The sequence below is a fragment of the Pseudovibrio sp. SCP20 genome (genome assembly GCF_057774105.1).
The window spans coordinates 801182-856797 of record NZ_JBYMDH010000002.1 but is presented as its reverse complement, the minus strand read 5'-3'; the positions used below and the strand labels follow the sequence as shown (position 1 = coordinate 856797).

The 55616-nt window shown below is 52.4% G+C and carries 61 protein-coding genes and 1 tRNA gene (1 of these 62 cut by a window edge); 30 read left to right on the top strand and 32 right to left on the bottom strand.

The window, feature by feature from the left end:
• Positions 1-227 precede the first annotated feature (227 nt).
• Complete coding sequence (locus tag AC3CB2_RS12495) at positions 228-1061, top strand: DMT family transporter (protein WP_352931858.1); 834 nt, start codon at positions 228-230, stop codon at positions 1059-1061.
• On the opposite strand, the gene AC3CB2_RS12490 is transcribed toward AC3CB2_RS12495, so the two are convergent.
• Entirely contained in the window at positions 1058-1948 is an 891-nt protein-coding gene (locus AC3CB2_RS12490; protein ID WP_352931860.1) for a YihY/virulence factor BrkB family protein, read from the bottom strand. The two genes, AC3CB2_RS12495 and AC3CB2_RS12490, sit on opposite strands and share 4 nt — an antisense overlap.
• 163 nt (positions 1949-2111) lie before the next feature.
• Between AC3CB2_RS12490 and AC3CB2_RS12485 the strand changes: the two genes are divergently transcribed.
• On the top strand, positions 2112-3797 hold the full coding sequence (locus tag AC3CB2_RS12485; protein WP_352931862.1) for an acyl-CoA dehydrogenase family protein: 1686 nt from the start codon (positions 2112-2114) through the stop codon (positions 3795-3797).
• Positions 3798-3827: 30 nt separating this feature from the next.
• On the opposite strand, the gene AC3CB2_RS12480 is transcribed toward AC3CB2_RS12485, so the two are convergent.
• Positions 3828-4139: a DnaJ family domain-containing protein gene (locus AC3CB2_RS12480; protein ID WP_083416766.1), complete on the bottom strand. Its 312-nt coding sequence runs from the start codon at positions 4137-4139 to the stop codon at positions 3828-3830.
• Between the two features lie 237 nt (positions 4140-4376).
• Here AC3CB2_RS12480 and AC3CB2_RS12475 point away from each other — a divergent pair, with 237 nt between their 5' ends.
• Entirely contained in the window at positions 4377-4874 is a 498-nt protein-coding gene (locus AC3CB2_RS12475; protein ID WP_352931864.1) for a hypothetical protein, read from the top strand.
• Positions 4875-4934: 60 nt separating this feature from the next.
• Here the strand turns inward: AC3CB2_RS12475 and thpR are convergent, their stop codons facing one another.
• From thpR to AC3CB2_RS12460, 3 genes are all read right to left on the bottom strand, one after another.
• Positions 4935-5471, bottom strand: a complete 537-nt coding sequence (thpR, locus tag AC3CB2_RS12470) for an RNA 2',3'-cyclic phosphodiesterase (protein WP_054785431.1) — start codon at positions 5469-5471, stop codon at positions 4935-4937.
• Positions 5472-5658: 187 nt separating this feature from the next.
• Positions 5659-6711 carry an aldo/keto reductase gene (locus AC3CB2_RS12465; RefSeq protein WP_352931866.1) on the bottom strand — a complete coding sequence of 351 codons (1053 nt, stop codon included), beginning with the start codon at positions 6709-6711 and terminating at the stop codon, positions 5659-5661.
• Between the two features lie 278 nt (positions 6712-6989).
• Positions 6990-7634, bottom strand: coding sequence for an arylesterase (locus AC3CB2_RS12460; protein ID WP_425328946.1), 645 nt, complete (start codon positions 7632-7634; stop codon positions 6990-6992).
• Positions 7635-7821: 187 nt separating this feature from the next.
• Here AC3CB2_RS12460 and AC3CB2_RS12455 point away from each other — a divergent pair, with 187 nt between their 5' ends.
• From AC3CB2_RS12455 to AC3CB2_RS12430, 6 genes are all read left to right on the top strand, one after another.
• The gene (locus AC3CB2_RS12455; protein ID WP_014283025.1) at positions 7822-8529 is read left to right on the top strand and encodes an ABC transporter ATP-binding protein; all 708 of its coding nucleotides are present in this window, start codon (positions 7822-7824) and stop codon (positions 8527-8529) included.
• Positions 8526-11099 carry an ABC transporter permease gene (locus AC3CB2_RS12450; RefSeq protein ID WP_352931868.1) on the top strand — a complete coding sequence of 858 codons (2574 nt, stop codon included), beginning with the start codon at positions 8526-8528 and terminating at the stop codon, positions 11097-11099. The genes AC3CB2_RS12455 and AC3CB2_RS12450 overlap by 4 nt, the downstream gene beginning before the upstream one ends.
• Before the next feature lie 335 nt (positions 11100-11434).
• Positions 11435-12184 carry a Bax inhibitor-1/YccA family protein gene (locus AC3CB2_RS12445; RefSeq protein ID WP_008550595.1) on the top strand — a complete coding sequence of 250 codons (750 nt, stop codon included), beginning with the start codon at positions 11435-11437 and terminating at the stop codon, positions 12182-12184.
• Positions 12185-12318: 134 nt separating this feature from the next.
• Positions 12319-12681 (top strand): hypothetical protein, encoded by a 363-nt coding sequence (locus AC3CB2_RS12440; RefSeq protein WP_352931870.1) that lies wholly within the window; start codon positions 12319-12321, stop codon positions 12679-12681.
• Between the two features lie 177 nt (positions 12682-12858).
• The gene (locus AC3CB2_RS12435) at positions 12859-13386 is read left to right on the top strand and encodes a Panacea domain-containing protein (RefSeq protein ID WP_352931872.1); all 528 of its coding nucleotides are present in this window, start codon (positions 12859-12861) and stop codon (positions 13384-13386) included.
• Positions 13376-13819, top strand: coding sequence for a hypothetical protein (locus tag AC3CB2_RS12430; RefSeq protein ID WP_008550420.1), 444 nt, complete (start codon positions 13376-13378; stop codon positions 13817-13819). Before AC3CB2_RS12435 ends, AC3CB2_RS12430 begins: the two co-directional genes overlap by 11 nt.
• 14 nt (positions 13820-13833) lie before the next feature.
• Here AC3CB2_RS12430 and AC3CB2_RS12425 read toward each other — a convergent pair whose 3' ends face one another.
• From AC3CB2_RS12425 to AC3CB2_RS12405, 5 genes are all read right to left on the bottom strand, one after another.
• Positions 13834-15066: an HlyD family secretion protein gene (locus AC3CB2_RS12425; protein WP_352931874.1), complete on the bottom strand. Its 1233-nt coding sequence runs from the start codon at positions 15064-15066 to the stop codon at positions 13834-13836.
• Positions 15059-15421 carry a hypothetical protein gene (locus tag AC3CB2_RS12420; RefSeq protein WP_352931876.1) on the bottom strand — a complete coding sequence of 121 codons (363 nt, stop codon included), beginning with the start codon at positions 15419-15421 and terminating at the stop codon, positions 15059-15061. Before AC3CB2_RS12420 ends, AC3CB2_RS12425 begins: the two co-directional genes overlap by 8 nt.
• A gap of 224 nt (positions 15422-15645) precedes the next feature.
• Complete coding sequence (locus AC3CB2_RS12415) at positions 15646-15990, bottom strand: hypothetical protein (RefSeq protein WP_352931878.1); 345 nt, start codon at positions 15988-15990, stop codon at positions 15646-15648.
• Between the two features lie 220 nt (positions 15991-16210).
• A complete protein-coding gene (locus AC3CB2_RS12410; protein WP_352931879.1) occupies positions 16211-16708 on the bottom strand; it encodes a GAF domain-containing protein in 498 nt (165 codons plus the stop codon).
• A gap of 91 nt (positions 16709-16799) precedes the next feature.
• Entirely contained in the window at positions 16800-17132 is a 333-nt protein-coding gene (locus AC3CB2_RS12405; RefSeq protein WP_041768819.1) for an ArsR/SmtB family transcription factor, read from the bottom strand.
• Between the two features lie 112 nt (positions 17133-17244).
• On the opposite strand from AC3CB2_RS12405, the gene AC3CB2_RS12400 reads away from it, so the two are divergent.
• On the top strand, positions 17245-18159 hold the full coding sequence (locus AC3CB2_RS12400; RefSeq protein WP_352931881.1) for a permease: 915 nt from the start codon (positions 17245-17247) through the stop codon (positions 18157-18159).
• Positions 18160-18234: 75 nt separating this feature from the next.
• Here AC3CB2_RS12400 and recQ read toward each other — a convergent pair whose 3' ends face one another.
• The 7 genes from recQ to AC3CB2_RS12365 form a co-directional block, all read right to left on the bottom strand.
• On the bottom strand, positions 18235-20061 hold the full coding sequence (gene recQ, locus AC3CB2_RS12395; RefSeq protein ID WP_352931883.1) for a DNA helicase RecQ: 1827 nt from the start codon (positions 20059-20061) through the stop codon (positions 18235-18237).
• Positions 20062-20480: 419 nt separating this feature from the next.
• Positions 20481-20951, bottom strand: a complete 471-nt coding sequence (locus tag AC3CB2_RS12390) for a DM13 domain-containing protein (protein ID WP_352931885.1) — start codon at positions 20949-20951, stop codon at positions 20481-20483.
• Positions 20952-21067: 116 nt separating this feature from the next.
• On the bottom strand, positions 21068-21877 hold the full coding sequence (locus tag AC3CB2_RS12385) for a class I SAM-dependent methyltransferase (protein ID WP_352931887.1): 810 nt from the start codon (positions 21875-21877) through the stop codon (positions 21068-21070).
• Positions 21878-22141: 264 nt separating this feature from the next.
• Entirely contained in the window at positions 22142-22462 is a 321-nt protein-coding gene (locus AC3CB2_RS12380; RefSeq protein ID WP_352931889.1) for a hypothetical protein, read from the bottom strand.
• Positions 22435-22824: a hypothetical protein gene (locus AC3CB2_RS12375; protein ID WP_352931890.1), complete on the bottom strand. Its 390-nt coding sequence runs from the start codon at positions 22822-22824 to the stop codon at positions 22435-22437. The genes AC3CB2_RS12380 and AC3CB2_RS12375 overlap by 28 nt, the downstream gene beginning before the upstream one ends.
• Before the next feature lie 148 nt (positions 22825-22972).
• Positions 22973-23272: a hypothetical protein gene (locus tag AC3CB2_RS12370; RefSeq protein ID WP_352931892.1), complete on the bottom strand. Its 300-nt coding sequence runs from the start codon at positions 23270-23272 to the stop codon at positions 22973-22975.
• A gap of 33 nt (positions 23273-23305) precedes the next feature.
• Complete coding sequence (locus AC3CB2_RS12365; protein ID WP_352931894.1) at positions 23306-23638, bottom strand: hypothetical protein; 333 nt, start codon at positions 23636-23638, stop codon at positions 23306-23308.
• 442 nt (positions 23639-24080) lie between these two features.
• Between AC3CB2_RS12365 and AC3CB2_RS12360 the strand changes: the two genes are divergently transcribed.
• Both AC3CB2_RS12360 and AC3CB2_RS12355 read left to right on the top strand, forming a co-directional pair.
• Positions 24081-25361, top strand: coding sequence for an MFS transporter (locus tag AC3CB2_RS12360; RefSeq protein ID WP_352931896.1), 1281 nt, complete (start codon positions 24081-24083; stop codon positions 25359-25361).
• Between the two features lie 232 nt (positions 25362-25593).
• Positions 25594-26727: a cystathionine gamma-lyase gene (locus AC3CB2_RS12355; RefSeq protein ID WP_352931898.1), complete on the top strand. Its 1134-nt coding sequence runs from the start codon at positions 25594-25596 to the stop codon at positions 26725-26727.
• Positions 26728-26843: 116 nt separating this feature from the next.
• On the opposite strand, the gene AC3CB2_RS12350 is transcribed toward AC3CB2_RS12355, so the two are convergent.
• The 3 genes from AC3CB2_RS12350 to AC3CB2_RS12340 form a co-directional block, all read right to left on the bottom strand.
• Positions 26844-28109, bottom strand: a complete 1266-nt coding sequence (locus AC3CB2_RS12350; RefSeq protein ID WP_352931900.1) for an MFS transporter — start codon at positions 28107-28109, stop codon at positions 26844-26846.
• Positions 28110-28161: 52 nt separating this feature from the next.
• The gene (locus AC3CB2_RS12345) at positions 28162-28566 is read right to left on the bottom strand and encodes a DUF2794 domain-containing protein (RefSeq protein WP_037037327.1); all 405 of its coding nucleotides are present in this window, start codon (positions 28564-28566) and stop codon (positions 28162-28164) included.
• Between the two features lie 472 nt (positions 28567-29038).
• Complete coding sequence (locus AC3CB2_RS12340) at positions 29039-29638, bottom strand: hypothetical protein (protein ID WP_352931902.1); 600 nt, start codon at positions 29636-29638, stop codon at positions 29039-29041.
• Positions 29639-29773: 135 nt separating this feature from the next.
• Between AC3CB2_RS12340 and ppa the strand changes: the two genes are divergently transcribed.
• Entirely contained in the window at positions 29774-30310 is a 537-nt protein-coding gene (ppa, locus tag AC3CB2_RS12335) for an inorganic diphosphatase (protein ID WP_008550487.1), read from the top strand.
• Positions 30311-30392: 82 nt separating this feature from the next.
• Here the strand turns inward: ppa and AC3CB2_RS12330 are convergent, their stop codons facing one another.
• Together AC3CB2_RS12330 and AC3CB2_RS12325 are read right to left on the bottom strand one after the other, a co-directional pair.
• Entirely contained in the window at positions 30393-30920 is a 528-nt protein-coding gene (locus tag AC3CB2_RS12330; protein WP_352931905.1) for a disulfide bond formation protein B, read from the bottom strand.
• Between the two features lie 106 nt (positions 30921-31026).
• Positions 31027-31605: a YqaA family protein gene (locus AC3CB2_RS12325; RefSeq protein WP_352931907.1), complete on the bottom strand. Its 579-nt coding sequence runs from the start codon at positions 31603-31605 to the stop codon at positions 31027-31029.
• 263 nt (positions 31606-31868) lie between these two features.
• Here AC3CB2_RS12325 and AC3CB2_RS12320 point away from each other — a divergent pair.
• The 3 genes from AC3CB2_RS12320 (at position 31869) to AC3CB2_RS12310 (ending at position 32851) form a co-directional block, all read left to right on the top strand.
• Positions 31869-31953 (top strand) — tRNA-Leu (locus tag AC3CB2_RS12320).
• A 225-nt stretch (positions 31954-32178) separates the two neighbouring features.
• Positions 32179-32559 carry a type II toxin-antitoxin system RelE/ParE family toxin gene (locus tag AC3CB2_RS12315; RefSeq protein ID WP_352931909.1) on the top strand — a complete coding sequence of 127 codons (381 nt, stop codon included), beginning with the start codon at positions 32179-32181 and terminating at the stop codon, positions 32557-32559.
• Positions 32543-32851 carry a helix-turn-helix domain-containing protein gene (locus AC3CB2_RS12310; protein ID WP_075701613.1) on the top strand — a complete coding sequence of 103 codons (309 nt, stop codon included), beginning with the start codon at positions 32543-32545 and terminating at the stop codon, positions 32849-32851. Before AC3CB2_RS12315 ends, AC3CB2_RS12310 begins: the two co-directional genes overlap by 17 nt.
• Before the next feature lie 4 nt (positions 32852-32855).
• On the opposite strand, the gene AC3CB2_RS12305 is transcribed toward AC3CB2_RS12310, so the two are convergent.
• Together AC3CB2_RS12305 and AC3CB2_RS12300 are read right to left on the bottom strand one after the other, a co-directional pair.
• Positions 32856-33779: a site-specific tyrosine recombinase XerD gene (locus AC3CB2_RS12305; protein ID WP_352931911.1), complete on the bottom strand. Its 924-nt coding sequence runs from the start codon at positions 33777-33779 to the stop codon at positions 32856-32858.
• 7 nt (positions 33780-33786) lie between these two features.
• The gene (locus AC3CB2_RS12300) at positions 33787-33927 is read right to left on the bottom strand and encodes a hypothetical protein (protein WP_008550317.1); all 141 of its coding nucleotides are present in this window, start codon (positions 33925-33927) and stop codon (positions 33787-33789) included.
• A 377-nt stretch (positions 33928-34304) separates the two neighbouring features.
• On the opposite strand from AC3CB2_RS12300, the gene AC3CB2_RS12295 reads away from it, so the two are divergent.
• Genes AC3CB2_RS12295 through AC3CB2_RS12285 form a run of 3 tightly spaced genes read left to right on the top strand, consistent with a single transcriptional unit; the run spans position 34305 to position 37344 of the window.
• On the top strand, positions 34305-34928 hold the full coding sequence (locus tag AC3CB2_RS12295; protein ID WP_414135377.1) for a shikimate kinase: 624 nt from the start codon (positions 34305-34307) through the stop codon (positions 34926-34928).
• The gene (gene aroB, locus AC3CB2_RS12290; RefSeq protein WP_352931915.1) at positions 34925-36049 is read left to right on the top strand and encodes a 3-dehydroquinate synthase; all 1125 of its coding nucleotides are present in this window, start codon (positions 34925-34927) and stop codon (positions 36047-36049) included. The genes AC3CB2_RS12295 and aroB overlap by 4 nt, the downstream gene beginning before the upstream one ends.
• Complete coding sequence (locus AC3CB2_RS12285) at positions 36046-37344, top strand: HlyC/CorC family transporter (RefSeq protein ID WP_075701617.1); 1299 nt, start codon at positions 36046-36048, stop codon at positions 37342-37344. Before aroB ends, AC3CB2_RS12285 begins: the two co-directional genes overlap by 4 nt.
• Before the next feature lie 173 nt (positions 37345-37517).
• Here the strand turns inward: AC3CB2_RS12285 and AC3CB2_RS12280 are convergent, their stop codons facing one another.
• Entirely contained in the window at positions 37518-37760 is a 243-nt protein-coding gene (locus AC3CB2_RS12280) for a BolA family protein (RefSeq protein WP_483150658.1), read from the bottom strand.
• A gap of 149 nt (positions 37761-37909) precedes the next feature.
• On the opposite strand from AC3CB2_RS12280, the gene AC3CB2_RS12275 reads away from it, so the two are divergent.
• The 4 genes from AC3CB2_RS12275 to AC3CB2_RS12260 all read left to right on the top strand — a co-directional run bounded on the left by AC3CB2_RS12275 (position 37910) and on the right by AC3CB2_RS12260 (position 42620).
• A complete protein-coding gene (locus tag AC3CB2_RS12275) occupies positions 37910-38530 on the top strand; it encodes a J domain-containing protein (RefSeq protein ID WP_008550542.1) in 621 nt (206 codons plus the stop codon).
• Between the two features lie 85 nt (positions 38531-38615).
• On the top strand, positions 38616-39602 hold the full coding sequence (gene cobS, locus AC3CB2_RS12270; RefSeq protein ID WP_041767744.1) for a cobaltochelatase subunit CobS: 987 nt from the start codon (positions 38616-38618) through the stop codon (positions 39600-39602).
• Positions 39603-39612: 10 nt separating this feature from the next.
• Entirely contained in the window at positions 39613-41502 is a 1890-nt protein-coding gene (gene cobT, locus AC3CB2_RS12265; protein WP_352931918.1) for a cobaltochelatase subunit CobT, read from the top strand.
• Between the two features lie 110 nt (positions 41503-41612).
• Positions 41613-42620, top strand: coding sequence for an esterase-like activity of phytase family protein (locus tag AC3CB2_RS12260; protein WP_352931920.1), 1008 nt, complete (start codon positions 41613-41615; stop codon positions 42618-42620).
• 82 nt (positions 42621-42702) lie between these two features.
• On the opposite strand, the gene AC3CB2_RS12255 is transcribed toward AC3CB2_RS12260, so the two are convergent.
• Positions 42703-43305 (bottom strand): VUT family protein, encoded by a 603-nt coding sequence (locus AC3CB2_RS12255; RefSeq protein WP_008550233.1) that lies wholly within the window; start codon positions 43303-43305, stop codon positions 42703-42705.
• A 69-nt stretch (positions 43306-43374) separates the two neighbouring features.
• Positions 43375-43662 (bottom strand): 50S ribosomal protein L28, encoded by a 288-nt coding sequence (rpmB, locus tag AC3CB2_RS12250; protein ID WP_008550259.1) that lies wholly within the window; start codon positions 43660-43662, stop codon positions 43375-43377.
• A gap of 339 nt (positions 43663-44001) precedes the next feature.
• Here rpmB and AC3CB2_RS12245 point away from each other — a divergent pair, with 339 nt between their 5' ends.
• From AC3CB2_RS12245 to AC3CB2_RS12225, 5 genes are all read left to right on the top strand, one after another.
• Positions 44002-44865: a DUF3108 domain-containing protein gene (locus tag AC3CB2_RS12245; protein ID WP_352931923.1), complete on the top strand. Its 864-nt coding sequence runs from the start codon at positions 44002-44004 to the stop codon at positions 44863-44865.
• A 177-nt stretch (positions 44866-45042) separates the two neighbouring features.
• Positions 45043-45999 (top strand): acetyl-CoA carboxylase carboxyltransferase subunit alpha, encoded by a 957-nt coding sequence (locus AC3CB2_RS12240; RefSeq protein ID WP_008550517.1) that lies wholly within the window; start codon positions 45043-45045, stop codon positions 45997-45999.
• A gap of 242 nt (positions 46000-46241) precedes the next feature.
• Positions 46242-47411 carry a transcriptional regulator gene (locus AC3CB2_RS12235; protein ID WP_083416774.1) on the top strand — a complete coding sequence of 390 codons (1170 nt, stop codon included), beginning with the start codon at positions 46242-46244 and terminating at the stop codon, positions 47409-47411.
• Between the two features lie 178 nt (positions 47412-47589).
• A complete protein-coding gene (locus AC3CB2_RS12230; protein WP_352931926.1) occupies positions 47590-48072 on the top strand; it encodes a hypothetical protein in 483 nt (160 codons plus the stop codon).
• Positions 48073-48179: 107 nt separating this feature from the next.
• Positions 48180-49004: an FkbM family methyltransferase gene (locus tag AC3CB2_RS12225; RefSeq protein WP_352931928.1), complete on the top strand. Its 825-nt coding sequence runs from the start codon at positions 48180-48182 to the stop codon at positions 49002-49004.
• Here the strand turns inward: AC3CB2_RS12225 and AC3CB2_RS12220 are convergent.
• Genes AC3CB2_RS12220 through ispG form a run of 3 tightly spaced genes read right to left on the bottom strand, consistent with a single transcriptional unit; the run spans position 49001 to position 51935 of the window.
• Positions 49001-49747: a DUF429 domain-containing protein gene (locus tag AC3CB2_RS12220; RefSeq protein ID WP_352931930.1), complete on the bottom strand. Its 747-nt coding sequence runs from the start codon at positions 49745-49747 to the stop codon at positions 49001-49003. The genes AC3CB2_RS12225 and AC3CB2_RS12220 overlap by 4 nt on opposite strands.
• Entirely contained in the window at positions 49740-50657 is a 918-nt protein-coding gene (gene pdxY, locus AC3CB2_RS12215; protein ID WP_352931933.1) for a pyridoxal kinase, read from the bottom strand. Before pdxY ends, AC3CB2_RS12220 begins: the two co-directional genes overlap by 8 nt.
• Positions 50658-51935, bottom strand: coding sequence for a flavodoxin-dependent (E)-4-hydroxy-3-methylbut-2-enyl-diphosphate synthase (gene ispG / locus AC3CB2_RS12210; protein WP_425328937.1), 1278 nt, complete (start codon positions 51933-51935; stop codon positions 50658-50660). It abuts the gene before it with no gap.
• A gap of 371 nt (positions 51936-52306) precedes the next feature.
• On the opposite strand from ispG, the gene AC3CB2_RS12205 reads away from it, so the two are divergent.
• Together AC3CB2_RS12205 and AC3CB2_RS12200 are read left to right on the top strand one after the other, a co-directional pair.
• Positions 52307-53089, top strand: coding sequence for a 3-hydroxybutyrate dehydrogenase (locus AC3CB2_RS12205; protein ID WP_352931937.1), 783 nt, complete (start codon positions 52307-52309; stop codon positions 53087-53089).
• Positions 53090-53141: 52 nt separating this feature from the next.
• A complete protein-coding gene (locus tag AC3CB2_RS12200; protein WP_008550652.1) occupies positions 53142-54182 on the top strand; it encodes a patatin-like phospholipase family protein in 1041 nt (346 codons plus the stop codon).
• A gap of 574 nt (positions 54183-54756) precedes the next feature.
• Here AC3CB2_RS12200 and AC3CB2_RS12195 read toward each other — a convergent pair.
• A complete protein-coding gene (locus AC3CB2_RS12195) occupies positions 54757-55191 on the bottom strand; it encodes a L,D-transpeptidase (RefSeq protein ID WP_041767748.1) in 435 nt (144 codons plus the stop codon).
• Between the two features lie 312 nt (positions 55192-55503).
• A protein-coding gene (locus AC3CB2_RS12190; RefSeq protein ID WP_352931939.1) for a MipA/OmpV family protein crosses the window boundary here: on the bottom strand, positions 55504-55616 show its end. The gene runs 670 nt beyond the window's last position; the window shows 113 of its 783 coding nt (coding positions 671-783); the start codon falls outside the window, past its right edge; it ends in the stop codon at positions 55504-55506.

Genomic DNA, 55616 nt, shown 5'->3' with positions numbered 1-55616 from the left:
GCCCGCTTCCAATCTACTCGCATCGGAGACCCCTGTACCGATAAAATTACTAATAGTATTTTTAATTATTACTCACAGGTATAGGTTCAAATCGTTTAAAGATTACAAATAATGCATCGCACAAATGATTTTGTTGCTCATCCCACCCAGCGTCATGTGCCAAAGACGCTTAAAAATAAGACACACCATTGCTCTCATTCACTAAGCTAGTTCCCATTATTTTCGTTTTGCTCTGGTCGACGGGTTTCATCGGCGCGCGCCTTGGTGCCCCTTATTCAGAGCCCTTCGCCTTTCTCAGCATGCGCTTTTTGTTGGTTTTGCCGTTGATGGGCATCATCGTCTGGCTCTCCGGTAGAAGCTTCGCCCTCACCCGCAGCCAGGTCATCCACGCAGTAATCACCGGCATGTTAGTGCACGGCGCATATCTCTCTGGCGTATTCTGGGCCATCGACAATGGCATGCCAGCTGGCGTCACAGCGCTCATCACCGGCCTGCAACCCTTTATCACTGGCACCCTCGCCTATTTTCTGCTGAAGGAAGATGTCACCCCACGCCAATGGGCAGGCCTCGCCGCTGGCTTCGTTGGCATTGTGCTCGTCATCCTGCCAAAGTTGGGAAGCGGTGTCGCGCAAATCCCTCTCTGGACAGTCCCAGCAGCCTTCGCAGCAACTCTCGGCATCGCTTTCGGCACCACATGGCAGAAACGCCAGCCTATGAACACCGATCTGGTTACGGGCACCTTCTACCAGTACTTCGGTGCCCTTCTCGTCACGCTTCCGCTTTCCATGACAGAGAGCTGGGAAATCACGTGGTCCGGAGATCTCATCTTCGCGCTGGCTTGGTTGGTGATTGTGCTCTCAGTGGGTGCGGTGCTGCTGCTCATGTACCTGCTCCAGCATGGTGCAGCCTCCACCACGGCAACACTGTTCTATCTCACGCCTGTTGCAGCAGCCATTGAGAGCTACTTCCTCTTCGGTGAAACGCTCAATGCGATACAGTTGGTAGGTATGGCAATTGTTGTGGTCGCAATCGCGGTGTGTCGGCCAAAGCAGAAAGCTTAGTTCTCGTCCTCAACCTCTAAGCAAGGACCACCCTCCACGCGCTGGTTCACACGGCGCACTCGCATCAGAGCTGCGTTGAACTCGCCGCCCAGAATGAAGATGACGGCTGTCAGATACATGAAGATGATAGCCGTCATAATACCAGCAAGACCGGCATACAAAGACACGTAGTTCGCCCACCGCGCCAGATAAGCACCGAACGCCGTACCTGCTACAATCCAGAGGATCATCGTCAAGGCAATCCCCGGCAACACTTCAAGGAAGCGGCGGCGACCAGCTGGCAGATACATATGCGCAGCCAGCAAGGCAAACAGCAGCAGCAAAGATGTAATGCCATAGCGAACGATATTCGCCTTGTAGCTGAACTTCTCCATCACCGGCGCCAAATGAACCGCCCATTCCCACGCCAGAGGCCCGAAGACGATCAGGAAGGTGGAAACCATCAAAACAGCCGTACCAATCAGCACCGCAAGAATGGATTGCGTCCGGCAGAAAAACCAGCTGCGGTTATCACGTACACGATAGGCACGGTTCAACCCGACCCGCATGGCTTCAACGCCATTGGACGAGAACCAGAGCGTGACAACCACACCAAAGGTCAGCAAGTCACCGCGCGGCTGAGTCAAAACAGCTTTGATCTCGCCAGAAACCGGTCCTGCCACACGCTCAGGCCACACATCAAAGATCAGCTCTGTCGCACTTTGCGCAACTGAGTTCAGTCCGAGAAAGCCAGAGAACGCGGCAACAAAAATCAGGAAGGGAAACAGAGCCATCAGAGATGACAGAGCCACATGACTGGCAACAGCATAGCCATCATCAGAGTTGAAATGCCCCAGAGCATCTGCAAGCACCTGATACGATTTTCCCCAAAGGCCGCGTTTCTTCATAAAACTGATCTGGTCTGTCTCTTCGTGAGTTTCAAGTTAGATAATAGGCCCGACTTCAAGAAATATTCATGAAGAAAGCTCCCACCTTTAGGGCATTGCACAAATACACATCCCATTTAAGTTTGCAGTGCACAATGACCGAATGGATTGAGGGAGGCAAGCTGTGTCGGAAACGGTGAATACACTAGAACAAGCAGACGCACCATCTAAAGAAACCCGTGCACTGGCGCTTAAATCACTTGAAACCCTGCTGGGTATCGCACGTAAAAACGTAAAAAAGCGCGTACTCAAAGATGGAAGAATTGCCTCCGCACTCATGGAGCAGGAACAGCGCGCCACTCACGGTCTGGCATGGCTCGCAACCTACGTTGAAGCGCTCAAGCAGCTCAACGCATATGGGGAACGACTGGCAACGGAAGGCACCTTCAGTGAAGTGGAAAGCCTGATCCTGCGCATTGGCTTTGCAGAGTACACCGCACAGGTCTTCGGCGGCCTGCCAATGAGCCAGGGCGAGATCCTGCGTTTGTCAGACCTCGGCATCAGCCGACAGGAAGCCAACAGTCATCACACAGATGCAGTGGAAGCTGTAATCGCAGATGGCTCTCAGCCAGCCCTGCGCACCCGCCTTGCTGAGCTCATGCAGCACGCAGAAGGCAAGTCCACCATCGGAGCAACCGGTCTGGATGAGACCTATGAGCAAATTCGCGAGGAAATGCGCAAGTTTGCTGAAGCAAAGGTCACCCCGTTTGCTCACGAATGGCATCTGAAAAACGAATATATCCCACTCGAGATCATCAGCGAAATGGCTGAGATGGGCGTATTCGGCCTCACCATTCCGGAAGAATTCGGTGGAATGGGCCTCGGCAAAGAGTCCATGTGCGTGGTCTCTGAGGAACTTTCCCGCGCCTACATCGGCGTCGGCTCTCTCGGCACCCGCTCCGAAATCGCAGCAGAACTCATTCTCGGTGGAGGCACTGAGGACCAAAAAGCCAAGTGGCTGCCACGCATTGCTTCTGGCGAAACCCTGCCTACAGCTGTGTTCACTGAACCAAACACCGGCTCCGACCTGGCATCGCTAAAAACCCGTGCCGTGAAAGAAGGCGACACGTGGAAGGTTTACGGCAACAAAACCTGGATCACACACCCGGTTCGCGCTGACATCATGACGCTGCTCACCCGCACAAAACCCGAAGAGCCAGGCTACAAAGGCCTCTCCATGTTCATCGCAGAAAAGCCACGTGGATCAGACGAAGAGCCATTCCCGGCAGAAGGCATGTCTGGTGGCGAGATCGAAGTGCTCGGTTATCGCGGCATGAAGGAATACGAAATCGCGTTCGACGGGTTCGAAGTTAAAGACGAGAACCTGCTGGGTCAGGTGGAAGGTCAGGGCTTCAAGCAACTCATGCAGACTTTCGAGTCCGCCCGCATTCAGACAGCAGCTCGCGCAATCGGCGTTGCTCAGTGCGCTTTGGATCTCGGCCTGCGATACGCTCAGGAACGTATCCAGTTCGGTAAGTCTCTGATCAACTTCCCGCGCGTATCTGACAAGCTGGCCATCATCGCTTGCGAAACCATGATCGCCCGCCAGCTCACCTACTTCTCCGCGTGGGAGAAAGACAGTGGCCGACGTTGTGATCTGGAAGCTGGTATGGCGAAGCTGCTCGGTGCACGTGTAGCTTGGGCAGCGGCGGATAATGCCCTGCAAATCCACGGCGGCAACGGCTTTGCGCAGGAGTACCCAATTTCTCGCGTACTCTGCGATGCACGTATTCTCTCAATCTTTGAGGGTGCAGCTGAAATTCAGGCGCAGGTCATCGCTCGCCGTCTGTTGGACGAAACCGAGCTGTAAGACCTGCTCTAACCAAATAGGGAAGCGCGATTATTTGCGTCGCGCTTCTTCATAAACTGAAAGTTCAAGGCGCTTATCCATGAGCGCCTTTCTTATTTCAAAACGCTCGTCACTTTTGGTCGTGGTTTTAAGCTGGTCTTCCAATGTGGAGATCTCACGGCGCAGCGTCAATTCTCCCTGAATGCTACCACCAGCCCCATTCACAACACTCATTTGCGCACTACGAGCAAAGTTTGTCCCGGACCTTCTGGGGATTGGTTTTCCCTCACCTTCAAGGTGATCCATAGAACCATTCATCTGTGATCGGCGTATTTGTTGCTCGATTAGTCGATCTATTCCCATAAAACAGACCTCTATCCTTTGTTTTTATTAGAGCATTCTGTCCGAACACTGTGGCTGCAAAGTGGTCATTTGCAATTTTTCTTAATTTTATCGATGAATGCAATTAACTCACGGTCGCACTAAATTATCGATTTTAACTTTATGGTAACAAATACACCATCCACAGTTGCATTATGCAATTTACGCGCTACATTTTAATTAAATTTTTATTTAATTTATATCGAAATGGAGAACGCGATGTTGCGGCCTCTTATTGTTGCAAGTTGTTTCTTGGGGTCAGCATTGGTTTTAGCTGGCAGCACCTGGGCACTCACACAGACCCGTGCCACCGGTCCCGGCCTCACCCAGATCAGCGCCCCTTCTAAAAATGCATTGAAGCCGATTACGGGCGATAGCAAACTGAAACCCTATCCGGCCAAATCTGTTCTGAAGCCACTGAAAGCTAAATCCAAGCTCGTGCGTTATGAGCCAAAATCCAAGCTCATCCGCTATCCAGTCAAAACAGCTAGTAAGACGATTCCGCCCCAACCGAAGTCACTGACTTACGCGCATGTGACAGGTGTGCTCAGCTATGTCCCGCGCGAGGAACTGGACGAGCTTCTCGCCTTCCTCAACAAGGACATCTACCAGCTCACACAAACACACTCAGCAGCAGGGCTGGTGCATCAGACCTCATGGCGGCTGGAACAGCAAGGCGACCAAATGATGGAGAAGGTCTCCTCCTACCTGCCATAAGCAGCTCATTTGCAGAGGCGCGCAACACAAGCACGCCTCTTCGCTTTTGCGCCAGCTGTATCAGGCAGCCAGCGGATAGCTCTCCTCCACCAAATACGGTCCGCCACCCACTGCCGCTTTCGCAGAGTAGAGCACAAACCGCCCAGCGGTAAACGCAGGCGCAGAGAATTCACCACGCATCTCAAGCCAATGCGCCAGTTCTCCGGGTGAAGTTCCCCTCAACCGAGCCAGAGTTACATGCGGCGTATACTTGCGACGCTCCGCTTGCAGGCCGAGACGTTGCAAAATGCGCTCTTGCTCCGCTTGCAACTCCGCAAGTTCTTGAGTCGGCTCCACGCGCGCCCAAAGCGCATGAGGTTTGCTACCGCCAAACGTTCCAAGCCCGGTCAGCTTGATCGTCAGCGGTGCGCGATGAACCCGCGCCAACTCATAGGCAACTTCATCGGCAATGCGATCATCAATGTCGCCAATAAATCGCAATGTGATGTGGTAGTTTTCGGGGTCGACCCAACGAGCGCCGCGCAGTCCTCCGCGCATGAGGCTCAACATCATCCCGGTGCTCGATGGCAGCTCAAGGCCAGTAAAAAGACGAGGCATATCAGGACCCTCCGCTAATGCAGATGATAAATTAGCTCACGTTTAGCGCCAGAGTACAAGCAGAAAATCACAGCTCTACGAACATCAGGGGATTTTCTATCCAACCCCATTCACAAAAAAGCCGGAGCCCTTCGCAGGCTCCGGCTTCCTATTAGTCGTCAGCGGACGAAAGCAGTCGCCCTATCCCTTACGGGCAAGGGTTGGTGTACTGCAGATGGATCTCGTTGATCCGCTTTTCCATCTCTTCTGTGATTTCAAAATCAGCAGCACCAATGTCTGTCGCCAGCTGTTCCATGTTGGTCGCACCGATGATCACGGAGGTCACGAAGGAACGGGAATGTGCAAACGCCAGCGCCATCACGGCAGGGTCAATGCCCAGTTCCGCTGCCAGATCGCAATACGCATCAATCGCCTGCTGACCAAAGGCATTCTCATAGCGGCCAAGGCGTTTAAACAAGGTCTTGCGCGCACCAGCAGGCAGCGCACCATTGCGGTACTTACCAGTCAAGTATCCCTGTGCCAGTGAAGAGTAAGCCAGCAGGCCAACATTCTCACGATGAGCAATCTCAGCGCCACCCACTTCAAACAGGCGGTTAACCAGAGAGTAGGCATTTTGAATGGACTGAACGCGCGGAAGACCACGAGCTTCAGATTCCTGCACAAACTTCATGGTGCCCCATGGGCTTTCGTTGGAAAGACCGATGTGACGAACCTTACCGGCTTTCACCAGCTCCTGCAGAACCTCAAGGGTTTCATGGATCGCATTTTCATCTTCAGCCGGTTCCACAGCTTGCCAGATGTTGCTGACAGAACCGAAACCGGAAACATTACGGTCTGGCCAGTGCAGCTGGTACAGATCGATGTAATCCGTCTGCAAACGCTTCAGGCTGCCATCAACAGCTTCCATGATCTGCGCGCGGGACAGCTGGCTGGTAGAACCATCCTTACGGTGCCAGTCCTGCACAGAACGGCCAACCACCTTGGTTGCCAGAACGACTTTGTCACGGTTACCGGATTTCTTGAACCACGTACCGATAATTTCTTCCGTACGCCCCTTTGTCTCCGGCTTAGGCGGAACAGCATAAAGCTCTGCGGTGTCAAAGAAATTGATGCCCTTCTCCAGGGCATAATCCATCTGAGCGTGACCTTCAGCTTCGGTGTTCTGTTCACCCCATGTCATCGTACCAAGACAGATGCTGGAGACGTTGAGGTCTGTACGCCCCAATCTACGAAATTCCATATATTCCCCGTTTGCAGCCCTAGGCCGCTTCTTGTTTTCACGCCCCTCTGCCGGGCGTAGAGGACAATGATCCCGTCTCGTCCAAAGACAAGAGATCACGCCCCGAATTCGCTGCTGAATCTGCCATTGGATGGAGGTCGGCAGAAAAAGAGGCTCAGCGGTCATCACCAAGCGCTCTTTGAAAAGTAGGCAGTGTTTTTCCGACAAGAAGGCGCAGTAAGTCAATACTTTAAAGCAGACTCTGCGTACCAGCATTAAGTCGGAGTGCTCTCAGCCTCTCAAGATTTAGTCTGTTCGATGAGCATTTCAACGGAAGGTAAGATCTTTTCGACAATGATCGAAACGCCCTCACCCGTCGGGTGCATGCCATCCCCAAGGTTCAGCTTTGGCTCCGCTGCCACACCATCCAGAAAGAACGGATAAAGCAGGGCATCATGCTTTTCAGCCAGATCACCGTAAATGGAGTTGAACTCCTGACCGTACTGATCCCCCAGATTCGGCGGCGCCATCATACCGGCGAGCAACACCGGAATATCGCGGGAGCTCAAGCGAGCCAGCATTGCATCAAGGTTCTTGCGAGTTGTTGAAGGATCCAGACCACGCAGCGCATCATTAGCACCCAGTTCCAGGATCACACCATCAACATCATCACCGATGGACCAGTCCAACCGAGAAAGGCCACCGGAGGTGGTATCACCAGAAACACCAGCATTCACAATCGTGATGTTGTAGCCCCGCTCTTGCAAGGCTTTCTCCAGTTTTACAGGAAAGGCATCTTCAGGTGGCAACTGATAGCCAGCGGTCAAACTATCTCCAAACGCAACCAGCTTCACCGGCTCAGCTCTATCCTGCGCCATTCCGGCAGAAGCACTCGTAAGAGCAAGGCCCAGCGCAACAACGGCACCACTGAAAAAACGTAGCATACCAGATTTAGCTTCAACTTTTCGTGATCCAGACATTCAAATACCTTAGATTTTTTAAAACCGAGCTGGACGATGCAATCCACCCTACCCATATGCTTCCCAAGTGCGGCTGCGACAAGAGCAGCCAAGCAATTTATTATAAGATGTAATTCAGGGATTTGCATCGCCTGCACATCAAGGTGGAAGAATGACAGGTAATCCGGCACTAGACTTAAACGGCGTTCATCTTAGCCTGGGCCACGGCGCAGGCCGCACCCATATTCTTAAAGGCATTGATCTTTCTATCAACACTGGCGAAAGCGTTGGCCTCGTCGGCCCATCCGGCTCAGGTAAATCTACTCTGCTTATGGTCATGGCAGGCCTCGAACGGGCAGACAAAGGCACCGTAAAAGCTGCCGGGCAAGAACTTGGCACCATGAGCGAAGACGAGCTCGCCCGCTTCCGCGGCCAGAACGTTGGTATCATCTTCCAGTCCTTCCACCTGGTCCCGAACATGACCGCACTGGAAAATGTTGCTGTTCCGCTTGAGCTTTCCGGCGACCCCAAAGCCTTTGAGCGTGCGAAAGAAGAGCTGGAAGCTGTTGGCCTTGGCCATCGCCTCAACCACTACCCAACCCAGCTTTCTGGCGGTGAACAGCAGCGCGTCGCCGTGGCCCGCGCCCTCGTCACCAACCCGGAAATCCTCATCGCCGATGAACCAACCGGCAACCTGGACGAAACAACAGGCGAACAGATCATTGAGCTGATGTTCAACGCGCAAGAGCGCAAGAACACCACGCTGGTCCTCGTCACCCACGATCCATCTCTGGCAGACCGCTGCCAGCGTAAGATCCGGGTGCATTCCGGCACCATCGATGAAGAAACACCAGCCGTGCGTGAGGTACGTGCGCGATGAGCCAAACCACCTCCAACGGCTATCAACCCGGCTTTGGCCTTGCAGCCCGCTTCGCCCTGCGCGAAATGCGGGGCGGCCTGAAAGGGTTCTACGTCTTCATCGCCTGTATCGCACTGGGCGTAGCCGCCATCGCTGGCGTTGCCTCCTTCTCCCGCGCGCTGACGGAAGGCATCTCTGCAGAAGGTCAGGCCATTCTGGGCGGGGACCTCTCATTCTCTCTGATCCATCGCGAAGCCACACCTGATCAACTGGCTCACCTGAACAGACTGGGCGCCACCTCCCAGATCTCTAGCCTACGCGCCATGGCTCGCACAGATTCAGCGGGTAACCAGACTCTTGTGGAACTGAAGGCGGTTGATGATCCCTATCCGCTTATCGGCAGCTTTGAGCTCACCTCTGGCAAAGAACTGCAAGAAACCATCAATGGCAGAACCGAGGGCCTGCGCAACGCAGTGGCAGAAGTTGCCCTCCTCGCACGCCTTGGCCTTGAAGTTGGCGACGAGATCTCCGTCGGCAAAACCAACTTCCGCATTGCAGACACCATTGAGCTGGAACCGGACAAACTCTCTTCCGGCATGACAGTTGGTCCGCGCCTCCTCATCTCTCAGGAAGCTTTGCAGGACACCGGCCTGGTCCAGCCCGGCTCGCTGATCCGCTATATCTACCGCGTCCGCATGGGCTACAACGTGCCAGAAGCACAGTTGCAGCAAGCCATTGATCAGACAAACACTCTGTTCCCTGATGCTGGCTGGCGCATCCGCTCCAAATTGGAAGCAGCTCCAAGCCTGCAGCGAAACATCCAGCGCTTTGCTCAATTCCTCACGCTCATTGGCATCACCTCCCTTGTGGTTGGCGGTGTTGGCGTGGCGAACGCTGTACGCAGCTACATGGACACCCGCCGCGAAGTCATTGCCAGCTTCAAATGCCTTGGCGCATCAGGCGGTTTTGTCTTCAAGGTCTACCTCATCCAGATGATGGTCCTTGCCACCATCGGCATTGTGGTTGGAATGGTGCTGGGGGCCCTGATCCCACTCGTCGCCATGGCAGCCTTGCAATCCATCCTGCCAATCAATGCGGTGCAAGCAGTCTACCCGCTTCAGCTACTGCTTGGCATGGCATATGGCTACCTGACTGCCCTCGCCTTCGCACTCTGGCCACTTGGCAGAGCCCACGATATCGCACCAACAGTTCTGTTCCGCGATGAAGTGAGCACCCGTAGCCGCTATCCAAAGCCGCTCTACATCGCAGGTGCTGCAGTCACGCTGGTTCTGCTGGCAGGCCTTGCCCTCGTCATGGCCTACGACAAAACCATCGCCCTCATCTTCATCGGTGCATGTACAGGCACTTATCTATTGTTGCTGGTAGTTGCCCGCCTCATCATGGCTGCAGCCCGCAAAGTGCCAACAGTCCGCTCAACCGAGTTGCGCCTGGCAATCACCAACATCTATCGTCCCGGTGCGTTGACACCCTCCGTCGTGCTCTCTCTCGGCCTCGGCTTGTCTCTGCTCGTTGCACTTGCCCTCATCGACGGCAACCTGCGCCGCGAGCTCAATCAGGCTGCACAGGAACAGGCACCGAGCTTCTTCTTCGTAGACATCCAGAACCACGAAAAAGACGCCTTCCAGTCCCTGATTGCGGAAAAGGCAGCTGGGACAGAGTTCAACGCTGTCCCAATGCTCCGCGGCCATATCGTCTCGCTGAAAGGTATTCCGGCTGCGGACTATCCAGCTCCACCTGAAGCAGAATGGATCCTGCGCGGCGACCGCGGCATCACTTACTCCGAGACACTGCCAGAAAACTCAGTCATCACGGCTGGCGAATGGTGGCCGAAGGATTATACCGGCGAACCGCTGGTTTCCTTCTCTGATGACAATGCCCGCGAACTGGGCCTGATGGTCGGCGATACGGTCACCGTGAACGTCCTCGGACGCCAGATCACTGCGAAGATCGCTAACTTCCGCACGGTGGATTGGGAAAGCATGTCCATCAACTTCGTGATGATCTTCTCGCCCAACACCTTTGCAGGCGCACCACACACCCATCTAGCAACCGTCGGCTGGCCGGGCGAAGCCACCTTGCAACAGGAGCTGGATCTGCTGAAGGAAGTTACTCAGGCCTTCCCAACCATCACCTCGATCCGGGTGAAAGACGCCATCGCACAAGTGAATGAGCTTGTCGGCCAGTTGGCATGGGCCATCCGCGGCGCATCTTCCATCACGCTTCTTGCAAGTGTACTTGTTTTGGCTGGTGCATTGGCCGCAGGCCACCAGAGCCGCATCTATGATGCTGTCATCCTGAAAACACTGGGCGCCACACGTGGTCGTCTCATCAAGGCATATATTCTCGAATATCTGATCCTTGGTGGAACCACCGCTATTTTCGCCCTGTTTGCGGGTTCTCTGGCCGCTTACTTCATCATCACCGGCGTGATGGAAGGCACTTTCACCCTACTGCCGATCACCGCAATTGCGGCCATCATCGGCGCTCTCATCTTCACAGTTGGCTTCGGTCTGCTGGGCACCTGGAGAGTGTTGGGAGAAAAACCTGCACCCGTTTTACGAAATCTGTAAAACTCCGTGGACTGCATCAAGTAAAAAAACGTTGATCGACGCAGATGCAGTCCACATCTCTCAGAATTATTTATTAACAGACCAACTCTTTTATTTTCCGGCTAAGGTCTTGCAGCACCTGCAACATTACAATCGGTTAATAATAGGGTCCGGTTTTACCAAGTTTATACCACAAGACCTTGTCGTGAGGGCCAATTCTACAAAAATCAGTAGGGTGCACCCTTGTCTTACGCCCTTTTTCCTACCATATTTGCTGATATGTAACTCGGGTCAGTCACCCGTGCTGTTTGGTGCGTCCAACAGCGAATATGTGTTTAACAAGAGAGAGGATCCACATGGCGACCTTCGACCGCAATAATTCTACGCGGTATGGAATGGCTGGCTCTCATGCCAATGCAGCCGCATTTGACGCTGGTCTGCGCGCCTACATGCTTCGCGTTTACAACTACATGGCGATCGGTATCGCAATTACCGGCGTTGTAGCTTATGCAGCCTTCCAGATGGCTGTTTCTAACGGAGCACTGACAGAATTCGGTGTGTTGCTGTTCACCAGCCCTCTGCGTTGGGTAGTAATGCTTGCTCCTCTTGGCTTCGTGTTCTTCCTGAGCGCACGTATCCATAAGATGAGCGCATCAGGTGCACAGCTTGCATTCTGGCTCTTTGCTGGCGCGATGGGTCTGTCCTTGTCGTCGATCTTCCTCGTCTACACTGGTAACTCCATTGCTCGTGTATTCTTCATCACCGCAGCTTCCTTCGGCGCGCTGAGCCTGTTCGGCTACACCACCAAGAAAGACCTCTCCGCATGGGGCTCCTTCTTGTTCATGGGCCTGATCGGCATCATCATTGCGTCTCTGGTCAACCTGTTCCTTGCTTCTTCTGCTCTGCAGTTCGCAATCTCCGTGGTTGGCGTTCTGGTGTTCGCAGGCCTCACCGCTTACGACACTCAGCAGATCAAGGAAATGTATGCTGCTGTTGATGACAGCGAAGTAGCAGGCAAGAAAGCCATTATGGGCGCGCTGCGTCTGTACCTGGACTTCATCAACCTGTTCATCATGCTTCTGTCCCTGTTCGGCAACCGCGAGTAATCGCAGCAGCCATCAGGCGTACACTTCAAAGAAAGCCCGAGGCACCCGCCCCGGGCTTTTTTCTTGGCCAAGTACCAACGCAGATATAGGCTTCAACCATACACTCTCCACTGCCCCACGCTGCAGGACACCAAATGTACGGACCGCTCTCACTCTTCTATTGGTATGAACGCAAAGTCTTCCAGTTCAGGGACTTCCACAAAGCCAACACGACCATCGCCGAGCGCTATTATATGATCGCGGTAATTCTGGCTGCTATCACAGTCATCACAATAGCCATCGTCATGCCCATCTACATGCCCCTATTGCTGCTACCTGCAGGAATTGCCTATATTTTGCAGTCACCATTTAGCTACATAATCAATCGGGCCAAAGAGAAACGAAACAGCGTTTACAACTCAGCTTTCCCGAATAAGCGGTGGTACGGCGCAGCAAATCAATGGAAACCTAACCAGATACAATCCGCCTTGGTAAAAGCCGTATTCCCTGATTTATAGCCAGTAAAATGCAGCCAACACGCACAGATAACCACAACGTAACCGCTTAGTTTTCAGGGGTACAACCAAATTTCACTAGCCAAGATCAGTAAGAAGATTTATTTTCTTAACGTAGCGTATCATATGTTTTTCTAAGCAATTTTCTGCTTGTTCCAACAGCATTTGTAGGGGCAAAAAATGCCAAGACATTCGCCTTGTGCCATCGCCAATGAATTTTTAAGACGTCGTGGTAGTCCTACCTACCCTTCCCAGATGTACATTCAAAAGCTGGTGGCAATCGCGAACGGATGGAACCTCGCAATCAACGGCGAGCCTCTGGTCAGCGAAGCACCGCAAGCATGGGTCAACGGCCCGGTCTTCAGGCAGATATGGGACTTTGTGAAGGAAGGCGGCTTCAAGGGGCCAAACAGCGAAATCGTTGATCCCATCACAGGCCAGATCATCACCTCAAAAATAAACGGTAATGAGGAAGAAATCCTCGATCACGTTTGGAAGAAGTACCGCAACTACACACCGCAGCAACTGTCAGATCTCACCCATCAGGCGAATTCTCCATGGGCCTATGCCTATTTTGAAAAGGGAAGAAACGCAGAAATCGATACAGAACGCACCCGGCAATACTACATCAAACTCGCCTTAGCAGGCCGCTCCAATGCAGAACAGGAGCAGGCCCTACAAACAGCGGGTCGGATCAATGCCGCCTAACGACACTTTCGACGACACGCTCGACAAACCTCTCACCGTTGATGACATCGACGCTGCAGCCCTCAAGCTGCCCATAGAGGTCGACCCTCCAGCCAAGATCGGCATGGAGCAGTTGCTGAAAGACCGGCAGGCCCTTTCTGACGACAACACCCAGCTGCAAAACGAGCTCATGGAGCTCAAATCCAAACTCGCCACCAAGCGCGAGCTGGACGCCCTTATCAAACCCTACGCAGGCAAAGCCTACTGGTTCATGTGTGTCTATTGCGGCACTGTCGCGCTCATCCTCGTGCTCGCAGGCTTCAAAAACGTCTACGGCAACTCGTTCATTCTGGCAGACAGCGTGCTGGAGTTCCTCGTAGGAAGCACAGCAACCACTGTCATCGGCCTTGTCGGCATGGTCCTCACCGGCATCTTTGTCGGCGCCAGAAAGTAGCGCACCACACTAAATCAGTGACCTGAAAGCACCAGCACCTTCACTGGGAAGGCAAGCGCCTGGAAGCGTAAGATCAGCGCATGCATAATCGAGGTGGCATCCACCATATGGTAGTAAAGCCCACCCCAGAAGCCGAACTCTCCTGCCGCAATCTGCTCACCATAATTGCTGTAGGCATTGGCAATACACTTACTGCCCGGAGGAATACCCATCGTATCATCCTCATAAAGCGGTTCCATGATCACCAGTAGCGTTCCCGGTCGCGCAACATCCTGCGCATCCACGAGCTGATCTGTCGGGCGGAACTGACCGGAGGAGATAAAGTCCTGCGTATCAACGACCACCATGGGGATGACCTCGAAGGGTCGCGACGCACAGGTGATCTCCGCCGCCATCCCAACTTTGATCACAGAAGCCGTAATCTGACCAAACCCAGCCTGAAACCGCCCACGCCCCGTTGAATCCGGCACAAGGATGCCAGCAGGACGCAGGATAGGACTGACAATATCTCCCGGTTGCAAAATGAACTGGGTCACCACACCATCAACGCCCGCGTAAACGAACTTCTTATGATAGGCGGACTCCGCCTGATGCAGTCTGGCAATCGCGCTGGTCCGTTGCGCTGGCAGGCTCACCGTAATCTTCGTCTGCACGATATCCCGGTTGGCAACAGCTGCATCCAGCTGTCCTTTGCGCACCACCACCTGGTTTTCGCGCGTATCAACTTCTTTCTGCGTCACCACATCAGAGTTGCGCCGCTGCAGATCCAGCGTCCGCTCCAGCTCACTAACAGCCTGATTGTAGGCACCTTGCGCCTGAGAAATCATGGCCTCTGCGCTGATCAGCTCAGAGTTTGCCAAAGCGATCTCGGCATCAATCTCATCCACTTCACTCTGCGCCGTATCCACCTGCGCCTTCTCCGTGGAAGAATCCAACGTAAACAGCAGCTGCCCGGCCTTCACGTGCTGATTGTTCTCCACCATCACCAGATCAACCCGCCCAGCAGTTTCCGGCAGGATGGAAACCGTACGGTACAGTGACAGCACATTGGATGTGGTTGGGTGATAAAAGAAAACCAGCGTGATCAAAGCGATGGTCAGCATCAGCGCACCAGTAATCCCCCAGCGCAGCTCGTACCAGACCGTGAAAAACGTAATCTCATGCCCAATCCGCTTGCCCTGCCGATAACGACGAAACAGATAGTCCGGCAGGATCGTAACAAGCGAGCAAAGAAGAAACTCAATCATCCTGTTTCTTCCCCTTTATCGTCTTGCGCAGAGACTGAGCGATGGTGTTTAGCGGCGTCTCGTAATCGGGCAGGTTGATCGCAGCCAGCAGCAACGCAGCAATCCAGAAGTAGTTGTTGTGCGTGAACAGCGCGAGCACAGCCAGTATGGCAACGATCTGCATGTGCGATCGCCCATACTTGTGCGCTATCTTCTCCGGCAAAGCATGAAGGGAAAAGTAAAAGACACCCGCCAGCAACACCGCGCCAATGGCGATGAAGATGGTGACCACCATCAAAACATCTGTGCTGCCCGGTGCAGTGATAAAGATTGGAAGATGCCCAGCAAACTGCTCATGTTCGCCACCAGAAGCCATAGCCAAGTCCGCTCGTCTCTTGGAAACCAGCAATACTTATGCACGAGCTAGGTTACTTTGAGAGAAAAGCCTGAGGTTTTTGGGGTATTTTTCGGGCTCACGGTAAACAGGTGATCAGCGCATCCGAGATAAGAGGTGTTTAAAACCGACAAGTGCCCGCGCACTTTCTCGTAAGCAGGACAGGCCACGTACCTTAGCAGAGCCCGCCCTGATACTTATGAGATTTACACACGCACGAAGCTGATTGAACCATTTCCGTCTACAATGAGATTGAGGTCTCCCCCACTTTCATCGTGCCGAACAAGCGTACCACTGCTTTGCGAAGCAATAACAAGCTCACTGTCTCCACTATCCCAAAAGCAATAGGCTTCGTTTCCGGTAAAGATGTAGTTCGCATGCCCGAAAGCAGCAGAAAACGAACTCCAACTGCCCTTGTTAATCAAAACATTATGGCTCGGCTTAACTTCCGTTCCCTCTCTGACAAAGTAGGTATCACGGTCAGCTACTGGGTTTGCTGTTACAGCATTTCCGTCGGATTTATTGATGAACCGCGGTATGTGGTATGCCATAGAAAATTCTCCATTCTTCTGAAAGATTGATCACTGTCTGCTTGAGGCAGCAATCTAAATTGGGTGGAGTTTTTTGGTGCGCCAGCGCTCATAATTGAAGACTGGCACATGGCATACTTGAAACCTAGAGATGAAATAAAACAATAAGTTAGAGCTTTACAAACAAAACAAAATCGAAAAACTGAAATCAAATAAACGACCAGTTCATTCGCAATGCATTTTATACGGTGACAGCCAGCTCTTCCCGCGCTCTCATAAACAATGGTGCAAGCGCTTGAGACAGGATAAATACCCTTTTTGCATCAGCGTCCGTGTAGGCATGGTCTGCATCCAACAGGTTCACCGTACCAATCACCTCTCCCAAAACAACGACTGGCAAGTTAAGCGTTGCGCCCAGCCCCATTGCTGCAATCTTTTCATGGTCAGGAAAATACTCTTTCACATCATCGATGGTGTATCCCAGAAACGGCTTTTGCTGCACCAGCACCCGTTCATACCAGCCACCCTCTTTCTCAATAGGCTTGGTACCCGATGTCCCGTAGGAGTTCTCTGCACTGGAATACAGCCGCACCACGTGGCTCCCGTCAGGATGCGTCACCGTCAGCGTAAAAAGCTTGTAGCCGGGAAATTTGGAGAACAATTCACCCGCTTTTTTCGCGGCCTCCTGCAAGCTGGAGCTACCTGTCACAGCCTGCACAAACTCAATATGATCAACCACTTCAAATACCTGCAATCTTGAAATGCAGATAGTTTAACGGTTCCCCCAGTGCCATCAAGTCGGAGAAACTCAACTAAGCCGTTGCCTTGGGTTAGTCCCGGCTCAGCACCTTGAAGTCCCCCTCATCCGCCGAGAACTTATCGTCGATACAGCACTCTTCACGCAGTGTCTGCAGCACCTGATCCAGCTGCTCATACTGTGCCACGCAATAAAGCACACGCCCTTCACGGCGCTGCTTGATCAATCCAGCAGACGCCAAACCCGACAAATGGTGCGACAGTGTTGAGCCCGGAATTTCCAGTTCTTCCTGCAAAGTACCCACGGCAAGGCCTTTATAACCAGCTTTCACAAGACGCTTGTATATTGTTAGCCGCGTCACATGTCCCAACTCTTTCAGAGCCTTAGCTGTTTTTTCGATATCCATCTCGCTCACCAGCATTTCTTATATTTCGATATTACTAGAAATATCTTGACATGAAAAGCTTTCATTCTATTATTTCGATAAATCCGGAAATATAGTAATAAGGATCACGCCCATGTCACTGTCCTCGGAAATGCTCATAAGCAGCCTGGAGATGTTCGCCTTCCTTGCTGTGGAACTAACCATCCTTTTTCTGGCGATCAGCTACTTCGTCGGCATCTTGCAGGAGTACATTCCGCCAAGCCGCGTGCAGAAGATCCTCAGCAGCCAGAACGGCAAAGGCTATGTCACAGCAGCAGCACTCGGTGTCATCACCCCGTTCTGCTCCTGCTCCACCATTCCGTTCTTGAAAGGCCTGCTCCGCGCCCGCGCTGGCTTTGGCACCATGATGGTCTTCCTGTTCGCCAGCCCACTGCTGAACCCGGTCATCATCGGCCTGTTCGCCATCACCTTCGGCATTCAGGTAACAGTGTTCTACTTCACCATCGCATTGGCAGTTTCCATCATCGCGGGCTACACGCTGGAAAAGCTTGGCTTTGAAAAGTTCGTGAAAGAAGAAGCCTACGCGGCCCCATCCAGCTCCTCATGCGGCAGCAGCTGCGGAGGCAGTGCGCCAGTACAGAGCAAATGGGCAAGAGTTTGGAACTCAACATGGACCGACTTCAAGAAAGTCCTGCCATACCTCATCGGCGGCATCGCCATTGGCTCCGTCATTTACGGCTTCATGCCAACAGACCTGGTGTCCTCATGGGCAGGAAAAGATAACGTCTTCGCCATTCCAGTCGCAGCCGTCATCGGCATCCCGCTCTATATCCGCGCAGAGGCCGTCATTCCGCTCACCGCAGCACTGGCTGGCAAAGGCATGGGACTGGGCGCCATCATGGCCCTCATCATCGGCAGCGCAGGCGCCAGCCTGACAGAGGTGATCCTCCTCAAGTCCCTCTTCAAAAACCAGATGATCGCCGCATTCCTCGTCGTTATCCTCGGCATGGCCGTCAGCGCAGGTGTTCTCTACACGGCAATTTTCTAGGCCTCTAAGCCGTTAGAACTCAACAGCACCTGCAAAATAGCCCTTGCTATCCCCTATGTTAGCAAGGGCTATTTTCTAGTCTCTGATGATCTCCAGAAAGGCCGGGCCGAAGCGTTCCAGTTTGGACTCGCCGACACCGGAGATCTCCAGCATCTCTTCCAGTCGCTGCGGGCGTTCTACCGCCATCTCAATCAGGGTCTTATCGTTGAAGATCACATAAGGCGGCACGTTTCGCTCTCGCGCCAGCTCCATCCGCCGCGCACGAAGTTTCTCGAACAGCTCCTGATCCGCAATGTCTTCAATCTGAGCCTTTGCCGGTGCTTTCGCCCGCCGCTCCATCTTGGCTGAGCTGGCAAGCTGATCCACCTTCAGCTCAATGGTCTGGCGCTCTTTCAAAAACGTCATGCCCAGCGCTGTCATCTTCAACGCCCCATGAGCATCATGGTCTGCAAAGATAAGGCCTGCAGCCAACAGCTGACGAGTAATCGCATTCCATTGGATCTTGGTGAACTCACCGCCGATATCAAAGGTCGAAAGCTGGTCATGCCCACGGGAGATAATCCGCTCATTGGCATTACCCAGCAATACATCAATCACATAGTTCGCCCCAAAGCTCTGTCCAGTGCGCAAAATGCAGGAGAGCAGCTTCTGGGCGGCAATGGTGCCATCCATGGTCTTCGGCGGATTGAGGCAGGTATCACAGTTGCCACAAGGCTCGCACTCATCCCCGAAGTAACGCAGCAGAACGGAGCGTCGACAAGTCGCTGTCTCACAGTAAGCCAGGAAAGAGCGCAGCTTTTGCCGCTCAATCTGCTTCTGGTTCTCCGGCGCTTCACTGCGGTCGATCATCTGGTTCAGTAGAACCACATCCTGCATGCCATAGACCAGCCACGCCTCAGACGGCAGCCCATCACGCCCAGCGCGGCCTGTTTCCTGATAATAAGCCTCAATGTTCTTCGGCAGATCCAGATGCGCCACAAACCGCACGTTGGGCTTATCAATGCCCATACCAAACGCGACTGTTGCCACCATGATCAGGCCTTCTTCCTTGATGAAGCGATCCTGATTAGCCTCACGCACAGAACTATCAAACCCTGCATGATAAGGCAGAGCATCAAACCCTTCTTCCATCAGCCAGGCAGCCGTCTCCTCCACCTTTTTGCGGGACAGGCAGTAGATGATGCCACTCTCACCAGCAGGACGATCCCTCAGGAACCGGCGCAACTGCTGCTTCGGGTTATGCTTGATGCCCACGGTGTAGGTGATGTTAGGCCGGTCAAACCCAGAGGAAATCAGACGCGGTAGATTGAGCCGTTCCTGAATGTCCTTCCGCGTCGGCTCATCCGCCGTCGCCGTCACCGCCAAGCAAGGCACACCCTCAAGCTTCGCCCGCACATTGGTCAGCTCGCGATACTCAGGACGGAAATCATGGCCCCACTGGCTGATGCAGTGCGCCTCATCAATGGCCAGCAGAGCAATAAGTCCACGCTGGTTCAGCTCTTCCAGCAAACCAACAAACTCAGGCCGCACCAGACGCTCTGGCGCCACATAAAGCAGATCCAGTTCCCCAGCCCGTAAATCCCGATAGGCAGCCTGAACTTCATCATAGGAAAGAGCGGAGTTGATGGACGTCGCCCGCACGCCAAGCTCGCGCAGTGTCGCAATCTGGTCCTGCATCAGCGCAATCAGCGGAGAAACAACAATGCCCACCCCACGACGACACAAGGCAGGCACCTGATAACACAGAGACTTCCCCGCCCCTGTCGGCATAAGCACGCAGCAGCTCTCGCCAGCCATGACGCTATCAATCACAACCTGCTGATTGCCGCGAAACGCGTCATAACCGAATACTTTTTTCAGAACATCATTCGGCGAGGCAACAGTATCTTGCTCAAAATTCATAGCATGACCGCACAATACGAATGGAAATTTGGCTCTTGGGCAATTGGTTTTGAAACTTCACCGACAAGTCTCTTCATCAGACGTGCCTGCACGCTTTAGCAAAGACGTTAAGTACTCAGAGCGCGATCCATCCCAGCCACACTCAGTGCATGAACTGCCATGGAACTTATGATTACAACGAGGATGGCCATACAAAACGTGCGAGCATTCAATACACAAGCCCACCATTTCAGAAGTTCCATCAAAATATGGGCTTTCACACTCTACACATCGCTTAATTCCGTGTTTCATAAGTGTATGAGTAACACGAAACATACCAGTACTAAAGAATGCTAACTTAGCTAAGTTAGCATTCTGGGATAGACGAGTCTTTCCTCGTTAAATGCAGGATTTCTTCAAACTTCTTTAGCTTTCTCGCATCACCGATACTTGGCTGCGGAGATGAACTCGCCAAAGGTTTCGCACCACACCAGCACGGTATTGTACTTCTCGATATCAACGCCCTCCGGCACATCCAGTAGAAAGCCGTCGAAGGTTTTGACATCACCGATCAGAACAGAGTTGTCTTTGACCGGCAGAAACTCATCTTCGTGCTCAACGAACTCAGGAACCAGATAAACCTTGTAATCCGGCCCCGGCGCAAGACGGCCCTGATGCACGATCATGGTTGGAGAGATGCTCACCTTGCCCTCACCCCAATGCAGGAAGTCACTGCCACGCTGGTCGCGGCTGAACTCCGCAGTGTACTGCGCATTCTGAGCTTTCTGCTCCAGCACAGCAGTTTCAGGAGAGTCCGGCGCTGTCAGGATCGGCAAGAAATAGACCCCAAGCGCAAAGCCAACAGCCAGCACTACACTGTGCGAAACGAGCAATGCAACAAAACGGATCATAGGACCTCTACCAAGGCAAACTCACCATAACCTTGCAACCATTCTCAAAATTGCGTGAAGTTATCCCCTCGCTTGATACAGAAAACGCCCTTCTCAAGACATGGCACAAGACCGCGCTACCAGTTCCACCGACTTATCTGGCCTTCAAAAGGCTCTTTAATAAACTCCGGAAAATAGGGCTTTAATCGCTTAATATCTCCGTAGTCCCAATCCAGATGCATATCTGCGCGCGGTTTGTTTTGGACAATAATGGTAATGTTGTAACCATATGTCAAGATCGCAGCATCCTTGCAATCAATACCGTTAAATACTAGCTGATACAGCAGGAGCCCTGCATTCCACAATGTCAAATGCCCACCGACAATGATGTGCTTTAAAGGGGGGACGGTGATCGCAATGTAGCCATCCTCTTTTACGAGCTCGCGACATCTGCGGATAAAAGCTCCCGGGTCTGGCTGGTGCTCAAGAACATGGGAGGCCCATACACAATCAAACTTCTCAGGCACCTGAAAGTCATAGAAGTTTCCGACGATCTTTTTCCAGGAGCTTTCATCGACGCCATCACTTGCATGGAGCGACACACCAAAGTCTAGCGCAGTGACAACCTTTTTGTGCCTGTGCAGAACTTCCGCGTGCTTTCCAGAGCCAGAACCGACATCCAAAACTGTCTTAAAATCACAATCACTGATCAGCTTATAAAGCCCGTGTTCGGCGCGAGGTAACTGTGAAAACTCTAGCGGAATTTTGGGAACATACGACTCGTATTCGTCTTTAGTCGCTATTGGAGGCGGTGTACGCCGAACAAGTTTGTAAGGGAAAATCTTCCGCCGAAGCTTCTTCAGAAGCTTCCTCTTGCGACGTCTTTTGTATCCGGCTTCATCATAAGGAGAGGCATCTATCGTGCCAGCAACTTTCATCTCACTCATATGTCCAAATCCGATGCGCCTTATAGATAAATAATAACCCTCACGATCCTAACTACCTGCTCTGCCGTACCAACTCCGTTAATCTAAGAGTATGGCAGCAAAGTCAATTAGAATCATGAGCTTAGCTCTGCCTCTGCCCATGCCACGCAATTAGATTAAAGTCAATTAACATCATGAGCTTAGCTCGGCCTCTATCCATGCCAAGCAATTGGATTGATGAGGTTCAATTACCTATTGTAAAAGAGGGGCACAACCAGCTCTAGCCTAACCATTACCAGTCACCGCTTTATAGAATGGATTATTCTTAAGTTGGTCCAAATCTTCTTGTATGACTTCTTTTTCGCCAACAGCAGCACCCCGCGAGCCTGCTTGATTACGGTAAGTCGCAAAGCCCATCTCCCCCAGACCAACATCAGAGTCTGGTGTCGCTCCCGGCTTTATACCTGCGGCCTCCAGTTCCTGCTCAATTAACTTGATGAAAAATGAAAAGTCTGCGGCCCTATCAGCAAAACTCGTATCTTCAACACAAGGATAAAGCGTAATTTGTGCCCCTTGTGTTATGCGCTCAAATTTTGCTTTGTGCAATGCATTTCGTTCTTCACTATCGGGCGTATCGTTTGCAATTTTTTTATATCTTTCTCCAGGTCCGCTTGTGCTCGCTCTACGTTGGTAACCTTAAAAGACACGAAGGGATTATCTGGTGACAGCAACAGAAGTGTCAGCACGTTACAGGCTGCATCAATTTGGTTTGCCTGGACGCTAATGTGTATTTTACTACCATCCCACCCCAGATTTTCATTTTCAGAAATCTTCTTTCCATCTGCATCCAGCTTGTCAAAATAAGTGAAGGTCGCAGAGCCAATATCCGGGCGAATAGAATGAGTGCTATTTTTTAGCAGTACATCATTCTCTTTAATTTTATCCAACTGCTTCTTGCAGGCTTCCATATCTGAAAACCCTATAGCGTATAACTCTTCATGCAGCTTCTCATAATGATCTTGTGAGAGTCTCCCACAGAGTTTGATCCTGTATACGCTCTTACAGTGAACTCCTTACCTGCGTTGGCTTGCTCCTTCGATGGAGTTTGCTTTGCAGTCAATTCCAATGCTTCAAGGCTGGCATCCAACAGGCCCAGATTTTCCGCCCACCCTTTAAGTCTCCAGATTTGAGCTGAGTTTCCGTTTTGCTTGCAAGACCTTCTAAAACTTTCTGCTGCCGTTCAAATTCAGCTTTTCGTGTTTCAGAAAAACTCTCTCGATCCAACGCCCATAGCTCGTTCGCCCTTGCTCTCACATTGGCAATTTGCTGTTTATACCCAACAAAGGCACAGGCTTTTGAAACACCTTGCTGGTACAGTTTCTCAACTTCATTGAGAGTAAGCCTTGCATTATCCAACGCATCAGAAGCTTGTCGTCTAGTTTGCCCTGCTTACAGATCACCAGCCATTTTCAAAAAGTCTTCCGCTTTAGAGCAGTAGTTTTCAAGGATTTCCTGCTCCCCCGTTTCTTTGAAAACATGTTTCCGCTGTTTGTAGGCATCAATCTGCGAGCTAAGCTTTTTTATTTCTGGCGCTAAATCATTTTTATCTGAGTATGCCTGAGCGGCCAGATGGGTCTCTCCAGAGCCGTTTGGCGCAGACACTTTGTCCGCAGGCTTCCCCTTTCCACCTTTCAGATTCAGCACCTTGAACATCGACTGAATCCAAGTGTCATTGTCTAAATCCTGCTCAAGCCTGTTCTTATCACTCTTACGACCGGGCATTTACCTGCTCCACTTCCATTCCCAAAGATAACGCAGTTCCGGCACAAGCCAATCAGAAACCAGTTACCCCTTAGAAAGAAAAAACAAGATGACAAAATAAAAACCTAGCAACAACCAATATACAGAAGGACAAAACGAATAGAAATAATATAAAATTTATTGAAGACAGGAACTATATTATCAAACCCAAGAAAATATAAAAACAAACACCACTCACCTTCATTTTTACAGAACAGTATCTAACGTCACCCATAAAGCACCTCCATCGCCGTCCACTTCCTCGTCAACCTCACCCACATCCTGTTCTTCACCTACCCCATGCTGGCAAAGTAAGACTGGTCAAACACCACGCTACCTTTTCCGTAAGGGAATGCTGCTAAGCATTGCTGTATAACGAGCTCGCCAGCCAAGGCTTCGAGCTATCTCGGCAAAGGGTTGTTGAATGTCCGGATCACAACAGAGACTGCCACCCCGCTCAATCATCGCAGCAGCGAGTGGCAATGTTCTGGAGTGGTACGACTTCACGGTCTATGGTTTCCTCACCGCCACGCTGGCCACCCAGTTCTTCCCGCTAGAAAACCGGGTTGCCTCCGTCCTCTCCACATTCGCCGTGCTGGCTGTCGGCTATGCAGCACGACCAATCGGCAGTGTCATCTTCGGCCATATCGGAGATCGCATAGGCAGAAAAGCCGCCATGATGATCTCTGTACTGCTGATGGGCGGAGGCTCCCTCGCCATTGCGCTGCTGCCCACATTTCATCAGATCGGCATCACCGCAGCAGTTCTTCTCGTCCTGATCAGGATCATCCAAGGCATAGCCGTGGCCGGAGAATACACCGCCTCTGGCGTCCTTCTGGTAGAACAGGCTGAGCCGGAACGCCGTGCACTCACAGGCGCATGGATCGCCTGCGCCATGATCTCCGGTTGCCTCATCGGCTCAGCAGTCCCTGCTGGCATCAGCCTCCTGCTCACTGCAGATCAAATGGCAAACTGGGGATGGCGCGTGGCTTTTGCATTCGGCACACTGGTCGCCCTCTTCAGCGCAATCATCAGGCGGCACATCACTGACACTGTGCTGGTCAAAAACCAGTCAGATCAAGGCTCACCAGTCTGGCAAAGCCTGCGAGATCATTCCGCCTTGATCGGCCAGATGATCCTGCTGCTCATCCCAACAGCGGTGATCTATTTCGTAATCTACGTCTATGCAGTGTCGTATCTGAGCGCTGATCCAAACTTTGGTTCATCAGCAGCGCTCAACGTCACAACGCTTAATCTGGTCGTGATGGCCCTGTTCATTCCTGTATGCGGACTTGCCGCTGACCGGTTCGGCTTACGGCCTGCTTTTCTGGCAGGAGCCGTCGCAACATTCATTCTGGCAGGGCCATGCTGGTGGCTCATGCTCCGCCCAGACACGGCCTCAGTCTTTCTCGGCCAGTTCGGCCTCACCCTGACAAGCACAGTCGGTTGGGCGCTCTCCATCACCGCCCTCACCCTAATGGCTCCGGATCATCTGCGATGCAGTGTGGTTGCTCTGGGATATAATCTGAGCATGGCCCTCTTTGGCGGCACCACCCCAATCGTTGCCACTTATCTGGTCAACCAGACCGGCAGGGATTACGCCCCCGTCTACTACATCCTCCTCGCCGTCCTCGTTTCCATCCCCATCATCTGGCGCCTCCCCAAACTCATCGCCACCACACGCCTGAAGAACGCTTTGGCATAACGTTCAGCGCCTCGTGATAGAGCGAGCCGCCTATTGAAAAAACCGACGTGTTAAGCTGAAAATACGCTGCTCATCAAAGGGATGCTTTCTCCTATTTGATAGGAAGATAGACAACTCTGTAACGCGTACATTACCATCACTGCAATGACCGTTGAGCCCCCCTCATAAAGGCCAGCATAAACAACATCTCAGTGCGGAACGCGCGCTGATACGATCCAATGGGAGATTCCGCATGACACAACGCACTTCACCAAACATGGGCGAGTTCCTGCATCTGCGCGGTCAGAACCTGTCTAAAGGTGAGCCGATTGCGTTACCTCTGGTGCAGAGCTCCATGTACCATCTTCCAGGATTGCCCGAAGACTTCCCGAACTACGGACGTGTTAGCAACCCAACATGGACCCAGCTGGAACATGCCCTCGCCCATCTCGAAGCAGCGCCGTGCCTTTGCTTTCCATCCGGAATGGCAGCAATTTCAGCAGCCCTCTTCGCAACACTCAAAGCAGGCGATCGATTGCTGGTCCCGGCAGACGGCTATTATGTGACCCGCATCCTCTCCAGCCAGTTTCTGGCAAAGTTTGGCGTTGAAGTCGTTGAGCGCGACACTGCTGAGTTCGCCACAGGCGGCTTTGATGGGTTTAACGTTGTGTTTTTGGAAACGCCTTCAAATCCAGGCCTCGACCTACTGGATATGTCAGCAATTGCATCTGCTGTACGCGACGCAGGTGGTATCACAATCTGTGACAACACAACTCTGACGCCGCTTGGCCAGCGCCCACTGGATTACGGGGTCGATATCGTTGTTTCCTCAGACACCAAATCCATGGCGGGTCATTCAGACGCTCTGATGGGCCATGTCGCCACTCGAAATACTGAGATCTTCAATGCTGTAGAAGAATGGCGCAAGTTTTCCGGCTGCATTCCCGGCCCGCAAGAAGCATGGCTGCTGCATCGTGGTCTGGAAACGCTGGATGTGCGTTATGATCGGATGTGCAACTCTGCGGCCCTTCTGGCAGAGCGCCTTGCAAAGCACCCTGCAGTCAAATCCATCCGCTTCCCGGGCTTGGAAAACGACCCAGCCCACGCATTGGCCAAAACCCAACAAATACGATTTGGCTTCCTGATCTCCTTCACCCTTGAGACAGAGGCTCAGGCTGAAGAGTTTATCAACTCATGTGCACTCCTGCGCCCTGCGACCTCCTTTGGCGGAGTGCACAGCTCAGCAGAACGCCGCGCCCGCTGGGGAGATGCAGTAGATCCCGCGTTTATCCGTCTGTCCGTGGGATGCGAGCCAGTAGAAGAACTCTGGCAAGCCTTCTCAGAAGCCTTGGAGCGGGTTTCAAAAGAGCGGGCAGTCAGTTCATGAGTTCAGCCTCTTAGAAGGCTCAGATACAATCTGGTCTTCGCTGTCAAACGAACCACGCGTAAAAGGCAGCGAAGAAACCTCCAATCCAGCAAATGCTGACTGGCAGAAATCAGCGCCTACCCATAATCCAAAGCCCGGATATCCGGTTGGCGCCAGAGGAGGAAGATGAGGCCCAGCGCGATGGCGAAGCAGGTGATGCCGGCGATGAACACGCCGTGGATGTTGGCTGTCATCAACGAGGCACCGGCAATAGCAAGGATGAACTGGCCACCTGTTGAGCTAGAAATGGTGATCCCCATAATCCAGCCTTGCTCGCTCTCATCAACGGCAGCAGAAAACAAAGAGAACATGAGCGGCAGGGTCAGCGCAAAGGCCGCAACGATAGGCACCGTCAGGAAGTAAGACAGCCACGCCACGTCGTTAACGGTAAAGACCAGCAGTCCGACGCCCATCACAGTCACGCTCACAACAATGGTCGCCACCTTCGAAAAGCGCTGCGATATTGGCCCCACCAAAAGCGAACTGACAAGAGCCAGAACAGACCCGAAAATGATCATGAGAATGCTGTTCTGCAGGGTATCGAATCCAAAGCGCAGCACCATGTAATTGTTAAGGTAGATGTAAAAGGCACTCAGCCCCACCTCGACAAAAAGAAACACAGCACACAGCTTCAAGATTGTTGGCCGTGAATGTGCCCGCCAAAGCACGAGAAACACCTCCGACAAGCCAAAGTCTATCTTGCGCCGTGTCTGATTTGTCTCCTCAAAGAAAACAATGATCAGAGCAATGTTGATCAGGATCAGCCCCAGCGCTGCATAAAAAGGCAATTCAAGCGACGCATAACTGCCCATGATCGAGGGATCACTGAGCGTTCCTGCAAACAGCGGCCCGATGATCAAACCAAGGGCAATCGCCGCCGTCACATACCCCATATTCCGGTTTCTCTCCGCACTTGTGGTGCTGAGGTCAACAAGAGCCGCCTGCGCAATTGGCTGATTGCCAGCAGAAAACCCGGTAATTGCGCGCGCCAGCACCAGCAAAGCCAGATTGGACCAAAGCAGCGCAACAACAGCCAGCCCGTACCCGAACAAAGCGCCAAACAAGCAAACAAGAATGGCCTTCTTGCGCCCGATATAGTCTGAAAGCTTGGAGATATAGGCACCGCCAAAAAACCAGCTGATGTAGAACGCCGCCGTCAGAAGGCTGAAATCAATCTCCCGGATTGCAAGGGAATCTCCACGAGGAACAAAGGTACTGCCAGGCACCATCACGAGGGTGTTGACGATCGGAAAGATCATCCCCTGTCCCATAACATCCACGAGGACAAGGAGAAGCAATGCAAATCGAGACCAACCCATCGCTTCACGCCTTTCGCGCTTCACATCAGCAACTGCTCACCGGAGATATCAGTCCATCGGGCAACAGCCCCCCAGATCACTCCACCACGCGCAGATGCTTTTTCTTTTCAAGCACTTTGAGTACGTTGGCCAGATCATGGCCGCGTTTGAGGATCATGCCACCGGCGCCAACAACGCAGTAGGCGCCTTGTTTGCGGGCAAGTTTGGGGTCTTTTTCAATTCGGTAAAGCGGCATTTCGCTGGAGCGGCGGAAAATGGCGAAGATCGCCTTGTCTGTTCCGTGGCCAATGGCGTAATCGCGCCACTCGCCACTGGCAACCATGCGCCCGTATAGCCTGAGGATCTGATCGAGTTCCGTTCGATGAAAAGCAACTATCGGTTTCGGGAGGTTCGGTTTTCGTTTAACGGCAGTGCTGTTTGAGCCACCATCAAGAGAGCGAACGCTCCCCGACACTATTGCAATATCATCCCCTTCACTCATGAAGGCCTCCCGCGTTCAGATCCTGTGGTCAGGCACCCGCTGGAAAGACGAAGCTCAGCTCCCTCATCCGCGTTTGCACCGAGGCAACCTGGTTGAGCACGCAGCGTGATTTTGGAAATCCGCGACACACTTCAAGCCATCGACAAACCCATTTTACCACATAATCCGTCCATCCTGCGGCAAAGCCTGAAAGAACGCAAGTCAGGCACTTTTTGTTGCCCGGCAAAGGTACCCCTCAGAATTAAGAGTACACGCTAAAATTGTCACAGTAGTTTCTCTATTTCGCCCCAATTGGGTCATTGAGGAGCCACGAATGCCAGCCAAATTATCGTTGTTGCCCAAGCAGGTTCGGTTCTGTGGAGCTGTGGTGATGACTCTCACCCCTACCCCCCATTGACCCACTCGTCACAGTGCTGAAGGAGAACCGAACCGCTTCCCCCTACAACTTATTGCTGCGAGAATTCGCTGGGTCTTAATCAGTGAGGCCGAGGGAAAGACCACCACCTCCAAGTAGTTTCGGCTGGCTTGTACAATCCCATATGCCCGCCAGAAGTCCGGCCGCATCCCGCGCCAGCTTGTTCGCATCCTTGGCAGAGCGCGCATCCACGTAGCCGATGTGACAGGTCTTACCCTGCCCCAACTGCGTGATCACCAGCACCTGCCCGCGATAAAACCCATCCGCATCCGCTTTTTCAGCACCTGCAACATCCGCCGGAATGTCCGTGTGCCACCGCAAAATGGTCGCCACAGGCTCGCCGCCCTCCAGCACCCACTCGATGGTGGTGCCGAGCCGGTTCCACGGGCTCAGGCCCTGCGTAGCCGCGGGCTCGTCCTGCGCCGTATCTCCAAAACTGACGAAAAAACGCAGATCGCCTTCAGCCACGTACACGGGGATACCGTTATACCCCTGACACATCCACACGGCAGAGCCTTCTGCACTATCAGAGGTCACATCTTGAAGCTCGCAAGTCTCGTTCAAATCCAGGGTGGAATAAACACTCTCAGCCCAAGCCTGACTGCACATAAAAATTCCGGTCATGGCAACAATGAGGAACTGAAAATTCTTCAACATTAAGCACCCACTTATCCCAGAGTTATTCGTCAGAAATTACTTGGACGAATTACGCAAGCTCAACAGCGAAATATATCTTGCAAGACGCCGGTGCCCCTGTAATACAGGCAGCAAATGAAATTGGAGTATACATAAATGCGTATCGATCGTATTCCCGTCGGTAAGAACCCGCCTGAGGACATCAATGTAATTATTGAAGTTCCGGTTGGTGGTGAGCCGATCAAATACGAGATGGAAAAAGAATCCGGCGCAATGTACGTCGATCGCTTCCTCTACACCCCTATGCGTTACCCAGGCAACTACGGCTTCGTTCCACACACCCTGTGCGGTGATGGCGACCCAATCGACGTTGTTGTTGTGAACCAGCGTCCAATCGTTCCAGGCGCTGTCATGAGCTGCCGTCCGATCGGCGTTCTGATCATGGAAGACGAGTCCGGCCAGGATGAAAAGATCATTGCTGTTCCAAGCAGCAAGCTGACCCGCCGTTACGAGTCTGTACACACCATTGAAGACCTGCCTGAAATCACCATCAAGCAGATCGAGCACTTCTTCGAGCACTACAAAGATCTGGAGCCGAACAAGTGGGTGAAGATCACCGGCATTCACGGTGCTGAAGAGGCAAAGCGCCTCATCGTAGAAAGCATCGAGCGCTACGGCAAAGAAGAAGGCTAAGCCCTCTTTCTTACAAGCCTACAAAAAAGCCCGGGGTTGCGTAGAGCCCCGGGCTTTTTTCATATCATCAGAACGCTGAAGCTTACCGCTTGCGTGGCAGCACCAGACCGCACACGGCAATGATGCTCATGGCAGTCGCATAGATCACGTTCAGGCCAGCAAACGACAGGCCGAAGATGCGGAACTGAGCAACAGAGCAGCTCACCACTTTGGTTGTTGCGAGGCTCTGCAGCATATTCGCAGCGGATCCCAGCTCCATGCTGCCGCCAGCTGCACAATCATTCGGGCCAAGCCAAAGTTCCCACTCAGCGCCAGCCTGATAGAAACCAACACCACCGCCATACAGGAAGCCACCCGTAGCCCCCAGCAGCGCGAGCACTGAAACCCAGCGCAGCTTCTCGGTACGGGTGAAGATCAGCGCCAGAATACCCAGCACCAGACCAGCGTAATAAGGGTTACGCTGAATGAGACACAGCGGGCATGGCTTGAAGCCGCCAATAAGCTCAAAACCCCATGCAGTTGCCAATGCAGTGGCACTTCCCAGTGTCACCAGCGCAGCACCAGAGGTGAGCGGGTCTTTCAGAAGCAGCGCAAAAAAGCGTCCTAGCATTTCCAGTTAACCTCTCCGGCGAGCTTCCGAAAACCCTCTGTCTCCGGCAAACCCGCACGATCACAACGAACAAGGCGGCTGTTGCGTCTCACAAAACGCCAGCGGCCTAGATAAACTTTATCAGAGCGAAGCCACCCAGCAGCAGCACCACAAACACAGTGAACACCAGCGCAAGCCGCTTCTCGATGAAATCCCGGATAGCCGGGCCAAACAGGTACAACAACCCTGCAACCACAAAGAAGCGGATACCGCGCGAGACGATGCTCGCCACGATGAACACTGGAAGATTCAGAGCAAAAACGCCACTCGCAATAGTAATTACTTTATACGGAAATGGCGTCAAACCAGCGATAAACACAAACCACCAGCCCCAGTCATCAAAGATCTGCGCAAACTGGTCGAACTTATCCATGTAACCGTAGAACGCGAGGATGGGCTTTGCCACTTCCTCAAACAGCACTGCACCAATCAGATAGCCCAGCAAACCACCCAGCACGGAAGCAATGGTGCACAGTCCGGCATAAAACCATGCCCGCTGACGCTTGCTCACACACATCGGAATAAGCAGCAGATCCGGCGGCAGTGGAAAGACAGAGCTCTCAGCAAAAGCAACTGCGCTCAGCGCATGAGGGGCACGCGGTCCGGCAGCAAGAGAAAGGGTCCAGTCATAAAGGCGACGCAGCATAAGTCAGCAGTGCTCCAAACAATCAATCATTCAGTCGAAGAATACAGTTCATTTCACCGTGCGGTAACATTCAATAACGGCCCCACGCTGGACTCCTACCCCAATCAACAGCAGCAATCACAGGAATATGGCTGGAAATGTGACCTCGCCCTTTTTATCCCCCGTAAATATATATGATTACAGGAACACAAATGCTGTGGTTAGCTGAATCAAAATATTGACGCCATACCCTATCTCGATATATTTCGCCCTTACCAACCGTTGCCCCTGTGGCGGAACTGGTAGACGCGTCGGATTCAAAATCCGATTTCTTCGGAAGTGCCAGTTCGAGTCTGGCCAGGGGCACCACTCTTCTCTCCCAAAAATTTCATCGGCTTTCAACCAACGCTACACGTGCGTGTTGTAGACCAATTCTTTACCACCTCAAAATCAAAGAATTGCAGAAACGTACCACGAATGGTACACCTTCCATATGAATTAAACACGCAGTATCCGCGGATTGTTTGAGGTCATATCTACTGATTAAGTCTGTTGCAGCACCATTACCAGCTGCTATCCAACGGACAATCCAGAATGATAGGCCCTAAGCGACTCCGAGCGTATTTCTTCAAAACAGATAGCGGAAACGAGCCGGTAAGAGACTGGGTTCTTAGCCTATCTTTGGACGACAAAAAGCAAATAGGTAAGAGCATTCTCAAAATTGAAATGGGCTGGCCTATTGGAATGCCATATTGCAGACCCATGCAAAACGGCTTGTTTGAAGTTAGATGCAATCTGGAGAGCAAGCGTATTGCTCGCATACTCTTTACCATTGAGAACAATCAGATGGTTCTTTTGCACGGGTTCGTAAAAAAGGCACAAAAGACACCCAAGCAGGACATAGATCTTGCAGTTCAACGTATGAAGCAAATTCATCGCCAACTGGAGAAAGAAGCCAATGACAAATCAAAATAACATCGGCTCGTCCTTTGATAGTTTTTTGAATGATCAAGGTATTTTGAAAGTTTGCGAAGAGCGCGCTGAGATTGAAATCCTCGTCGATCAGATCAAAGCGGCGATGGAAGAGCGAAACATAAATATCACTCAAATGGCTGAGTTGATGGGAACAAGTCGGGCCCAGGTTAATCGCCTGCTTGATGCTACAGCTGAATCCAACATTAATCTCCAAACACTGCGCAAAGCAGCGAACGCCGTTGGCAGACGTTTAAGCCTTACACTTGAAGAACCTTTGCAAGAATCTGCCTAATCACTCACGCCAGCGGATGGTGGTCTTCCACGAGCTTTTGCAAGCGCTCTTCCAATACGTGGGTGTAGATCTGGGTGGTGGAGATGTCTGCATGGCCGAGCAGTTGCTGCACCACGCGAAGGTCAGCGCCGTTCTGCAACAGATGCGAAGCAAAGGCATGACGGAGCACGTGCGGAGAAACCTTGTTGCGGTCGATGTCCGCTTCCAAAGCCAGCGCCTTCAGATCACGCCCAAACGCCTGCCGCGTAAAATGCCCGCTCTCGCCGTGAGACGGAAACAGCCACACACTGTCTGCATACGCACCAACCGCAGCACGCAAGCGCACATACCCCACCATGGCAGACTGTGCCCGAGGCGACAGTGGAACAGCGCGCTCCTTACCGCCCTTGCCTTTCACGGTAATCAGACGACTGTCACGGATCGCAGCAGAAACTGGCAGAGAAACAAGCTCGGAAACACGTAGCCCTGTGGCGTACAAAACTTCCAGCAGAGTATAGATGCGCGCAGCTCTGATCTGCTTGGAGTCACTATCATGCGTGATATTAGCTAACTCTTCGGCTTTACCAATCAGCCGATCCACCTCTTCCTCGCTCAAAACACTCGGCAAAATCGCGGCTTTCCGCGGAGAAGCAACGGTTCGCGTCGGATCATCATCGCGAATATCCTCCGCATAGCAGAACTGATAGAACTGGCGCAGAGCAGAAAGACGGCGCGCCTGAGAGGACGCAGCAAACCCGCGATCTGTCAGATCAGAGAGGTAGGCGCGCACATCTGTCACCTGCACAGCCAGCAGATCAACACCTTGCGTAGTCAGGAAACTATCAAAATCTTCCAGATCGGTTCGGTAGCTTTCCAGCGTGTTGAACGCACTCACGCGCTCAACGCTTAGCATTTCAAAAAAGCGTTCAGTCTCAAGAGTTCGACGCATAAAAAGCCTATTCGAAGCCTTCCTTTTGAATTTCGACGATAATTTCGCGTGGCTCCGGCTCAACATAGCTGACGAGCAGGTACATGCTCAGCACAGCGCCCGTAACGATCAAACCTATGATAGACAGCAATCGCGTCAATGTTGGCATGGCAGAACCGGATGCTCCCGTATAACTTGACCGCGCATCTCCGAAAAGTGGTCGCCGGTTTTCGGATAAAGCTACGCGACACGATAAGGTTTTGAAGCATTTCACTCTCATGCTTCAAGTCACCCCGAAAGAGGTGGGGTGTAGCAGTATACTTTACAATCAAAAATAGACCGTTTCACTGTACAGGTTCAACCCAAAGGCACTTCGTGCACCGCCTATTTCGCGATATCCTCTCAGTGCATGGCCCACACCCCGCACATTCTGTAGAAAAGTAGCCGTTAAATCCTATCAAACACACTTAGCCTAGAACCTTGACAGGACACTGTGTGATAATGTCAAAGCGTAAGTAAGAGTAGATGAATCGGCGAGGGCGTGGCGTGACTGCAAACGACACAAAGTCAGACAAAAAACGTCAACGGCAGCAGAATATTTTGAAGCGCCTGGGCAATAAGCCGATTGTACTTGTTGGCATTATGGGATGTGGCAAATCCACCGTGGGGCGCCGTCTGGCACAATATCTCTCTCTCAACTTCGTTGATGCAGATACAGAGATTGAAAAAGCGGCAGATCGTTCTATCTCAGAGATATTCGCTGAACATGGTGAAAGCTATTTTCGGCAAGGTGAAAAGCGTGTCATCGCCCGTCTGCTGGACGAAGGACCACAAGTCCTCGCAACAGGTGGCGGTGCCTTCATCAATGAAGAAACACGCTCCCGCATCAAAGAAAAGGGCATCTCCATCTGGATGAAGGCTGAACTGCCTGTCATCATGACCCGCGTGCGCAAGCGCCCGACCCGGCCATTGCTGCAAACCGCGGATCCTGAGGCAACCATGCAAAAGCTGATGGATGAGCGCTATCCGATCTACGAAGAAGCGGACATGACAATCTGGTCACGCGATGTGACCCATGAAGCTGTGATGGAAGAAATCCTGATCGCTCTGGAAAAAGGACTACCGCCTCTGACCGATGAGGCATCTGAAAATAATGAGGTTGGAAAGTGACAGAAGAGAATAAAGCCACAGTCGTCAATGTTGAACTCGGCGACCGTAGCTATCCAATCCTCATTGGCCGCAATCTGCTTGAACGCGCCGGAGAAGAAATCTCCAATCGCCTCCCCGGCTCCAAAACAGTCATCATCACGGATGAGACCGTCAAGAAGCTCCATCTCAAAACGCTGGAAGAAAGCTTTCAGGCAGCAGGTGTTGAATACAGCACGCTTGTTGTACCGGCGGGCGAAAAAACCAAACGCTTCGAAATCTTCGAGCGCCTGTGTGATGACATCCTCGCTTTGCGCCTTGAGCGCGGCGATGCCGTTGTCGCCTTAGGTGGCGGTGTTGTAGGCGATCTCTCCGGTTTCGTCTCTGGCGTTGTACGCCGTGGTATGAAGTTTGTGCAGATCCCAACCACCCTGCTCGCGCAGGTCGACAGCTCTGTTGGCGGCAAAACCGGCATCAACTCCCGCCATGGCAAAAACCTTCTTGGCGTCTTCCATCAGCCCGCTCTGGTGCTTGCGGACACATCCGTTCTGGATACGCTCAGCCCACGTGATTTCCGCGCAGGCTATGCAGAAGTTGCCAAATACGGCCTGATCAATGATCCGGAGTTCTTCGAATGGCTGGAGAGCAACTGGGAAGGTATCTTCGCTGGTGGGCCTGAGCGAGATCAGGCAGTCGCACATTCCTGTCGTGCCAAAGCAGCTGTTGTTGCAGCAGACGAACTGGAATCCGGCAATCGGGCACTGCTCAATCTCGGCCACACCTTCGGCCACTCGCTGGAAGGTGCTGTCGCCTATGAGACTGAACGACTGGTGCACGGAGAAGGCGTTTCCATCGGCATGGTACTGGCCCATGAGTTTTCTGAGCAGCTTGGCCTGTGCCCGGCAGAAGACACCAAACGTGTCATCGCGCACATGGAAGCTGTTGGCCTGCCAACCCGCATTGATCAAATCCCCGGGCAGTTACCGCCAATTGATACTTTTATGGACCTAATCGCACAGGACAAAAAAGTAAGTCGCGGTCAGCTCACTTTTATCCTTACAAAAGGGATCGGCACTTCCTATGTCGATAAAACTGTAAGCGCGGAACCCCTCCGCGCGTTTCTTGAGGAGAAACTCGGCAAATGACGGACTACGCTTTTTGGGCTTCCGTTGTCGCAATTGCAATTTTGCTCGTCCTATCGGGCTTTTTTTCCGGGTCGGAAACGGCCCTGACAGCTGCATCACGCGCCCGCATGCATGCGCTGGTCAAATCCGGGAATAAAAGAGCGTCCATTGTTGCAGGACTGATCGAGTTCAGAGAGCGCCTCATCGGCGCCCTGCTGCTTGGCAACAACCTGGTCAACATTCTGGCATCTGCACTGGCAACCTCCCTGTTCCTGAAGCTATTCGGTGACGCAGGTGTAGCTTACGCCACATTGGTCATGACCTTGATGGTTCTGATCTTTTCAGAAGTGCTGCCAAAAACATGGGCCATCGCCAACGCAGAAAAATTCGCACTCAGCGTGGCACCGGTCGTTCGTGTACTGGTCATCGTCTTCGGTCCGATTGTTGCTGCAATCGAGGTGATTGTTCGCCTTGTACTGCGCATTTTCGGCATTCGCATCGATGAATCCACCGCTGTGCTGTCCGCTCATGAAGAGCTGCGCGGCACGCTGGACCTTCAGCACAAAGAAGGCGGATTGATCAAAGCGGACAAAGACCGTATCGGCGGCCTGCTGGATCTGGCGGAGTTGGAAGTCTCTGACGTCATGGTCCACCGTACCAAGCTGTTCGCGCTCAACGCTGACCTGCCACCGGAAGAGCTGGTGGAAGAAGTGCTGGCCAGCCCGTTCACCCGTATTCCGCTGTGGCGCGATGATCCGGATAACATGGTTGGCCTGCTCCACGCCAAAGACGTTCTGCGCGCAATCGCAAACCTGAAAGGCGACATGGCTCGGTTTGAGCTGGACAAGGTCATGAGCCCGCTGTGGTTCGTACCGGACACCACCAGCCTGCAAAACCAGCTCAACGCCTTCCTGAAGCGCAAAACCCACTTCGCCCTCGTGGTAGACGAGTACGGCGAAGTGATGGGCCTCGTCACGCTGGAAGACATTCTGGAAGAGATCGTCGGTGAAATTGCAGACGAACACGACATCGAACTGCCAGGCCTCAAACCACAGGCAGATGGTTCCGTCATCGTCGAAGGGTCAGTCCCGATTCGAGATCTCAACCGCGCAACCGACTGGAACCTGCCAGACGACGAAGCAACCACCATCGCTGGTCTGGTTATTCACGAAGCCAAGATGATCCCTGAAGAGCGTCAGATCTTCACCTTCCACGGCTTCCGCTTCACAGTTCTGAGCCGGGAAAAGAACCGCATCACGCGCCTACGCATGATGGCGCTCAACCCACTTCAGGACGCGAAGAAAGCATCCAAATAAAAATGGGCCCTGCGGGGCCCATTTCTGTCTCTGCGACTCAATAAAAAACGCAGAAATAACGCAAAGCGCTCAAATCAACGCACATAACAACGCAAACGCGTGAAAGGCTAATGTCTACAACGTACTAGCCATTTGCCGCATTGATTTAGTGCCGCCAATATACCAAATATGACTTAGTGAGATTTGGCCTCAATGGCGAGCGCATGAATGCCTCCGGCGATCTCCTCAGCCACGCATTCGTTTACTGCACGATGCATAGCGACGCGGGACATACCCTCAAAGGCTGTGGATATGATCTTGATCCGGAAGTGGGTTTGTCCCCCTTCGCGCCAGCCGCCATGGCCACGGTGGCTCTCGGATTCGTCGGTGACTTCAAGAAGCTGCGGCTTGAACGCGGCTTCCAGTTTAGTGATCATGATGTCTCTTGTGCTCATGTTTTCTGTATCTCTCACGAAGGAAACCGTCGTCAAGGCCTTGCCTAACAGGGTCACTTTTTTCTATTTATACCGGCTACCTGCTTTAAGGCAGGTGCTGTTCCAATCGCAAGGCAACTGAAAACCGAAAAATGAAGCAAACTTCCTCCATTTTCGACAGCATTCGCGTTAAGTCAAATAAAGACCGCACTCAGAACACCGACGGGCCTAAGTGCGAATGGGACGGCTGTGACAAGCCTGGCACCCACAAAGCACCCAAGGGGCGCGACCGGGAAGGCCAATACTTTCACTTCTGCGTAGACCACGTAAAGGCCTACAACAAATCATATAATTACTTTTCTGGAATGGATGACGACAGCGTTCGCCAATATCAGCGCGAAGGCATGACCGGACACCGTCCAACCTGGAAAATGGGTGTTAACTCCAAAGCAGACGCCGCCAACGCCCGCGATGGCAGCCGTTCCAGCATTGGTGGAGACAACGTCAACGACCCGCACGACTTCTTTGCCGGAGCCGCCGGAGGCCGCCGCCAACCACAAGAGCCGCAACGTAAGGTGCTGGCACTTGAGAAAAGGTCATTTGAAACTTTGAACCTTAGGGTAACTGCCCGTGGCGCCGAGATAAAAACCCGCTATAAAGAGCTGGTAAAGATTCATCACCCTGATGCCAACGGCGGAGACCGCTCCTCGGAAGACCGCCTACGCGAGATTATTCAGGCCTACAACGTGCTCAAGAAATCCGGTTACTGCTAGGTCATCCGTTCGACTAGTTCCCAGATCTCTTATGATTTTCTAGATTTTCATTACCCCGATTTCGACGTGGGGCCGCGGAGGAAAAATGATAGATACGATGCAGACCGCTCAAACCCTGCCGACCGAAACTATTTCTGTACGTGAAGTCTTTGGCATCGACAGTGACATGGAAGTGAAAGCATTCGCTGAACCGAATGAGCACGTTCCTGAAGTTGATCCGGACTACCTCTTTGATAAAGCGACAACTCTCGCAATTCTGGCAGGTTTCGCAAGAAACCGTCGCGTGATGGTCTCCGGCTACCACGGTACTGGTAAATCAACCCACATCGAGCAGGTCGCTGCCCGCCTTAACTGGCCTTGTGTGCGCGTAAACCTCGATAGCCACGTCTCTCGTATCGACCTGGTTGGTAAAGACGCCATCGTCGTAAAAGACGGCCACACCGTAACCGAGTTCAAAGACGGCATCCTACCATGGGCGCTGCAGAACAACGTTGCCCTCGTCTTCGACGAATACGATGCAGGCCGCCCGGACGTGATGTTCGTGATCCAGCGTGTTCTTGAGGTTTCCGGTCGTCTGACCCTCCTCGACCAGAACCGCGTGATCCACCCTCACCCGGCATTCCGCCTGTTCGCGACAGCAAACACTGTCGGCCTTGGCGATACATCCGGCCTCTACCACGGCACACAGCAAATCAACCAGGGCCAGATGGACCGCTGGTCTATCGTGACCACCCTGAACTACCTGCCTCACGACAACGAGGTAGAGATCGTTCTGGCGAAGTCTCCGCACTACAGCGGCGCAGAAGGCCGTTCCATCGTTTCCAAGATGGTCCGCGTGGCAGACATGACTCGCAGCGCCTTCATCAACGGTGAACTATCTACCGTGATGAGCCCGCGTACAGTGATCACATGGTCAGAAAACGCTGAAATCTTTGGCGATATCGGCTTTGCCTTCCGCCTGACCTTCCTGAACAAGTGTGACGATACCGAGCAAGCGCTGGTTTCTGAGTTCTACCAGCGTTGTTTCGGGGAAGACCTTCCTGAATCAGCGGCAAACATCGTCATGAGCTAAGGGGAGTTATATGGCAGGTACCAGCAACTCCTCTAGTAAGAACAAACCTGCCAGCCAGCCATTCAAGCAAGCGATGGGCTCTACAGTCAGAGCCATCGCAGGCGAACCTGAGCTGGAGGTTGTTTTCTCACCGGATAAACCGGGCATGACCAGCGGGCGCGTACGCCTGCCGGAACCATCCCGTACGATGACAAAGGAAGAAGTCGCGATCACCCGTGGTCTCGGCGACTCCATGGCACTGCGCCTTGCCTGTCACGATCCGGCAGTTCACTCCAAGCACGTCCCTCAGGGCGAAAATGCGCGCGCCATTTTTAACGCAGTCGAACAGGCACGCGTTGAAGCCCTTGGCGCTGTCCGCATGCCGGGCGCTGGCGACAACATCGACGCCATGCTCGAAGACCGCTATTTCAAAGGCAACTTCGCTGAAATCACCGCCAAAGACGAAGCGCCTATGCAGGATGCGATCGCTCTGCTGGTGCGCGAACGCCTGACAGGACGCGAAGTTCCGAAAAGCGCTCAGCGCATGGTGGACCTCTGGCGTCCGTTCGTTGAGGAAAAAGCTGATCACGAGCTGAACAAACTCGTTACTCGCATGGATGACCAGATCGCATTTGCCAAGCAGATGCGCGATCTCCTCACCTCTCTCGACATGGCCGATGAGCTGGGCGAAGAGCCAGAGGACGATGACGAGAACAACGACGAAAGCCAGCAGGATCAGGAAGATCGCTCCGATACATCCGGTGACATGCAGGAAGATCAGGGTGATCAGGAAGGCGCTCCTGAAGAGATGGAGCTGTCTGGCGAAGAGCAGGAAGGTGGCGAAACCGAAGGCGTTGACAGCGAGATGCAGGACATTTCCGAAGAGGATATGTCCGATCAGGCTGAAGAGCCAGGCGAACAGGAACGCCGGGATCATCCGTTCTCTAACCAGCCTTCTGCTGACGAGTACCGCGTCTTCACACAAGCCTTCGATGAGATCATCGCTGCCGAAGATCTTTGTGATCAGGAAGAGCTAGATCGTCTCCGCAGCTTCCTTGATAAGCAGCTAGCGTCCTTATCCGGCGCTGTCTCCCGTCTGGCCAACCGCCTGCAGCGTAAGCTTATGGCGCAACAGAGCCGGTCCTGGGACTTCGATCTGGAAGAAGGCATCATCGACAGTGCACGCCTCCACCGCGTCGTAATCGACCCATTGCAACCACTTGCGTTCAAATGGGAAAACGATACCGAGTTCCGCGATACAGTCGTAACATTGGTGCTCGACAACTCCGGCTCCATGCGTGGTCGCCCGATCACCGTTGCAGCCACATGCGCAGATATTCTGGCACGTACGCTGGAACGTTGCGGTGTGAAGGTGGAGATCCTCGGCTTCACCACGAAGGCGTGGAAAGGAGGTCAGTCTCGCGAGGCTTGGCTCAAGGATGGCAAACCATCCAACCCGGGCCGCTTGAACGACCTGCGCCACATCATCTACAAGTCCGCAGATGCTCCTTGGCGCCGCGCCAAGCGCAATCTGGGCCTGATGATGCGCGAGGGCCTTCTGAAGGAAAACATCGACGGTGAAGCTCTGGATTGGGCACACAAGCGTTTGCTTGCACGTCCGGAACGTCGCCGTATCCTGATGATGATCTCAGACGGCGCACCGGTAGATGACTGCACACTCTCTGTGAACCCAGGCAACTATCTGGAAAAGCACCTGCGCAATGTGATCGCCGAGATTGAAAACAGATCTCCAGTCGAACTGATCGCAATCGGCATTGGCCACGACGTGACCCGCTATTACAAACGTGCAGTCACAATCGTGGACGCTGAAGAGCTGGCAGGCGCAATGACAGATCAGCTTGCTGACCTGTTCGATGAGCACAGCAGCCAAGATCACGGCAGACGTCGCGGACGCCGATGAAGCTATCTCGACGTATATTTTTGACAGGAGCAGCGGCCGCAGCAACAACTGCAGTCGCTGCTTCTTTGCCTTTTAGCGAGAGCGAAGCTCAGCAAAGCGGTTTTCAGCCAATGAAAATCCGCTCGAAAGAGATCAAACGCTTCAAGTTCTCTGGTGGCCAATCAGAGCAATATGGCCCTCTCCTATTTCTGGGTGGACTTGAGCTGAGCAGCTCCAATGGACGCTTCGGTGGTTATTCCGGTTTGCTGACGCTCAAGAATGGTACGGACATCATCGCCGTGTCTGATCGCGGGCACTGGCTGCGTGGCCAGCTCTCACAATCATCCCGCGGAAAGCCTCAAAAGCTCCTCAACGCTGAAACAGCTACCTTGCTGGACAGCAAGGGCAGAAAACTCAAAAAGACCTCCAGAGCCGATACAGAAGGCCTCAGCATTGGTGGCTCTGCCAGCACGCCTCGCATCTTCGTTAGTCACGAAGGCAAGGGCGGCATCATGACGTATCCTCTAAACCTGAAAACAGGCGAAGAGCGCGCAAAACATCTGCTAATTCCGAAAGAGATCAGAGACCTTGCCAGAAACAAAAGCCTTGAGTCCGTCGCAGTTGGCCCGCCAAACTCTCCCTTATCAGGATCGATCATCACCATCGCTGAACGTGGAAAGTCGCTGGATCACCATAGACCTGCATGGATCATCGGCGGCCCCAAGGAAGGCAAGTTCTGGATTAAGAAGCAGGGCAACTACGATGTCACAGACGCAGCATTCCTGCCCAACGGCGACCTGTTGATCCTTGAGCGCCTATTCAACCTCTCAGAAGGCCTTGGGATGCGCATCAGGCAGCTGGATGGCTCCAATCTGAGGCCGAACCACCTCCATACAGGAAAGACGCTCCTGACCGCTGATTTCAGCTATCAGATTGACAACATGGAGGCTCTGAGCGTTCACAAGAACGCCTTTGGAGAAACCGTTCTCTCGCTCATGTCAGATGACAACAGATCATTCCTGCAACGCACAGTCCTGCTGCGCTTTGTTCTGACAGACAATGATCCTTTCAGAGAACCATTTGAACGCGCGCCTAAAGAAGCAAAGATCGCTCCTAAGCCCAAGTCCAAACCAAGATAAGCTGGCTTTAACAGCACTCCAAAAGCAAAAAAGGCACCGGAACCAATCCGATGCCTTCTTAAATTCTCTTGAAACGATCAGCTTATCCGCGCTGCGGAGCAGGTACCGCGCCGATTACTCCCAAAGCGATGCGGTAAGGAACAAGCATGCTCATCGCGACGAGGATCTTCACGCTGAAGTCGCCAACTGCCCAGGAAACCCAACGAGGAACTTCCAGAGCGAACACACCAAACAATGGCGCGACCTCTACCGCAAACGCATCGTGATAACCCAGAAACGCAAACTGTGTAGCAAAAGCAAGGCTAAAGAACAGCGCGGTATCGAGCATGGTGCCGAGTGTGGAGGAGACTACAGGAGCCTTCCACCAGCGACCATCACGAAGACGATGGAACACAGTCACGTCAAGCAACTGAGCAATCAGGAATGCACTTCCTGAGGCAATTGCAATGCGTGGTGTTGCCAGAACGATAGAAAGAGCAACAGCAACAGCGAAGCCCGCATACACGACTTTGCGCGCAGCAGCAGGACCAAACTGTCGGTTAATCAAATCAGTTACAAGGAATGCCACCGGATAGGTGAAAGCACCCCATGTAAGCAGGTCTGCCAGATTAACAGCCCCGAGCATTCCCTGAACAGGAAATTGAACGAGGTAGTTCGAAGCGACGACCACTGCGGTCATTGCCATGATGGCAAGAGCCAGTGGTCGAGCAGTATTCGACTTAGTCACGCTCAATCCCTTTCAAGAATGATGTGATTAAGCAGCTGCCTGACGACGCTTGATTTCAGTGCGCAGCAGACGTGCTTTTGGAGAAAGCTCAGCTTCTGCAGCTTTCATCAAGAATGCGTCCAGACCACCACGGTGCTCAACAGAACGAAGAGCGTGTGCAGAGATGCGCAGCTTGTAAGTTTCGCCGAGAGTATCGCTCATCAGAGAAACGTTGCAGAGGTTTGGCAAGAACCGACGACGGCTCTTGTTGTTTGCGTGAGACACGTTGTTGCCGGTCATCACGTCTTTACCGGTAAGTTCGCAGCGGCGTGCCATGAGGGTCACCCTTTTAATTTGTAGGCGCCCTCATTTTTGGGCGCATTCTGTTAAAACCGGCAGGTCGCGGACGACATAGTCACGCGGAACCACCTCCGGCCCTGTACGGAAAAGTTGGCTTGCTATAATTAGTACAGCAGAATTCGTCAAGGCTTTGCTGCCTATTTGCCTGTTCGAAGCCCATATTTCAATCAAAACTCGAACAAACTCACATCTCTTAACCACCGTGTTACCATGTTTAGGTAGTTTCATATTTCAATGACTTTGAATTTTTTGTTCAGTTTCCTGAGTTCTCAGGCTGTCAGGCGCCAATGTCTGCGGCTGCGGAGGTACAGTATCGTGCGAGTATCAGTTTCTAAGATTTGCGGTTTTGCAGGCAAATCGAGCGTAATAGCCGTCGCAGCACTTTCATTTGGCACACTATCCACAGCTGCTTTGGGGAAAACAGAACGCCTCGGCGGTGTCTACAATATTTCTTATGCAGGTTTCACTGTGGGAAAAGGCTCTTTCTCACTCATCCTCCGAGACAACGCCTACTCCGCAAAAGTCGGCATGGAACCAGCTGGCATCGGAACTCTCTTCTCCACAGGCAAAGGTGGAGCGCAGGCCACAGGCTGGATGAAGGGCGGTAAAATTCTGCCAAGCACCTACACCATGGCCTCCCGCGCATCTAACCGAGACTTCTATGTAAACCTCGGCCAGGGTTCCGGACACGTCCGTACAACTCAGGTCACTCCGAAATACAAACCTTCCAAGACCCGCGTTAAGGTTACCGGCCAGCACAAACTCAATGCGATGGACCCGTTGAGCGCAGCAATCGTTCGCGCGCCGTCTCGCTCTAAAGTGCTTGATCCATCAGTATGTAATCGCAAACTGCCAATCTATGATGGCTGGGCACGCTTCAACATCAATATGAAGTTCAAGGAAGTGCGTGAAGTCTCTGGCAATGGATACAACGGCCCTGTCGTTGTCTGCTCTGCACGCTGGGAGCCGATTGCTGGGCACCGCCCGGAAAGAAAGTCTGTTCAGTATCTGGCCAACAATGCCAATATTGAGACATGGCTGGCACCGATCGGAAACACCCGCGTTCTCATTCCTTATAAGGTCTCTATTCCAACTGCGACGGGCACACTCGTTCTGGAGGCTTCAAAGCTCAACATGCCGCAAACGTCAGGACTCCGCAAAAAAACAGCTTCCCGCTAGGATTTGCACTTTAATCCAAGATCTTCTTGTTTGAAGGGGTTCAAACACCCACATTTGTGCTGCAAAGCCTTGACAGATGACCCAGCTGTCGCCAGTGTCGCGCCAAAATTATAGCGCGGTCCAACGCCTTTTAGTCGGCGGGTCAAGCCCGCTGATTGTTACGAGTGAATATCCAATATGCGCAGTTACCTCGAATTCGAAAAACCAGTTGCTGACCTTGAAGGCAAAGTACAGGAATTGAAGATCCTGGCTGAAGGTGGGGAAGCGGTTGATGTGGAAGACGAGATTGCCCGTCTCCAGGAAAAAGCAGATCAGGCACTCAGCGACATCTACTCTCGCTTGACGCCTTGGCAGAAAACTCTGGTGGCCCGCCACCCAGACCGTCCACATTCACTGGACTACATCAACGCTCTGATCACAGACTTCACACCTCTTGCTGGTGACCGCAAATTCTCCGAGGATTGCGCAATTATTGCAGGCTTTGGTCGCTTCCGCGGTCAGTCCGTTGCAATTCTTGGTCAGGAAAAAGGTAACGACACCGAAAGCCGCCTGAAGCACAACTTCGGCATGGCTCGTCCGGAAGGTTACCGCAAAGCCGTCCGTATCATGGAACTGGCTGATCGCTTCAACATCCCTGTTGTCTCCTTCGTAGACACCGCAGGCGCATACCCAGGCATCGGCGCTGAAGAGCGCGGCCAGGCAGAAGCAATTGCTCGCTCTACCGATATGTGTCTCGGCCTTGGCGTTCCAAACATCTCCATCGTCATCGGTGAAGGCGGCTCCGGCGGCGCGATCGCAATCGCCACCACCAACCACGTGGCAATGCTGGAACACTCCATCTACTCTGTGATTTCTCCGGAAGCAGGCGCATCCATTCTGTGGCGCGACAGCACCCGGGCACAGGACGCAGCCACCAACATGAAGATCACCGCAGAAGACCTCTCCGGCTTCCGCATCATCGACGAGATCATCAAGGAACCAATCGGTGGTGCACACCGCGCAAAAGAGATCGTTATCGATCGCGCAGGATCCAGCATTGAGAACGCTCTGAGCAAGATGGCAGGTCAGTCCGCAGACGACCTCAAGAAGCAGCGTCGGGAGAAGTTCTTACGCATAGGTCGTGAACTCGGCTGATTCGAACCTACGATTTATTGTGGGTATCCACTAAATTTTTTATAAAAGGCATCAGATATACGTCTGATGCCTTTTTTGTTTGATCCAATCAAACTCGGGGGAAAGTGCATCTTGGGGAATACCCCTCAATCTCAGAGAGAATGATCTGTGGTAAGATTCGATCAACCTTAACCCAGATAGTCTAAGTGTAGAGTCGAGATTGGGGTTCGGGCAAACTAGCCCCAGCATGGTGGGTCAAGCACATGATTAAAGTGTTTCAGGGAGAGTCTGGCAAGAACGTAAAGCGCGCCGCTGCGCTTGCGCTGGCACTAACGCTAGCCGCTTGTCAGGGAACAGAGTTTGGCGCTGAAAAGCACCAGCAGCCTGTCAGCAAAAGCCTTTCCAACCGCATGAAGTCCAAGGACATGGAGCTCAAGTCTCCAATCATGGTCCGACTGTTCAAGCAAGAGTCCGAGCTGGAAGTCTGGAAGCAGACCAAATCTGGCGAGTATGCACTGCTTGAAACATTCGATATCTGCAAATGGTCAGGCAAACTCGGCCCGAAATTCAAAGAAGGTGACCGACAGGCTCCTGAAGGCTTCTATGAAGTCACTCCGGGCCTGATGAACCCGTTCTCTTCTTACTATCTGTCATTCAACCTTGGCTTCCCAAACAAGTTTGACCGCGCACACGATCGCACCGGTTCAAACCTGATGGTCCATGGTGCCTGCTCTTCTCGCGGCTGTTACGCCATGACCGATGAACAAATCGCCGACATCTATGCTCTTGGCCGCGACAGTTTCCTAGGCGGTCAGAGAAAGTTTCAGGTGCAGGCCTTCCCGTTCCGCATGACACCAGAAAACATGGCAAAGAACGCAAGTTCCGAGCACTACGAGTTCTGGCGCATGCTGAAGCGTGGCTACGACCACTTTGAGGTCACCAAACGCCCACCAGCCATTGAGGTCTGCGATAAGAAATATGTCTTTAACGCGAAGGCAGACCGTCGTGGCACCAAGTTCAACTCTCGCGCAGCCTGCCCAGCTTACACAGTACCTGAGCACATCGCAGTCGCAGTTGCTGAAAAGCAGGCAAGAGACGCGCGTGAGACCGCTGAAATCCAGATCGCAATGGAAAACAGCAAACGCCGCAAAGAGAAGATCGCAGCATTCTTTGGTGGTACTTCCACAACCGATGTAGCAAAGGCAGAAGCACCAAATGCAACGCCTGTGAATGTAGAAGCCGCAAAAGTTCTGGCGCTTGCAGCTGAAGAGCCATCCCCGGCTCCAAAGAAAGCATCTGAAACAGAGCGTGCCTTCAACTACTTCACATCCCTGTTCTCAAACAGCCGTATCGGCGAAGAGAACAAGGTTGTTGCAGAGGTCAAGGATCCGTTCCCAGCAGCCCCTGCCCCACGCATCAAACCGCAATTGTGACGCTGCATTTGGTATCCCGCGGTCCTGCAATAAACTTTAGGACCGTCATATCAAAGTTGTTCAACTTTGATATTTCAATTCAGAAGCACATCTAATTTCGCAATCAAAGATTGTATTTATATATGCATAATGCTTACCTAGGTTGATTTTTCTTATAAATTTCCGAGGTGCCTAAAGCATGAGCATAACCAGCCTGCCACCTAACATTACAGAAATCCACCTTCTCTGGTATGTGATGTTAGGAACCGCAGTGATCACCATTATCGGTACTATTTTTACTGTTGGTCAATGCATCTACGAGCGTAATTGGAGAGCCATAAGTGTGTTCTTTTTAGTTATGCTTTTAGATACAAAACTTCTTGAAATCCCATGGGAGTTCAATACTTGGAAAGTAATTTTCAATATCGTGATTTGCATACTCGCCTTATACGTATTGGTCACTAAACAGTCTCGAATATATCCAATGGCCATAAGCATAGCCGCTGCAGCTTTATCCATAATTACAATTATCTATTACTCTGAAACAGGCTCTGCTTCTTTGCAAGAGCTTGCAAAGCAAATACACTTTCTCTCATCAGGAATGAGCGTATTATTCTTTGCTCAACTTGCACGCCTTTCATTCGCTTCGTCTTTACGAGCTTCAAAAGCACCCCTAACCTGAGTGTCCCAACAACTCAATTGTTTAGTCATTTGACGCTGCGTTAATCGAAACCTAGCCTGGCTCATGTACGCTGATCTCAATGAAGATCAACAAGTCAGGTTAGGCAGATGCCAGGCTCAAAAACCTTCTTTGGCAAGTACCACAGCAAAGAGTACATCAACGAACGCCGCCACCTGCGCGGCCTTCTGGGCTATTACATCAAGTACATCCCAATGTCGTGGGGTGTCCGGCTTGGCCTCTCCTCCGGCATCCTGACCAGATATGGCGTTGAACTCACCCCCAACGTCTTCGACGCAACCTTCCGCATGTGCTGTGAAGGCGGCTACGGCACATTTCTCTCCAGCTATATGGTGGACTACGAAAAACCTTTCATCATGCTGGACATAGGTGCCAATCAAGGTCTTTTCAGCCTGCTTGCCGCTCAAAACACTAAATGCCAGCAAGTCATAGCCTTTGAACCTGTTGCCAGCACATTTCAGCTGCTGGAACAGAACATCGAACTCAACCTTGCCACCTCTCGCATTAAGGCAGTGCAGGCAGCCGTATCTGACCATGCCGGACAAGCACAGATCTTCCTCAGCAAGACCCATAGCGGCGGCGCCTCACTCAGCCAAAGCACAGTTCACTCCTCTGACAAAACAGAGGAGATTGAAACCGTTTCAGCGCAGCAACTCAATGAGATGGTGACAGATGATGTTGATGTGGTGGTCAAGCTGAACGCGGAGGGCCACGAGGAAACCGTCATCAAGGAACTCATCAAGACGAACTTCTTCCCGCAGGTTCAGGCAATCTTCTATGAAAGAGATGTTCGGTGGGCTGATCCCAACATGCTCAAAAACTTACTGGAGGAACAAGGCTTCAAGAGCTTCAAACGCGTTGGTAAGGAGCCGCGCCTTGATGTCCTTGCAAGCCGGGAACCTGACGGCACTTAAGCCCAGATAGCCATCCTCAGCCCACGTTCATCGCGCCCGAAATCAGCTGGGAACGGCTCCGCTTGCCCAATCAACAACCGCTCTGCAATCACTGCATTAACAGCAGCATCCATCAGATCATCCCGTGCTGCCCCCTTAGGAGGCTTCTGATCTAGAAAGCTGGCGGTATAGTCAAACTGCACAAGCAAGTCCCGCCGTGCATCTAAGCCCGCAGGATAGCTGCTCCCTTTGACCTTCTTAGGGATCGAAATAGGTTCCTGACCGTTTAAGCGCCAGAAGGCCACCTCGGGATGAACCTCAAACACGCGCTCTTCCAGCTCAGGTGTCATAAGCTGATCAATCTCACGGATTTTAGGAAAGATATGGAACGCCTGTTTGGAGACCTTCTTCGGCGGTGTGGAATGCGCCAAGGCAACAGAACATGCCTCACGATAGTCTTCACAATAGATCGCGGCTCGTGCCGGAATGGAAAACACCGTCGATTGCCGCATCCCAAGAAGTGGACGAACCGCCTTCTCCGGCCCTCGCCCATTGGCACCAACCTGCTCAGGCAGTCCAATCGGCATATCGACTGCTATCTTTTGAGGCTTAAACTCTGAAGCCAACAATTCAGCAAAATGTGGAAAGATGTTCACTTCAGAAGGTCTGTCAGAACCAACCCATCGGAAAACAACGATCCACCCGGCCTTGCAACCATCAACGCCAGCCACACAGACCGGTGCAGATTGAGCTGTCTCAGGCACGCTCAGGCGCCTCAACCACGCGGCGACTATTCACCAACGCCATAGGCTGAATCAGTGGATCCTGATGCTCAGAATAAAGCAAATCGTCAGAACCAACTTTCACAGAGCGAGCAACCAGCTCAAATGTTGAAGCAGTCGCTTTCTTCAGCGCCTCTTCATCACTCTGGCCACTCAAACTGCGTGCCAAGTAAAGTGCGGCCAGCAAATCGCCAGTGCCATGCGGAGCGCCCTGCACTTCTGCATGCTCAATCGCTAGACTTCCACGCGGGCCAACCAGCAAGTTGGAAATGGAATTACGCCGGATGGCAGGAGAAGACGTCACAATCGTCCGCTCCACCTGCAGCGTACGTGCCGCCGCAACAGCTTCATTTTCCATCTCAGTACCAAACCCACTCAGCCACGCAAGCTCATAGCGGTTCGGCGTAATAACATCTGCCAAAGGCAACAGCTGATCGCGAATAGCTTCAGCGATAGGCTCAGCAACATAAAGCCCACCCTTATCACCGATCACAGGATCGCAGAGATAAACCGCATCATCATTACGGCTCTTCACTTCTTCCACGATCTTCGCCACCTCAGTAACCTGAGCGGCGTTTGCCATGTAACCAGAGATGACACCTTTGACGGAGCTGAGCCGGTCACTGGCACAAATCTGCTGGGCAATCTGCGTAAATGCTTCTTCGCTGGCAGAAATCCGCTCACCTGCACCTTGTCCCGGATGCCACGGCAGCAAAATCGTAGGCAACATCCAGACATTGAAGCCCATGCGCTCCAGTGCAAACACAGCGCTACGCGTGCCAACACAGCCACTGACGACCTGTGAAGAGATCACCAGAACCGAAGGTTTTTCCTTCGGGGCATTGTCTCTGATTTTGTGCTCTACTTTTTTGACAAACCGCTCAAGCGACATCTAGGAAATCTCGTGTTCTGAAGAAACGCTGGTACCATAGCGTTTCTCAATATAATCCAGAACCATCGCTTTAAACTCATTAGCGATGTTCGGCCCACGCAGGGTAACAGTTTTAACACCGTCAACAAACACAGGTGCAGCAGGTGTTTCACCCGTACCTGGCAGAGAAATACCAATATCAGCGTGCTTGGATTCACCCGGACCATTCACGATACAGCCCATAACCGCAACGTTGAGCTCTTCAACACCCGGATACTGCTCACGCCACTTCGGCATGCTCTCGCGAATATGTTCCTGAATATCCTGCGCCAACTCCTGGAAGACGGTGGAAGTTGTACGACCACAGCCCGGGCATGCCGCAACAATCGGCACAAAGCTGCGGAAGCCCATAGTCTGCAACAATTCCTGAGAAACCTGAACCTCACGAGTACGATCTCCACCCGGCTCAGGCGTCAGAGAAATACGAATAGTATCACCAATGCCCTGCTGTAGCAGAATACCCATGGAGGCAGAAGAAGCCACAATGCCCTTCGTTCCCATGCCAGCTTCAGTCAGGCCAAGGTGAAGCGCATAATCACAGCGCTGCGCAAGATCGGTGTAAACAGCAATCAGGTCCTGAACCTGAGACACCTTCGCGGACAAGATGATCTTGTCGCGGCCAAGCCCAAGCTCTTCAGCGCGCTGAGCAGATAGCAAACCAGACTGGCAAATCGCTTCGCGCATCACTTCCTGCGCAGTAAGCGGAGAGCCCTCTTCCTGGTTCTTGTCCATCAGGTGTGTCAGCAGCTCCTGATCAAGGGAGCCCCAGTTCACGCCAATGCGCACAGGCTTATCGTGCTTCATCGCCATTTCGATGATCTGGCCGAACTGCTTATCTTTCTTGGTTTTGAAACCAACGTTCCCCGGATTGATCCGGTACTTGTCGAGCGCTTCAGCACAATCAGGATGATCTGCGAGCAGCTTGTGCCCGATGTAATGGAAGTCTCCGACCAGCGGAACATTGACGCCGATGCGCTGCAAACGCTCTTTAATGCGTGGCACAGCAGCGGCAGCTTCATCACGGTCAACCGTAATACGCACCAGCTCAGAGCCAGCACGCGCCAATGCGGACACCTGCGCGACAGTGGAGTCCACGTCTGCAGTATCGGTATTGGTCATGGACTGAACAACAACAGGCGCTTCACCGCCAACAATCACCCCACCAACGTCGACAGCTACAGAACGACGGCGCGGAAACGGGGAAGAAATATAGGTTTGGCTCTTGTTAGTCATGATCATTCCACTGGGATAAATCTTTAGGCAAGCAAGTGCAGCATGCAGCCCGCCCTGTCAACTTTTTAGCGCACTCTCAACTCAGTTTGATGTCATCTTCAGACACCATCATGCTCCCCAAGATTTCACAGTAAACCTCTCCCCGGAATGATGCTAGGTCCTCAGCATCATCGGGAAACACAAAATGCCAGAGAGCTTTTGACGCAACGCACGCATCTCTAACCTTACATTAAGGACAAAAGACAGATTGGCGGTCACTTCTGACCTTTTTGCACTGCACGCTAGATAACTATGCTTTTTGCTAATGCAACCAGACTAAAAAGTGGCGCAAGCTCACACCAACTCATTTTTCAATACATTTGGTCAGGAGACTCAAAATGCTCTCAGGGAAAACCGCTGTAATCACTGGCTCCACCTCCGGCATCGGCCTTGCCTATGCCCGTGCAATGGCGGAGCAAGGCGCCAACATCATGATCAACGGCTTTGGGGATGCAGACGCAATCGAGAAAGAGCGCGCAGGTATCGAGTCCGATTTCGGCGTGAAATGCGTTTACTCTTCAGCGGATATGACCAAACCTGACGAAATTCACGCCATGATCCACGAGGCCCACAAAACCCTTGGCTCTGTCGATGTTCTCGTCAACAACGCAGGTATTCAGCACGTTGAAGCGATTGAACATTTCCCGGTCGAAAAGTGGGATGCCATCATCGCGATCAACCTGTCATCCGCATTCCACACCATCCGTACAGCAGTGCCTTACATGCGCGAAGCAGGCTGGGGCCGCATCATCAACACCGCCTCCGCACATGCCCTCGTCGCGTCACCATTCAAGGCAGCCTATGTCTCAGCCAAACACGGCATCGCAGGCTTGACCAAAACAGTTGCACTGGAAGTGGCAGAAAACAACATCACAGTGAATGCCATCTGCCCGGGCTATGTCTGGACTCCTCTCGTCGAGAAGCAGATCCCGGACACTATGAAAGCACGCAATATGACTGAGGAGCAGGTGAAAAAAGAAGTCCTGCTAGCCGCTCAACCAACCAAAGAGTTCGTAACCGTAGAACAGGTTGCTGGTCTTGCCGTGTTCTTGTGCTCTGATACGGCAGCTTCAATCACTGGCACTCTATTGCCAATCGATGGTGGCTGGACAGCTCAATAACCAAACCTACGATTTCCCAGCTGTTCTAATCTGGCGACCCACGGAGGTCCATATGGCAACGCCTCGGAAGACTGCGAAGAAAGAACGGAAGAAAATCAATCTGGCCTTACAAGGTGGAGGAGCCCACGGCGCCTTCACCTGGGGCGTTCTGGATTGGCTCCTGGAAAACGAAGACTGGGAAATCATCGGCATTTCGGGCACCAGCGCCGGTGCCATGAATGCTGTTGTAATGGCAGATGGCCTCGTGGAAGGCGGTCAAGAAGGTGCTCGCAAAGCCCTCACCCGCTTCTGGAAATCAGTCAGCGCAGCAGGTGAAACCAGCCCATTCCAGCGCAACCCGCTGGACGTGTTCATGGGAAACTGGAGCTTGGACAATTCTCCCATGTACCTCGCTTGGGATCTCGCCTCCCGCGTTGTCTCGCCATACCAGCTCAATCCCATGAACTACAATCCGCTCCGTGATCTCGTCGAACAGCAGATCAACTTCGAGCGTGTACGCAGCTGTAAGGAGGTCGATGTCTACGTCGCCGCCACCAATGTGCGCACAGGTAAGATCAAAATCTTCGCCAATGAAGAGCTGACACTCGACGCTGTTATGGCCTCCTCTGCCTTGCCACACATGTATCAGGCCGTCGAAATTGGAGACGAAGCGTACTGGGACGGCGGTTTCATGGGCAACCCACCGCTCTTCCCTCTGTTTAAGCAAGGCGGACACACGGACGTTCTGCTCATCCAGATCAATCCGGTTGAAAGAAACGAACTGCCACACACCGCCCAAGAAATCTCAGAGCGCCTGAATGAAATCACATTCAACTCCACCTTATTACGCGAGCTGCGTGCGATCGAGTTTGTGACCCGACTGATTCAGGAAGGACGTCTGGACACGGACAAATACACCCGCGTGTTCATGCATCGCATCGAAGCAACAAAGGATTTAGCCCCGTTTGGCGCCTCATCAAAATTAAATCCACAATGGGAATTTGTGGAACTGCTCCACGACATCGGCAGGCAGGCAGCTAAAAAATGGGCTCACGATAACTACGACCATATCGGCAAACAAAGCACGCTCAACCTCGATCACGAGTTTAACTGAGCGTAAACGCAATGGTTAACACTCCCAAACCGCGTTGCAAATTGCGAAGCGGCAAAGGTAATCAAGCTGTAAAATTAACCTGCATTTTGGATGGAAACGACGCAGTCACCCCAGATCTTGTGCCAAATTTTTCTCTCAAAACTGGCACAGCTTTTGCTCTTAAATAAGCAGCTGATATCAAGGTATTGCGTAATCAGCTTTAGAGAATATAGAGAGGGTTTTTGAGCGTTCTTTCAAAGCCCTCTTTTTCTTTGGCCAATGCATCCACGCTACACACAGGCCTATTCGAAAAAAATCGTTTTATCCCTAAAAAACTCTTTCAAAAAAATCAGCGTGCCAACCTTTTGGCAAGATTTTGGCGTTAGGAAAGACACGCTGATTGTTGAGTTATGCGTATTCAGCGCTACGGCGGGAGAAGCAGGCGTTTGCGACCCGACTTGCTTCTTCCGCTCACAAGCCTTCAAGCACATCTCTTAGCCCCTGATTTAGTAAGGAACCCTCGCTCTAGCAAGGGCAAAGGGCCTTATTCGACGGATATCACACCACGATCCGCGTTGCACGTAAAGCGTGTTCACTATTTCACGATTACAATCTTGGCGTTTGAAGGCCCATTCGCCTGAATCAGACTGAACAGCCTCTTCGCATTTTTCGGGTGCAACCGAACACAGCCATGCGACGCAGGCGCTCCCAACCGCTTGACCACATCCGTCCCATGAATGGCATAGCCTTTGTAGAAGAACACTGAGTAAGGCATCGGCGCGCCGTTATATTTCCGAGAGAAATAACGCTTGTGCATCCGGGTTGGCTTGAAGGTTCCCACAGGCGTCCTGTACCCACGCCGCGCAGTTGAGACAGGCCACGAATGACGCACCTTCCCATCGACAAAAATCCGCATGGTCTGTTCGGAGATATCAATTTTGGCCAGCACTTTGGAAGACGAAGCCTTCGCTGGAACCATAAGAAGTAAGCAAATAAACAGCAGTCCTGAAATAGTAATTATTGTACGCATACTGAAGCCCCCTCACTCAACGCAATACTCATCGTGAACTAACATGAGCTCTAACCTGAGTCTTTCATTAAGTTATTCTAAGGGGATTATTACCGACGAAGACAAAGCTGATACTTCAATAATGAGGTAATACAACTCTCAATATCAATACTGCATACATGCTTCTATTTTCATGAATATACACCCAGCTTCACTTCAAGCGGTGTTTTATTTTTAGATGGCTAGATGAAAACTCACCACGAGCAGCTAAAAGAAAAGCCCGGAACCAGATCCGGGCTTCATTCATAAATCGATCTGTACGCGTTAGTCGCTCTAGAACATGTCCCAAGCAAAGCGATAGGTGGCGCCAAAACCAACGGACCACATGTTGTCGTTCTGAGTGATAGGGCTATCCGCTGCCTCACCAATCAAACGATCATATCCAC

Excerpts from the sequence above, each read along its gene's own strand:
- AC3CB2_RS12455 (WP_014283025.1), top strand. The coding sequence starts at position 7,822 with ATGACAGGTAATCCGGCACTAGACTTAAACGGCGTTCATCTTAGCCTG.
- AC3CB2_RS12195 (WP_041767748.1), bottom strand. The coding sequence starts at position 55,191 with ATGCGTACAATAATTACTATTTCAGGACTGCTGTTTATTTGCTTACTT.
- AC3CB2_RS12450 (WP_352931868.1), top strand. The coding sequence starts at position 8,526 with ATGAGCCAAACCACCTCCAACGGCTATCAACCCGGCTTTGGCCTTGCA.
- AC3CB2_RS12330 (WP_352931905.1), bottom strand. The coding sequence starts at position 30,920 with ATGCTAGGACGCTTTTTTGCGCTGCTTCTGAAAGACCCGCTCACCTCT.
- AC3CB2_RS12235 (WP_083416774.1), top strand. The coding sequence starts at position 46,242 with ATGATTAAAGTGTTTCAGGGAGAGTCTGGCAAGAACGTAAAGCGCGCC.
- AC3CB2_RS12385 (WP_352931887.1), bottom strand. The coding sequence starts at position 21,877 with ATGAGTGAGATGAAAGTTGCTGGCACGATAGATGCCTCTCCTTATGAT.
- rpmB (WP_008550259.1), bottom strand. The coding sequence starts at position 43,662 with ATGGCACGCCGCTGCGAACTTACCGGTAAAGACGTGATGACCGGCAAC.
- AC3CB2_RS12255 (WP_008550233.1), bottom strand. The coding sequence starts at position 43,305 with ATGGCAATGACCGCAGTGGTCGTCGCTTCGAACTACCTCGTTCAATTT.
- AC3CB2_RS12300 (WP_008550317.1), bottom strand. The coding sequence starts at position 33,927 with ATGCCAACATTGACGCGATTGCTGTCTATCATAGGTTTGATCGTTACG.
- AC3CB2_RS12465 (WP_352931866.1), bottom strand. The coding sequence starts at position 6,711 with ATGGAATTTCGTAGATTGGGGCGTACAGACCTCAACGTCTCCAGCATC.
- AC3CB2_RS12260 (WP_352931920.1), top strand. The coding sequence starts at position 41,613 with ATGAAAATCCGCTCGAAAGAGATCAAACGCTTCAAGTTCTCTGGTGGC.
- AC3CB2_RS12315 (WP_352931909.1), top strand. The coding sequence starts at position 32,179 with ATGATAGGCCCTAAGCGACTCCGAGCGTATTTCTTCAAAACAGATAGC.
- AC3CB2_RS12430 (WP_008550420.1), top strand. The coding sequence starts at position 13,376 with ATGCCGCCTAACGACACTTTCGACGACACGCTCGACAAACCTCTCACC.
- AC3CB2_RS12390 (WP_352931885.1), bottom strand. The coding sequence starts at position 20,951 with ATGATCCGTTTTGTTGCATTGCTCGTTTCGCACAGTGTAGTGCTGGCT.
- AC3CB2_RS12375 (WP_352931890.1), bottom strand. The coding sequence starts at position 22,824 with ATGGAAGCCTGCAAGAAGCAGTTGGATAAAATTAAAGAGAATGATGTA.
- AC3CB2_RS12460 (WP_425328946.1), bottom strand. The coding sequence starts at position 7,634 with ATGCTACGTTTTTTCAGTGGTGCCGTTGTTGCGCTGGGCCTTGCTCTT.
- ispG (WP_425328937.1), bottom strand. The coding sequence starts at position 51,935 with ATGATCATGACTAACAAGAGCCAAACCTATATTTCTTCCCCGTTTCCG.
- AC3CB2_RS12475 (WP_352931864.1), top strand. The coding sequence starts at position 4,377 with ATGTTGCGGCCTCTTATTGTTGCAAGTTGTTTCTTGGGGTCAGCATTG.
- AC3CB2_RS12360 (WP_352931896.1), top strand. The coding sequence starts at position 24,081 with ATGTCCGGATCACAACAGAGACTGCCACCCCGCTCAATCATCGCAGCA.
- AC3CB2_RS12325 (WP_352931907.1), bottom strand. The coding sequence starts at position 31,605 with ATGCTGCGTCGCCTTTATGACTGGACCCTTTCTCTTGCTGCCGGACCG.
- AC3CB2_RS12480 (WP_083416766.1), bottom strand. The coding sequence starts at position 4,139 with ATGGGAATAGATCGACTAATCGAGCAACAAATACGCCGATCACAGATG.
- cobS (WP_041767744.1), top strand. The coding sequence starts at position 38,616 with ATGATAGATACGATGCAGACCGCTCAAACCCTGCCGACCGAAACTATT.
- thpR (WP_054785431.1), bottom strand. The coding sequence starts at position 5,471 with ATGCCTCGTCTTTTTACTGGCCTTGAGCTGCCATCGAGCACCGGGATG.
- AC3CB2_RS12230 (WP_352931926.1), top strand. The coding sequence starts at position 47,590 with ATGAGCATAACCAGCCTGCCACCTAACATTACAGAAATCCACCTTCTC.
- AC3CB2_RS12275 (WP_008550542.1), top strand. The coding sequence starts at position 37,910 with ATGAAGCAAACTTCCTCCATTTTCGACAGCATTCGCGTTAAGTCAAAT.
- recQ (WP_352931883.1), bottom strand. The coding sequence starts at position 20,061 with ATGAATTTTGAGCAAGATACTGTTGCCTCGCCGAATGATGTTCTGAAA.
- AC3CB2_RS12200 (WP_008550652.1), top strand. The coding sequence starts at position 53,142 with ATGGCAACGCCTCGGAAGACTGCGAAGAAAGAACGGAAGAAAATCAAT.
- AC3CB2_RS12340 (WP_352931902.1), bottom strand. The coding sequence starts at position 29,638 with ATGTTGAAGAATTTTCAGTTCCTCATTGTTGCCATGACCGGAATTTTT.
- AC3CB2_RS12425 (WP_352931874.1), bottom strand. The coding sequence starts at position 15,066 with ATGATTGAGTTTCTTCTTTGCTCGCTTGTTACGATCCTGCCGGACTAT.
- AC3CB2_RS12440 (WP_352931870.1), top strand. The coding sequence starts at position 12,319 with ATGTACGGACCGCTCTCACTCTTCTATTGGTATGAACGCAAAGTCTTC.
- AC3CB2_RS12445 (WP_008550595.1), top strand. The coding sequence starts at position 11,435 with ATGGCGACCTTCGACCGCAATAATTCTACGCGGTATGGAATGGCTGGC.
- AC3CB2_RS12310 (WP_075701613.1), top strand. The coding sequence starts at position 32,543 with ATGACAAATCAAAATAACATCGGCTCGTCCTTTGATAGTTTTTTGAAT.
- AC3CB2_RS12415 (WP_352931878.1), bottom strand. The coding sequence starts at position 15,990 with ATGGCATACCACATACCGCGGTTCATCAATAAATCCGACGGAAATGCT.
- AC3CB2_RS12400 (WP_352931881.1), top strand. The coding sequence starts at position 17,245 with ATGTCACTGTCCTCGGAAATGCTCATAAGCAGCCTGGAGATGTTCGCC.
- AC3CB2_RS12490 (WP_352931860.1), bottom strand. The coding sequence starts at position 1,948 with ATGAAGAAACGCGGCCTTTGGGGAAAATCGTATCAGGTGCTTGCAGAT.
- AC3CB2_RS12355 (WP_352931898.1), top strand. The coding sequence starts at position 25,594 with ATGACACAACGCACTTCACCAAACATGGGCGAGTTCCTGCATCTGCGC.
- ppa (WP_008550487.1), top strand. The coding sequence starts at position 29,774 with ATGCGTATCGATCGTATTCCCGTCGGTAAGAACCCGCCTGAGGACATC.
- AC3CB2_RS12285 (WP_075701617.1), top strand. The coding sequence starts at position 36,046 with ATGACGGACTACGCTTTTTGGGCTTCCGTTGTCGCAATTGCAATTTTG.
- AC3CB2_RS12225 (WP_352931928.1), top strand. The coding sequence starts at position 48,180 with ATGCCAGGCTCAAAAACCTTCTTTGGCAAGTACCACAGCAAAGAGTAC.
- AC3CB2_RS12405 (WP_041768819.1), bottom strand. The coding sequence starts at position 17,132 with ATGGATATCGAAAAAACAGCTAAGGCTCTGAAAGAGTTGGGACATGTG.
- AC3CB2_RS12345 (WP_037037327.1), bottom strand. The coding sequence starts at position 28,566 with ATGAGTGAAGGGGATGATATTGCAATAGTGTCGGGGAGCGTTCGCTCT.
- pdxY (WP_352931933.1), bottom strand. The coding sequence starts at position 50,657 with ATGTCGCTTGAGCGGTTTGTCAAAAAAGTAGAGCACAAAATCAGAGAC.
- AC3CB2_RS12205 (WP_352931937.1), top strand. The coding sequence starts at position 52,307 with ATGCTCTCAGGGAAAACCGCTGTAATCACTGGCTCCACCTCCGGCATC.
- AC3CB2_RS12240 (WP_008550517.1), top strand. The coding sequence starts at position 45,043 with ATGCGCAGTTACCTCGAATTCGAAAAACCAGTTGCTGACCTTGAAGGC.
- AC3CB2_RS12365 (WP_352931894.1), bottom strand. The coding sequence starts at position 23,638 with ATGCCCGGTCGTAAGAGTGATAAGAACAGGCTTGAGCAGGATTTAGAC.
- cobT (WP_352931918.1), top strand. The coding sequence starts at position 39,613 with ATGGCAGGTACCAGCAACTCCTCTAGTAAGAACAAACCTGCCAGCCAG.
- AC3CB2_RS12420 (WP_352931876.1), bottom strand. The coding sequence starts at position 15,421 with ATGGCTTCTGGTGGCGAACATGAGCAGTTTGCTGGGCATCTTCCAATC.
- AC3CB2_RS12305 (WP_352931911.1), bottom strand. The coding sequence starts at position 33,779 with ATGCGTCGAACTCTTGAGACTGAACGCTTTTTTGAAATGCTAAGCGTT.
- AC3CB2_RS12435 (WP_352931872.1), top strand. The coding sequence starts at position 12,859 with ATGCCAAGACATTCGCCTTGTGCCATCGCCAATGAATTTTTAAGACGT.
- AC3CB2_RS12280 (WP_483150658.1), bottom strand. The coding sequence starts at position 37,760 with ATGATCACTAAACTGGAAGCCGCGTTCAAGCCGCAGCTTCTTGAAGTC.